The sequence below is a fragment of the Pseudomonas sp. KNUC1026 genome (genome assembly GCF_021650705.1).
In the GTDB taxonomy this organism is placed as follows: domain Bacteria; phylum Pseudomonadota; class Gammaproteobacteria; order Pseudomonadales; family Pseudomonadaceae; genus Aquipseudomonas.
The window spans coordinates 1029048-1086718 of record NZ_CP087138.1; the positions used below are offsets into that span (position 1 = coordinate 1029048).

The following is a 57671-nucleotide window of genomic DNA, read 5'->3' on the forward strand; positions in this document are numbered from 1 at the left end:
TCATCCCATGATCGAAAGGATTCATGTTGAAGTCCCCAGTAACGATGGAATCGGCGTGCCCCGCCTCTGATTCGGCTTTTTCAAGATCCTGCTTGAAAAAAGTGGCTATATGAACCTGGCCGATATCATCGGTGTGCAGTTTGCTGGGTAGGTGTACGAAGGCGAGCAATACAGGGTTGCACCCAGGCACAGCCAATTCCTTGATCGTGTATCGGCCTGATTCACGCTTGTGGTGAATGCAAGAGGGGGAAATGAAACAGCCAACGTAATGCGCTCACAGCCGATCTGAGGTATCAGAAAAAAGCTCAACCCTTTTCTGGAAAGCTCATGCAGCAGGCTTACTCCATCGGCTGAGTATTCCGCAAGTGCAATCAGGTTAGCGCCTGTCGAAACGGCAAGTTCAGAGATTTCCAGATCGGGAGCCTTTCTCCCGGCATTCCAGAACAAACACCTCAGCTGCATTTAAAGGCTCACCTTTTGACATGGAGTGGCATGCAATTTTGATAAAAGATAGTAATGCTTTTCAGCGGGCTCAGGCGCCATAGCGATAGAAACGCAACAGCGAGCCGGGCGCGCCATACTCAGCGCGCGCCCAACCCCACCCTCATATCCGCCCCACTCGGCTGCTGATACAACACCAACCCGAACTCCGGCAGCACCGCCAGTAGATAATCGAAGATATCCCCTGAATCCGCTCGTAATCCGCCCACACCGTGGTGCGGGTAAAGCAATACACTTCAATTGGCACACCCTGCGAGGTGCTCTCCATCTGCCGCACCATGCAGGTCATGTTCGGCTGCACATCGGGTGGCTTTTCAGGTAGGCCAGGGCAAAGGCGCGGAAGGTGCCCAGGTTGGTCATGCGGCGTTGGTTGGCGGCCCGGTTGGCTACATTCCCCTGCGCCTCGTTCCATGCCTGCAACTCCGCCTGCTTGCGCGAGACGTAGTCGGTGAGCAAGCGCACTTCGCTCAGGGTGGTTTGTTCCTCGGGGCGAGAAAGCGCACGCTGCTGGCGTCGATGAACAGGCTGCGCTTGATGCGCCGCCCACCGGCCTGCTGCATGCCGCGCCAGTTGCGGAAGGATTCGCTCATCAGGCGCCAGGTGGGGATGGAGACGATGGTCTTGTCGAAGTTCTGCACCTTCACCGTGTTGAGGGTGATGTCGACCACGTCGCCGTCAGCGCCCACCTGGGGCATTTCGATCCAGTCGCCCACGCGCAGCATGTCGTTGCTGGTGAGCTGCACACCGGCGACGAAGGAGAGCAGGGTATCTTTGTAGACCAGCAGGATGACCGCCGACATGGCGCCAAGGCCGGAGAGCAGCAGCAGCGGCGAGCGGTCGATGAGGGTGGCGACGATGATGATGCTGGCGAACACGTAGAGCATCATCTTGGCCAGTTGCACGTAACCCTTGATGGAGCGGGTACGGGCGTGTTCGGTGCGCGCGTAGATGTCTCAGCAGGGCGTTGAGCAGGGCGCTCAGGGCCAAGGCCTGGAACAGGATGGTGACAGCCTGGGCGACGTTGCCGAGCACGTGGGCCAGGCTTGCGTTGAGCTCGGGCACCAGCGCCAGGCCAAACTGCACCACCAGCGAAGGCACCATTTGCCCCAACCGCAGGAAGACCTTGTTGTGGCGCAGGTCTTCGACCCAGTTGAGGTTGAGCTGGCGCGCCAGCAGCCGCGCCGTGCGTTGCAACACCAGGCGCACCAGGCGCCCGCAGGCCCAGGCCACCAGAAGCAACACAGCGAAGCCCATGACGGCCTGGAGCAGCGGGTGGCGGTCGAACACAGCCCAGAGGGCCTGAAGCTGGAGCCATAGGGTTTGCATGAGCGAGCCTGTGCGGGGAAAAACAGCGCGTTATTAGACGCGAGTCATCGCCGCTTGGCCATGCCGATGCGTTACGCGGTGTTAAAGCTCAACGCAGGTGCAGCGGTACGCTCGGCATTTTCAGAGCAAGAGCCATCCCCAGCCCAAAGGCCAGAATCACCAGCACGCCGACCCAGGCGAGCTTCGGGCCGCGCCGTGCGGGCGGCAGGGCAGGGGGCAGCTGTGTCGGGCTGCCGGGGTAACCCGGCGCAGGTTGGGCATCGATCCAGCTGTCGTGCTCGGCCTTGCGTTTGGGGTCGCTGAGCACGGCGTAGGCTTCGTTCACCAGCAGCAGGATGCGGGTGGCGTTGTCGCTGCCGGGGTGCTTGTCGGGGTGGTACTTCTGCACCAAGGCCTTGTAGGCCGCGCGGATCACTTCCGGCGGGGCGTTGCGGGTCACCCGCAGGTTGTTGTAGTGGGTATGCAGCTCAGACATGGCGCCGTTCCAAAACCAGGTTCGCCGTGGGTATACGGCTGGCAAGCTGTGTATCGGCGTTGGTACGGGGGACTTGAGCGCAGGTGTGCGGGTGCAACGTTACCCTTGCGCTGAATCACCTTCAGCCACTGCGCTGCGTGCCCAGCACCCCACTGCGCTGGCCACGATCGCAAGGCCCGCCAGGCTGAACACCCACGGTGCCGAGGCCACTGGCAGCAGCCAGCCGGCCAGCATCGGGCCAAGCCCCGCACCGATGTCGCGCCACACGGCGTTGGAGGCCAGCGCCTGCACACGCGCATGGCCGGGGTTACGCTCGGCCACCAACGTAGTCACCAGCGGCAGTTGCAAGGCGCGCAGCACCAGCACACCGGCGGCCCCCGCCACTACCCAGAGGCTGCCGAACGCCGCCAGGGCCAGTGCGCTGAGCACCGAGAACAGCAACAGCATGGCGCTGGCACCATAGCGCTGCGCCGCATGCCCGCCCAATGGACTGAGCAGCATTTCGGACAGGTAGCGCAGGCCCATCAACAGCCCGGCGACGATCAGTGCATCGCCCCCCAGCAGGTTCTGCGCCTGCAGCGACAGGCCGAAGATGAACAGCCCATCCAGCGCCACGCCTTCAATGAAAGACCACAACGCCACGCTGTCGGGCAGCCGCAGCTTGCGCCGGCCACCACCCAGTGCATGCGGGGCTGCAGGCAGGCGCCGGGCGATCACTGCGCCCGCCAGGCAGCTGAAGGTCAACACCATGAACACCGAGCGCGGCCCACAGGCTTCGCTGAGCAGAGCGCCCAGGGGCAGGGCCAGCATCGGGCCGATGGCGATGAAGGCGCGCGAGCGCCCGGAGCGTTTTGCAGCGCCTTCGGCGTGGGCGGTGGCCAGTACTTGGGTCGAGAGGTTCAGCGCCGCAAAACACAGGCCCCACACCAGGCGCAGGCCCAGCAGTGCGGCGAAACCTGAAAGCGTCGAGTTGCCGACCGCGCAGCCCATCGCTGCTACAGCCGCGATGGTGAGGGTGCGGCGGTCACCGAAGCGGCTGTAGAAGCGCAGCACCTGGCGATACCCGAAGATCCGCACCAGGCGGTTGGCCGCCAACAGGATGCCGGCCTCGGCGAGGGTGATGCCGAAAGCTTCCGGATGCATCGGCAGCAGCAGGTACAGCAGCACATCGCTCGGTAGGCAGAGCGCCAAGGTGAGGGCGGCGAGGCGGGCGTTGCGGTCAGCGCTGCGGAGCGTGGCGGTATCGGTCATGGGGGCCGGCAACATGCTGTCATGATTTTGCAAGATCATGCCGGCTGCCGGGCGCCGGCTTCAACCGTTGAAAGCGGCGCGCCAGGCATGACCGTTCGTCGGCCGCTTCACACTTTGCACCCGCTGTTGCGCTCAGTAGTCAGGTAGGGGCCTGAGGTTGGCCCCCGGCTGGCCCAAGGAGGCCCAATGATGAAAAAGACTCTGCTCGCGCTCGTGGCTGGAAGCCTGTTCGGCGCAGCCTTGCCCGCCGCCTGGGCGACCAACGAACCGGCTTCGGAGTGCAAGTCCGATCAGGTGTCGATCACGTTCCTGGACCACCAGAAGTGCTACGGCGAAGGCGACAAAGCCCCAGACGTAAACTCTCGTGACGAAGTGGCCGTCAAGAACTGGAAGCAACTGAACCTGCCAGCCCCTCAGGAAAATGCCCAGTGGGTGAAATCAGGTAATCACTACCTGGAAATCAACCGCGAAAACGCAACCATCCTCCAGTTGCGTGACAGCCATGGCAAACCGCTGCCAAAAAGCTGATCACGCAACCTTCGGTGTCGCGCGGGTTACCGCGCGGCGCTGATTCTCCAGATCTTGTTCCCCACGTCATCGGCCACCAGCACGCCACCTTTGTGGTCACTGGCCACGCCCACGGGGCGGCCATAGGCGTTCTCTTCCTTGGACAGGAAGCCAGTCAACAGGTCTACCGGCGCGCCGTTCGGCTTGCCATCCTTGAACGGTACGAACAGCACCTTGTAGCCACTGTGCGGCTTGCGGTTCCAGGAGCCGTGCTGGCCGATGATCGCGCCGTTGTCGAACGGTGCGGGCAGGGCATTGCTGTCGGCGAACATCAGGCCCAGTGACGCGGTGTGCGCACCGACGGCGTAATCCGGGGCAATGGCCTTGGCGACCATGTCCGGGTTGGCCGGTTTGACGCGAGTGTCCACGTGCTTGCCCCAGTAGCTGAAGGGCCAGCCGTAGAAGGCGCCGTCCTTGACCGAGGTGATGTAGTCCGGTACCAGGTCGTTGCCCAGCTCGTCACGCTCGTTCACTGCGGTCCACAGCTGTTTGCTCTGCGGGTTCCAGGCCAGGCCGTTGGGGTTGCGCAGGCCCGAGGCGAAATGCGGTGCTGGCCCGTGGCCGCGTCCACTTCCCAGATGGCGGCACGGCCTTCCTCGGCGGGCAGGCCGTTGTCGCCCACGTTGCTGTTGGAGCCGGTGGTCACGTAGAGCTTCTTGCCATCGGGGCTGGCGATGACGTTCTTGGTCCAGTGGTGGTTGATCGGGCCGCCGGGCAGGTCGGTGACCTTCTCGCCTTTGCCCTGGATCGATTCAGCGCCTTCGGTGTACTTGAAGCGCAGCAGTGCATCGGTGTCGGCCACATAGAAGTCATTGCCCACCAGCGCCATGCCGAACGGCGAGTTCAGGTCCTTGAGGAACACGGTGCGGGTTTCGGCAACGCCGTCGCCGTCGCGGTCACGCAGCAGGGTGATGCGGTTGGGGCTGGGCACCGTGGCGCCGGCGCGGCTCATCACCTTCTCGGTCACGAAGCCCTTGATGCCTTTGTTGTCTTCGGGTTTGGGCGGGGAGTTGGTTTCGGCCACCAGCACGTCGCCGTTAGGCAGCACGTAGATCCAGCGCGGGTGGTCGAGGTTTTCGGCGAAGGCCTTGACCTGGGTGCCCGGTGCGGCGGTGGGCTTGGCGCCGGCGGGCCAGCCTTTGGCCGGGGCGATGTTCATGGTGGGGATCAGCGAGCTCTCGGGTTTCGGCAGCTGCGGGTCGGGGCCGAAGCCCACTGGCATGGAGGGCGCGGCCTGGGCGGCGCTGGCGATGAGCAGTGAAAGTGCAAGCGGGGTGCTTCGCATGGCGGCTGTCCTTGTGCGGCGAATCGTTCAGGGTTGAAATATTCAGAGGCCTCGGCCGGGCGGTGGGTTCAGTCGATTGACGCACCCGGTGCCAGCCTCTAACCTTCGCGGTTCGTTTCAGGTGCCCGCTTGGCCGGGTGAAACAGGGAAGCCGGTCCGATGCCGGCGCTGCCCCCGCAACGGTAGATGAGACAGCCACGCGCAACCGCCACTGGGTGACCGGGAAGGCGCGCGGGGCGTGGGCCAGGCCCTGCTCATGAGCCCGGAGACCGGCCTGATCACACCCTTTGAGCCCTGACCGCGCGGGTGCGAGCGGATCGACTGGCGCCAGCCTTTGCAGCCTTTTCAACCGGCTGCCGGGGCTGGCGCGTCGTTGCTTGCCCCGCCGGTGCCGTGGAGAGCCGTGATGCCCCAGCCCGACGACCGAGACCTGCGCCACCAGGCGCGCATGCTGCGTAAAAAAGCCGTGATCGATGAACGCATCGCCAACGCCGGTGGCGACTGCGGCGTGCTGCTGGTGCTCGGCGGCAACGGCAAGGGCAAGAGCAGCTCTGCTTTCGGCATGCTCGCCCGCGCCCTGGGCCACGGTATGCGCTGTGGTGTGGTGCAGTTCATCAAGGGCCGCAACAGCACCGGCGAGGAGCTGTTCTTCCGCCGCTTCCCCGATGAGGTGAGCTACCACGTGATGGGTGAGGGCTTCACCTGGGAAACCCAGGACCGCCAGCGTGACATCGCCGCCGCCCAGGCCGCGTGGATCAAGGCCCGCGAGCTACTGGCCGACCCGGCCATCGGCCTGGTGGTGCTCGACGAGCTCAACATCGCCCTCGAACACGGCTACCTGGAACTCGACCAGGTGCTGGAAGACCTGCAAGCCCGCCCGGCGATGCAGCACGTGGTGGTCACCGGCCGGGGCGCCAAGCCCGAGCTGGTTGAGCTGGCCGACACTGTGACCGAAATGGGCATGGTCAAGCACGCGTTTGCCGCCGGCATTCGCGCGCAGAAGGGCGTGGAGCTGTGAGCGAGCCGCGCCATTGCCCAGCGGTGCTGGTCGCAGCTCCGGCGTCCGGCCAGGGCAAAACCACCGTTACCGCAGCCCTTGCACGCTTGCATCGCCAGCAGGGCCGGCGCGTGCGGGTGTTCAAGTGCGGGCCCGACTTCCTCGACCCGATGATCCTGCAGCGCGCCAGCGGCGCGCCGGTGTATCAGCTCGACCTCTGGATGATCGGCCACGCGCACAGCCAGCGCCTGTTGTGGGAAGCGGCCGGGGATGCCGACATCATCCTGATCGAAGGGGTGATGGGGCTGTTCGACGGCACGCCTTCGAGCGCCGACCTGGCCCGCGCTTTCGGCGTGCCGGTGCTGGCGGTGATCGACGGCAAGGCCATGGCGCAAACCTTCGGCGCATTGGCGCTGGGCCTGGCCAGCTACCAGCGTGAGCTGCCGTTCGCCGGCGTGCTGGCCAACCGCGTCGGCAGCGCGCGCCACGCGCAGTTGCTGGAGGGCAGCTTGCCCGAAGGCCTGCGCTGGTACGGCGGCCTGCCGCGCGACAGCGCCATCGAGCTGCCCAGCCGCCATCTGGGGCTGGTGCAGGCCGATGAGCTGGCGCATCTGGACACCCTGCTCGACGCCGCCGCCCAGGCGCTGGCTGGCTCCTGCGACCACCCCTTGCCGCCACCGGTGCGTTTCGAAGCGCCGGGCAGCGAGCACCATAGAGCCAGCCCTGGCCGGCCAGCGTATCGCCGTGGCCCGTGACGAGGCGTTTGCCCTTCTCTACCCGGCCAACCTGGCGCTGCTGCAAGCCATGGGCGCCGAGCTGTGCTTCTTTTCGCCGCTGCACGATCAGGCGCTGCCGGCCTGCGACAGCCTCTACCTGCCCGGCGGCTACCCCGAGTTGCACCACCAGGCGCTGGCAGCCAACCAGGCGATGCTGGCGCAGTGGCCGCGCATCACGCAGCCGGCAAGCCGCTGCTGGCCGAATGCGGCGGCATGCTCTACCTGCTCGAAAGCCTCACCGACGTACACGGGCAGCGCGCCGCGCTTGCCGGCCTGCTACCGGGGCATGCGCAGATGCAGCCCAAGCTTGCCGCGTTGGCGTTGCAACAGGTGCAATTGCCTGAAGGCGAGCTGCGCGGGCACACCTTCCACCATTCGCTCACCGATACCCCGCTTACGCCACTGGCACGCGGCACCAGCCCCAACGGCGGGCGTGGGGCCGAGGCCGTGTACCGGCTGGGCCGGCTCACGGCCTCCTACGTGCATTTCTATTTCCCTTCCAACCCTGGCGCGGTCGCCCGGCTGTTCAGTGCAGCGCCAGGCGAGGTGCGCGCGGCATGAGCGAGCACGCTTTCAGCGAAGCCGAACGCCTGGCGCTGTACCGCGCCATCGCCGAGCGCCGCGACATGCGCCACTTCATCGGCGGCCAGGTAGAGCCGCAGGTGATGGCACGCCTGCTCAAGGCGGCGCACCAGGCCCCGAGCGTGGGCCTGATGCAGCCCTGGCGCTTCATTCGTATCACCGAGCCTGCGTTGCGCCAGGGCATCCGCGACCTGGTCGAGCAGGAGCGGCTGAGCACTGCAGAGGCGTTGAACGAGCGCAGCGACCAGTTCATGCACCTGAAGGTCGAGGGCGTGCTCGACTGCGCCGAGCTATGGGTGGCGGCGCTGATGGACGGCCGCGAAGCGCACATCTTCGGCCGCCGCACCTTGCCGGAGATGGACCTGGCGTCGCTGGCCTGTGCCATCCAGAACCTGTGGCTGGCCGCCCGCGCCGAGGGCCTGGGCATGGGCTGGGTATCGCTGTTCGACCCCGCCGCGCTGGCCGAACTGCTGGCCATGCCCGAGGGCGCAAAGCCGTTGGCCGTGCTGTGCCTGGGGCCGGTGGAAGCGTTCTACCCGGCACCGATGCTGGTGCTTGAAGAGTGGGCAGAGGAAAAACCGTTGGAGCAGATGATCTTCGAAAACCGCTGGGGCACTGCGCCATGAGCCTGGCGTTGATGTGTTTTTGCGCCGTGGCGTTGGACGCCTTGCTCGGTGAACCGAAACGCTGGCACCCGCTGGTGGGCTTTGGCCGCCTGGCACAACGCCTGGAGCAGCGCTTCAATGCCGGTGGCCGCGGCTGGCGCAGCCATGGGGTCACGGCCTGGCTGGTGGCGGTGGTGCCGTTGACCCTGCTGTTCACCGCGCTGGCGTGGCTGCCGCTGGTCGGCACGTTGGTGCAGGTGCTGGCGCTGTACCTGGCCATCGGCATGCGCAGCCTGGGCGAGCACGTGATGCCGGTGGCGCGAGCACTGCAGGCCGGTGACCTGCCACAGGCGCGGCAGCGTGTGAGCTACCTGGTCAGCCGCCATACCGAGGAGCTCGACGAAACCGGCGTCGCTCGCGCGGCCACCGAATCGGTGCTGGAGAACGGCAGCGACGCGATCTTCGCCGCGTTGTTCTGGTTCGTTGTGGCCGGCGTGCCGGGGGTGGTGCTGTACCGCCTGAGCAACACCCTCGATGCCATGTGGGGCTACCGCAACGAACGCTTCGAGCGCTTCGGCTGGGCCGCAGCGCGCATCGACGACGTGCTCAACTACGTGCCAGCACGGCTGGTGGCACTGACCTACGCGCTGCTGGGCCGCACCGCCCTGGCCCTGCGCTGCTGGCAGCGCCAGGCGCCGCAGTGGGACAGCCCCAACGCAGGCCCGGTGATGGCCGCCGGGGCCGGCGCGCTGGGCGTGGAGCTGGGCGGCGCTGCGACCTACCACGGCGAGGTGCATACCCGCGCGCAACTGGGTGAAGGCCCGCCGGCCGATGCATCGTCCATCGAGCGCGGCTGGCAGCTGGTGCAGCGCGGGGTGTGGTTATGGCTGCTGATTATTGCTCTGGGAGCGCTGCTCGATGCTTGAACACGGCGGCAAGCTCAAGGCTGCTGCCGAGCGCTTCGGTGTGCCGCTTGCGCAGTGGCTCGACCTTTCCACGGGCCTTGCGCCCTGGCCGTTCCAGGTGCCGGAGATTCCGCTCAAGGCCTGGGCGCGGCTGCCGGAAACCGACGACGGCCTGGAGGCTGCCGCGCGCCAGTACTACAACGCCAGCCAGTTGCTGGCGGTGCCCGGCTCGCAAGCGGCCATTCAAGCGCTGCCTCGGCTGCGCCGGCCGGGCAAGGTGGCGGTGCTCTCGCCCTGTTACGCCGAGCACGCCGAGGCCTGGCGCCGCGGCGGGCATGTGGTGCGGGAAATCGCCGACGCCGAGGTGGACTACTTTCTCGACAGCGTCGATGTGCTGGTGGTGGTGAACCCCAACAACCCGACCGGGCGCATGCTTAGCGCCAACGAGCTGTTGCAGTGGCACGCGCGGCTCAGCCAGCGCGGCGGCTGGCTGGTGGTGGACGAGGCCTTCATGGACACCACCCCGGAACTGTCGCTGGCGCTGCACGCCGAGAGGCCAGGGCTGGTGGTGCTGCGCTCGTTCGGCAAATTCTTCGGCCTGGCCGGTGTGCGCCTGGGCTTCGTGCTCGGAGAAGGGCGGCTGTTGCGGCTGCTGGCCGAGCAGATCGGTCCCTGGGCGGTGCCTGGCCCCACCCGCGAGGTCGGCCGCGCCTGCCTGCTGGATGTAGCGGCGCAACGTGCTCAGGTGGAGCGCAGCCTCGCTGCCAGCCAGCGCCTGGCGGCTTTGCTGGCGGCCCACGGGTACGCGCCGCAAGGCGGTTGCGCGCTGTTCCAATGGTTTTGTACTGCCCATGCGCTGGCGCTTCACGAGCACATGGGCGCGCGCGGCATCCTGCTGCGCCTGTTCGTTCACAACAGCAGCCTGCGCCTGGGCCTGCCGCCGGATGATGCCGGCTTCGAGCGCCTGGCCGATGCCCTGGAGGCTTTCAGCACATGCCAACCCTGATGGTGCAAGGCACCACCTCCGATGCCGGTAAAAGCACCCTGGTGAGCGCGTTGTGCCGCTGGTACCGACGCCAGGGGCTGAGCGTCGTACCGTTCAAGCCGCAGAACATGGCGCTCAACAGCGCGGTGACTGCCGAAGGTGGCGAGATCGGCCGCGCCCAGGCGGTGCAGGCCCAGGCCTGCGGGCTGGCGCCGCACACCGACATGAACCCGGTACTGCTAAAACCCAACAGCGAAACCGGCGCGCAGGTGATCATCCACGGCAAGGCGGTCGGCAACATGAACGCCAGCGCCTACCACGGCTACAAGGCCACCGCGATGCAGGCGGTGCTGGCCTCGCACCAGCGCCTGCGCGAACGCTATGACCTGGTGCTGGTGGAGGGCGCCGGTTCGCCGGCCGAAATCAACCTGCGCGAGGGCGACATCGCCAACATGGGTTTCGCCGAGGCGGTGGATTGCCCGGTGATCCTGGTGGCCGACATCCACCGTGGCGGGGTGTTCGCCCACCTGGTCGGCACCTTGGCATTGCTCTCGGCCAGCGAACAGGCACGGGTCAAAGGCTTCGTCATCAACTGCTTCCGGGGCGACCTGGCGATGTTGCAGCCGGGCCTGGACTGGCTTGAGGCGCACACCGGCAAGCCGGTACTGGGCGTGCTGCCGTACCTGGCCGATCTGCACCTGGAGGCCGAAGACGGCCTTGACCGTCGGCAGAGCCTGAGCAAGGCCGAGCACGTGCTCAAGGTGATCGTCCCGGTGCTGCCACGCATCAGCAACCACACCGACTTCGACCCGTTGCGCCTGCACCCGCAGGTCGACCTGCAATTCATCGGGCCCGGCGAGCCGATCCCGCCTGCCGACCTGATCATCCTGCCCGGCTCCAAGAGCGTACGCAGTGACCTCGAACGCCTGCGCGCCGGTGGCTGGGAGGCGGCCATTGCGCGCCACCTGCGTTTCGGCGGCAAGCTGTTGGGCATTTGCGGCGGTTTGCAGATGCTCGGTGAGCGCATCGCCGACCCGCACGGCCTCGAAGGCCCGGCCGGCGACAGCGCCGGGCTCGGCTGGCTGGTACTGAGCACGCAACTGGAGCCGGAAAAACAACTGCGCAATGTGCAGGGCACCTTGTGCCAGGGGCAGGTGCCGGTGAGCGGTTATGAAATCCACGCGGGCGTCACTCGGGGCGCGGCGTTGCAACAGCCGGCAGTGTTGCTCGACGACGGCCGCAAGGACGGGGCGATCAGCTCTTGTGGCCAGGTGATGGGCACTTACTTGCATGGCCTGTTCGAAGGCCAGCAGGCTTGCCAGGCGCTGCTGCAGTGGGCTGGGCTCGAACAGGTGCAGCCGGTGGACTACCAGGCCCTGCGCGAGCGCGACATCGAGCGCCTGGCCGACCTTGTCGAGCGCCACCTGAACACTACGCAACTCAAGGCGCTAGGCGCGGAGGCGGCATGCTGCAACTGATCCTGGGCGGTGCCCGCTCCGGCAAGAGCGCCCTGGCCGAGCGCCTGGCGCTGCCATTGGCCGAGGTTACCTACATCGCCACCAGCCAGCCGGTGGATGCCGAGCTGGACGAACGCGTGCGCCTGCACCGCGCCCGGCGCCCGGCGCATTGGGCGCTGGTCGAAGAGCCGCTGGACCTGGCAGGCACGTTGCGCCGCCTGGCCCGGCCAGACCACTGCCTGCTGGTGGATTGCCTGACCCTGTGGCTGACCAACCTGCTGCTGCTCGAAGACGACGCGCGCCTGGAGCAGCATTGCCAGGCGCTGCTCGGCGCGTTGCCGGGCTTGCCCGGTGAGGTGATCTTCGTAAGTAATGAAAGCGGCCTGGGGGTGGTCCCCCTGGGCGAGCTGACGCGGCGTTACGTCGACCGCGCCGGCCTGTTGCACCAAGCCGTCGCCGCACAATGCCAGCGCGTGGTGCTGACGGTCGCCGGCCTTCCTCTTGTCTTGAAAGGGCCTTCCCTATGAGCCAGACCTGGTGGCTTGAACCCTGCAAAACTCCCGATTCGCAAGCGACCGAAGCCGCTTTGGCGCGCCAGCAGCAATTGACCAAACCTACTGGCGCCCTGGGCGAGCTGGAGGCTGCGGCGGTGCGCCTGGCCGGCCTGCAGGGGCGCGAGCGGCCGCAGGCCGAGCAGGTGTTCATCGCGTTGTTCCGCAGGCGACCACGGTGTGGTGGCCGAGGGCGTTTCGCCGTATCCGCAGGCCGTGACCGGGCAGATGCTGCTCAACTTCGTCAACGGCGGCGCTGCGATCAGCGTGTTGGCGCGGCAGCTCGGCGCGCAACTGGAGGTGGTCGACCTGGGCACGGTGAGCAACCTCTCGTTGCCGGGCGTGCGCCACCTCAACCTTGGCCCCGGCACTGCCAATTTCACACAAGGCCCAGCGATGTCGCAGGCTCAGCTGGAGCAGGCACTGGCGGCGGGGCGTGAGGCGGCGATGCGCGCTTGTGAAGGGGGCGCGGAACTGTTCGTCGCCGGTGAGATGGGCATCGGCAACACCACCGCGGCCAGCGCACTGGCGTGTGCATTGCTCGGCTGCGAGCCGGCGCTGATGGTCGGCCCCGGCACCGGCCTGGATGCCAGCGGCGTGCGCCACAAGGCCGAGGTGATAGGCCGTGCGCTGGCGTTGCATCGCCAGGCTCAAGGGCCGCTGGATATTCTGGCTGCTCTGGGCGGCTTCGAGATCGCTGCGCTGGTGGGCGCCTATCTGGGCTGCGCTCAACAGGGTGTGGCGGTGTTGGTCGATGGCTTTATATGCAGCGTTGCGGCCTTGATCGCCTGCCGCGTCAATGCGGGTGTTGCGCCATGGCTGTTCTTCGGCCACCAGGGCGCCGAGCCTGGCCATCGCGGTGTGCTTGAAGCCTTGCACGCCAAGCCGTTGCTGGCGCTGGGCCTGCGCCTGGGTGAGGGCAGTGGTGCTGCACTGGCGGTGCCATTGCTGCGCCTGGCTTGCGCACTGCACGGGCAGATGGCGACCTTCGCCGAAGCCGCCGTGGCTGATCGCCCGGCATGAACCTGCGCCTGAGCCTGCTGCGCCACGGTGAAACCGAATTGGGCGGCGCCTTGCGCGGCAGCCTGGACGACGCTCTCACCCCAGCGGGCTGGGCGCAGATGCAAGCCGCCGTGCAAGGGCAGGGGCCGTGGAACCGCGTGGTCAGCTCGCCACTGCAACGGTGTGCGGGTTTCGCGGCCACCCTGGGCTCGCCGTTGGTGCTGGAGCCGCGCCTGCAGGAGCTGCATTTCGGAGACTGGGAGGGCATGGCCCTGGCGCAAGTTCACGAGCAGTACAGCGAAGCGCTGGGCCGATTCTGGGCCTCGCCGTACGAGCACACACCGCCCAACGCCGAGCCGGTGGCCGCCTTTGCTGAACGGGTGTGGGCGGCCTTGGCAGACCTCGCCCGGCGGTACCCTGGCGAACATCTGCTACTGGTGACCCACGGCGGGGTGATGCGCCTGCTGCTGGCGGCAGCGCGGGGCGTGCCGCGTGATGCGCTGCTACAGGTCGCCGTCACCCATGGCCAGCTCAGCACGTTGATCTGGCAGAACGGGGAAGTGAGCGAGGTAACGACATGCTCGGCGGCCTGATCGCGTTGCAGTTCCTCAGCAGCCTGCCAGTGCGCTTGCCCGGCATGCCAAGCCCGCAAGCATTGGGCCGCTCGGTGCTCTGGTATCCGCTGGTGGGTGGCGTGTTCGCTGCGCTACTGGCCGTGTTGAGTGCCTTACTGGCCGCAGCGCCGCCACTGATGCACGCGGCGCTTGTTCTGGCTGCGTGGGTCGCGCTCAGTGGCGGGCTGCATCTGGACGGCCTGGCCGACAGCGCTGACGCATGGATCGGTGGCTATGGCGACCGCGAGCGCACCCTGGCGATCATGAAGGACCCGCGAAGCGGCCCGATGGCGGTGGTGGTGCTGGTGCTGCTGCTGTTGCTCAAGTTCGCCGCGCTGCTGGCATTGCTTGGCCTGGGCCTTGCGTGGTGGTGGGTACCGGTGCTGGGGCGCACGGCCTTGCTGGGCTTGTTCCTCACAACACCGTATGTACGCGCAGGGGGCCTTGGCGCGGCACTGGCTGCGCATTTGCCGCGCGAGGCAGGGTGGGCTGTGCTGGGAATGGTCGCATTGCTGAGCCTTTGGTTGCTGCCACTGGCGGTGCTGCTGGCAGGGTTGCTTGCCTTCATCGCCTTGCGCGGGTTGATGCTGCGCAGGCTTGGCGGCTGCACGGGGGATACCGCCGGCGCGATGCTGGAACTGCTCGAGTGCGTGGTGCTGGTGGCGGCTGCGCTGTATTGCTGACGCCCTCAAACACGAAACCGCCCAAAGGGGCGGTTTCGTTGTTCCGGCCTGCGTTTAGAAGCGGTAGGTCAGCGAGGTACCTACGTTGTGCGAAGTGTTCTTGTAGGTCGCGTTGTAACGGCCGCGAGTGGCACTGGCCAGGTTCACGTCGACGTCTTCTTCCTTGAGGTAGGAGTACGCCACGTCGATGGTCAGGTTCTGCGTTGGGCTGTAGCCTGCGCCCACGCTGAAGATGCGGCGGTCACCCGACGGAATGCGCGGCGAACGGTCGGTGTTGTTGGTCGGCGATTGGTCGAGCATCACGCCGGTGCGTAGCGTCCATTGCTGGTTGACCTTGTAGGCGACGCCCAGGGAGTGAGCCCAGGTGTCGTGCCATTTCTCTTCTTCGCTGACGGTGCCCAGGCGCGGGTTGTCGTTCTCCACGTCGATCGACTGCAGGCGGCTCCAGCGAGTCCAGGTGCTGCCACCGTAGAGGGTCCAGTGGTCGTCGAACTGGTGGGCTGAAGGAGGCGTCGACCGACTCGGGGGTATCGAGGCTCAGGGAGGCATCGTATTTGCCGGCGGCGCCGACCAGCGGGAACACGCCTCCTGCGGTCTTGACGTGGCCGTCCAGGTTGTAGCTGACCTTGGAGTGGTAGGTCAGGCCCAGGCGGGTCTTGTCGGTCGCTTGAACCATCAGGCCGATGTTGTAGCCCACAGCGGTGTCGTCGCCCTTGATCTTGACCGAGCCGTCGCCGAACGGGCCGCCCGGAACACGGGAAGTGAGTTCGCCTTCGATACGGTTGATGGTGGGGCCGAAGCCGATGGAGACGCGATCATTGAAGGCATAGCTGACGGTAGGCTGGAAGGTGATCACCTTCACGACGCTCTTGTCGGCGAAGTAGCGGCCGGCATAGCCACTTTCATAGTCGGTGGACAGGCCGAACGGCACGTACACACCAAAGCCGACCGACCAGTGATCGTCGAGGGGTTTGACGTAATAACCCATCGGGATGCCGACCAGCGGAACCATGTCACCGTCGTTGCTGCCCTGGGCAGCGGCATTGCGGCCGTCGATGTCGGTTTTGGCATAGATGGCGGCGGCGCCGACGGTGAACTGCTCCTGTTTGAGCCGCGACATGCCCGCAGGGTTGGAAGAGACAGTGGAGGCATCTTCGGCGGCAGAAGAGCGGCCGGCAAAGCTGGTGCCCATGCCGCTGACGGTCTGCTCGTTGATGGCGAAGCCGCTGGCGAAGATTTGCGAGGAGGCCAGGGTGATGGCCAGCCCCAGACCGGATTTGATCATTACATTATTTTTCATTTTTGTTGTGACTCCATGGTGATCAACGAGACGCAAAGTACCAACATTTTTTCGGCTGCGCTATAGGCGCTATCCGTGATGTTAGAGCGGTTTTGTCCGACAATCCAACCCGCATGGAAACAGAAGGAAACAGAGTTGGAGAATGACCGTTTGGTCAGCCGCAGCGCAGGCGCGTCCGACAAATTTCATCCGGGATGAATTCGCAGGCTGGGAGGGTGGAGAAAATGTATCGGTGTTTGTCGGCTTCGACCGCAGAGGGCAGAGGCAGAAGTGGCATCGCGCGTTCCTCCTTGAAACAGGCGGCGGGCCCCAGCGCTGGCAGCGGTGAGATCGAACGGGGCCCGGCCGTCGAGCCCGAAAGGGCGGGCTCGATTTCAAGTGTAGTGTGAATAAAGCGCGATAAAAGGCTGATCTGCCACCGTTTGTCGACTGCGTGGCAGCGCCTGTATCAGGCCAGAAGAGCCTGGCGGGTACGGTCGATCACGGCCTGCAGCGGCGCGGGAGTAGCGTATTGATCGGGGTAGACGCGCTCGCTGCGGCAAGCCACGCCGTGCTCGTTGACGACGGTGAAACTGAAGCTGCCGTTGCGCGGTGCCAGGATCAGGCACTTCAGGGGCGCAAATGCGTGAGTCAGGGTGTTGATGGCCTCGAAGGCCTGGGCGTTGTGATTCATTATGTGTGTTCCTGCTTGGGTCACGGATCAGAGCCGTGAGAAATCAAAACGTTCCAGTCACGCCAGCCCACACTGGGCCGCACGGAGAACCTGCTGGAACAATAGAGGCAGCTTGTGACGCCTGTGTGAATGCGAAACGAGCCGTAAGCCGTACAACGAAGCGAGCTCTTCTCCCGGCGCAGGTCCGCGCGGCGGGGCAAGGTTCTGGTCAATCTGCCGGGCGGCTGGGCCATCGAAGGCTAAGCCGGCTGGGCCGTGAGGGTCCGTTCAGGGCAGCTATGGAGGGTATCGGCAGATACTTGAAAAGCTGGAGGGGGGACTTGCGCGGCCAGGATTGAAGTGCAGCCTGGTACTGACAAGCGGCAAACCCTACAGGTACCGCTAAAATAAAGCAAGCAGTGAAAGCGGTAATTTGCAGCGTATAGAACCCGCCCAGCCCTCGGTTATGCGAAAAAGATCACAAAAAAGGTAAAACAAAGTGGTGCAGCCTCTTGCCTTCGTTTGGGGCGTTGTGCACATGCGGCACCAGATTGTCACATTCACCGCCACGCCTCGCCGAAGCGCTTTGCTAGCCTGCTGCGACTTTTTAAGTCAATGAAAAAAACGCTTTTTTTGGCTGGTGAAAAAATCGACAGTTTGTCTGCAGGCCCCATCCCATAAGCCTTTGCGAGATATTGCAGCGGGTTGTCCACTAGGTTATCCACAGCTTCTGTGGATTGTGCGGCGCAGCCCTTCTAGGCCGGGCGCTGGCGGGTTTTTCCTTTATGAACAATTGTTTCCCTGGTTGGGAAAACTCCACAAGCGGCCTCCGGGACAGCCCTCAGGCCCGAGGTCGATCACCTGACAGGCGCTGATGACTCAGCAAGGCTCTGAGCGCAGCTGGCTTGACCGGCTTGGGCAGGTATTCAAGGCCGGCGGCGTGCACGTGTGCGATGGTCTCCTGCCGCCCATCGGCACTGATGACCACCCCGGCAGCGGCGAGCCCATGCGAGCCCTCAACCAGGCCATCAGCTCAGGGCCGGTATCACCGCCGTCCAGGTGATAGTCCACCAGCACCACGTGGGGGCGTGCGCCTTGCGCGAGCAGGCCGATGCAGCTGTCACGGTCGCGAGCGGTGAACACCTCGCAGCCCCAGCGGCTCAGCAGGCTCTGCATGCCGGCCAGGATACTGTGTTCGTTGTCGACGCACAGTACGCGCAAGCCTGCCAACTGTTGGCCTGCGCGTGGTACCTCCGGCGCCGGCAAAGCAGGTGCGGTTGCCAATGGCACCTGCACGCTGAACAGGCTGCCGCGCCCTGGCCACGACTGCACCTGCAAACGGTGGCCGAGCAACCGGCACAGCCCGTCGGCGATCGCCAGCCCCAGGCCCAGGCCTTTTTCGGCGCGGGTCTGGTGGCTGTCCAGGCGCTGGAATTCTTCGAAGATCACTTGCAGCTTGTCGGCGGCGATGCCGGCGCCGCAATCCCATACCTGCAGCTCCAGATGCTCGCCGCGGCGGCGTGCGCCCAGAAGGATCGGGCTGCTGCCGTAGCGCAAGGCATTGGTCAGAAAGTTCTGCAGCACCCGACGCAGCAGCTTGATGTCGCTTTCGACGCGCATGCTGCTTGCACGGACGCGCACGTCGATCCCCTGCGCGCGGGCCAGCGCACCAAATTCGGCCGCCAGCGGATCGAACAGCTCGGACAACGCGAACACCCTGGGCTCGGGCACGATGCGCCCGTTTTCCAGCCGCGACAGGTCCAGCAGGTCGCTGATCAATTCCTCGGAAGAGTGCAGGGCGCTGTCCAGATGCTCCACCAACTGGCGCGCGTCGCCACCGAGCCGGTCGGCCTGGTGCAACAGCGCTGCGCAGAACAGCCTGGCGGCGTTCATCGGCTGCATCAGGTCGTGGCCCACGGCGGTGAGAAAACGGCCTTTGGAACGGCTGGCGCTTTCGGCGCGCGCCTTGGCGTCACTCAGCGCCTCGTTGAGCGCAGAGAGCTCACAGGTTCGCTCGGCCACCCTCAGTTCCAGGCTTTCATTGGCGTTTTTCAGCGCGCGCTCCGCTTCGCGGAAGGCAGTGATGTCGGTAAAACTCATGACAAAGCCGCCACCGGGCATGGGGTTGCCGATCAGCTCGATCACCTGGCCGTTGGGGAACACCCGCTCGGAGGTGTGCGCGCGCCCCTGGCGCATCCAGTGCAGGCGCCGCGCCACATGAACCTCGGCTTCGCCCGGGCCGCAGAAACCGCGCTCGGCGTTGAAGCGAATGATGTCTGCGATCGGCCTGCCCACCGCAATCAACCCGTCGGGGTAGTTGAACAGCTCCAGATAACGGCGGTTCCAGGCCACCAGTTGCAGGTTCTGGTCGACCACGCTGATGCCCTGGTTGATGTTCTCGATCGCGCCTTGCAGCAGCGCCCGATTGAATTGCAGCACCTCGCTGGTTTCATCGGCGATGCGCACCAGGTCGTCGAGCTGCATTTCGCGCCCCTCGATCGCCGCGCGCACCACGGCGCGTGTGGAGGAGCTGCCCAGCACACCGGCCAACAAGCGCTCGGTGTGGGCGATCCATTCACGGTCGGCCGGCTGGTTGGGGTTGAAGCCCTTGCCCTGGCGGTAGGCGAAGCGGTTGAAGCTGGCGCGGGCGCGGTCCTGGCCGACGAAGCGGCTGGCCAGTTGCAGCAGGTCGTCGAGCTGCACCGCCAGCAAGCCTCGGCCGCTGGTGCGCAGCGTTGCGTCCTGGCCGACGAAACGCCCCGCCTGCCAGTGCTCCGACACCCGCGTGCGCGACAGCAGCGACACCCACACGAACAGCGCAAAGTTACCGGCGAACGACAGCGCTACCCCTTGGGTGAGTGGCGAGATGGGCAGGTGCAGTGGGTTGCCATGCAGCCACGCCAGGCCCGGAAAGCTCGACAGCGGCAGGCCCAGGCTGTGCGCGGCCACCGGCAGCACCAGGGTGTAGAACCAGATGAAAATACCCGCTGCAAGCCCGGCGAACACGCCACGGCGGTTGGCCTGTTTCCAGTACAGCGCGCCCAGCATCGCGGGTGTGAGCTGGGTGATGGCGGCGAAGGCGATCTGGCCGATGGTGGCAAGGCTTGCGGTGGAGCCCAGCAGGCGGTAGCTCACGTAGGCCAGCAGCAGGATCACCACGATGCTTACCCGCCGTACGGTGAGCATCCAGTGGCGGAAGGCCTCGAACGGGCGCTCGGCGTTCTGCCGGCGCAGCAGGGTGGGCAGCAGGATATCGTTGGAGACCATGGTCGACAGCGCCACGGTGGCCACGATCACCATGCCGGTGGCCGCCGAAGCGCCGCCGAGAAAGGCCAGCAGCGCTAGCGCCGGATGTGCCTCGGCCAGCGGCAGGCTGATCACGAACGAGTCCGGCAGCACCGAGCCGGGCAGGTGCATCTGCCCGGCCAGGGCGATGGGGATCACGAACAGACCGGCCAGCGCCAGGTAGGCCGGGAATATCCAGCGCGCCAGGCGCAGGTCGGCAGGCTGGGTGTTTTCCACCACGATCACGTGAAATTGCCGCGGCAGGCAGATGATCGCCATCATCGCCACCGCGCTCTGCACCACCATGGCCGGCCAGTTGACGGTTTCCTGCCAGTAGTCCTGCAACTGCGGCGCCAGCTTCGCTTGCGTGAGCAGGTCGTCAAAGCCGTCGTAGAGGTTCCAGGTCACGAAGGCGCCTACCGCCAGAAACGCCAGCAGCTTCACTACCGCCTCGAAAGCGATCGCCAGCACCATGCCCCGGTGGTGCTCGGTTACGTCCAGGCTGCGCGTGCCGAAGACGATGGTGAACAGCGCCAGGGCCAGGGAGATCAGCATGGCGGTGTCTTGCACGCGGCTGCCGGTGGCGTCGGCACCGGCGCCGATCAGCAGGTTCACGCCCAGCACGATGCCCTTGAGCTGAAGGGCGATGTAGGGCAGCACGCCTACCAGGCAGATCAGCGTGACCACCACGGCCAGGCTCTGGGATTTGCCGTAGCGCGCGGCGATGAAGTCGGCGATGGAGGTGATGTTCTCCTGCTTGCTGATCAGCACCATCTTCTGCAGCACCCAGGGCGCGAACAGCATCAGCAGGATCGGCCCCAGGTAGATCGGCAGGAATGCCCACAGCTGTTCGGCGGCCTGGCCGACGGCGCCGAAGAAGGTCCAGCTGGTGCAATACACCGCAAGCGACAGGCTGTACACCCAGGCGCGCACACGCGGTGGCAACGGCGCGCTGCGCCGGTCGCCCCAGGTGGCAATTGCGAACATGATGGCCATGTAGGCCAGGGCGACGACGGCGATCAGGCCGCTGGACAGCGTCATGCGGGGGCTCCGGGTAGCTCGGGGGTGGGGCAGGGCGCAGTCTGGCACGGGCTGCGGCATTCGTCAGCGGCGACCTTGGTCGAGCTTTTTTCATGTGCCAGGCCTCAAGCCTTGCGTGGCGGTGTGTCTCGGCGCGATGCGGCGTGGTGTAATTGCGGTTTTGGCAGGCGGGCGAGGTTTGCGGTGGAGTTCTCCAACGGTTTTTTGCTGAGTTTGTCGTTGTGCCTGGATATCGGCGTGGCGAACATCGCGATGATCACCCTGGCCATGCAGCGCGGCACGCTTGAGGGGTTCTGGCTGGGGCTCGGAACCTGTTTCGGGGACTTGTTCTACGCAGTGCTGGCTTTGGCGGGCATGGCGGTGCTGCTGCGTTTCGAGGCGGTGCGTTGGGTACTCTGGCTGGGCGGCTCGGCGTTGCTGGTGCTGTTTGCGGTGAACATGCTGCGCAGCGCCTGGCGCGGCGGCGGCAGCCTTGAGGCACAAGGGCAGGCGGCGGTCAGCGGTGGGCTGCGTGCGTTCGTACGCGGGTTTTTCCTGGCGGTGTCTTCGCCGAGCGCGATTCTATGGTTCGCTGCGGTGGGCGGTGCGCTGATTTCGCGCGCCGGTGGGCATGGTGCGTTGAGTACCGGCCTGTTCCTGGCAGGGTTTTTCTGCGCAGGGCTGGCGTGGTCGGCGGGGCTGTGCCTGGCGGCGGCGCAAGGCGGGCGTTGGCTGGGGGCTGGGTTGCTGCGAGGCTGTTATGCAGTCTCGGCGGTGATCTTCAGCTATTTTGCGGTGTACGTGATCGTTTCGGGGTATCGGGAGTTTGTCGGGTAACGGCAGCTTTGCATGTCGTCCGTGGCACGTCGCCCGGCAAGCCGGCCTCCCACCAAAAAAACCGTAGTGAGCGCAGTTCACAGGGTGGGAGAGCGGCTTGCCGCGCGACGTTCAGGGCGGCAATCAGTTATTGAGCTGCGTAGCGAACTGCTCCACCGCCCCGACCACTTTCTTGGCCCCGTCCTGAATCTCGACGATCACCACCCCGGCCTGACTGGCCAGCTCCAGCCCCGACTCCGCCTGGGCTTTACCTGTGCCAATCACCGACACCGCGTCGCCTGCAAGCTTCTGGTTCTGCTGCACCACGCCTGCGATCTCGGCGGTGGCCTGGGTGGTGCGCGAGGCGAGCTGGCGCACTTCGTCGGCCACAACCGCAAAGCCCCGGCCTTGTTCACCGGCACGTGCTGCTTCGATGGCGGCGTTGAGGGCAAGCAGGTTGGTTTGCTCAGCGATGCCGCTGATGGTCTTGATGATGTTGCTGATCACCTGGCTTTGCTGGTCGAGCGCCTCGATGCCCTCGGCCGCTTCCTGCATGTGCCGCGCCAGTTCGCGCATCACCGACACTGTTTGCTGCACTACCTCCGCACCGCGCTGGGCACTGCTGTCGGTGTGCACCGAGGTGCTGTAGGCGATGTTGGCGGCCTCGGCCACGGCCTGCTCCTGGTTCACCTGGTCGGTAATGACCGTGGCGAACTTGACCACTTTGCACAGCTGGTCGTTGGCGTCGATCACCGGGTTGTAGGAGGCTTCGAGCCACACCAGGCGGCCCATGCTGTCGACCCGCTTGAAGCGTTCGGCGACGAACTCGCCACGCCGCAGGCGCTCCCAGAACGCCTTGTACTCAGCCGACGCGGCATCTTGCGGGGTGCAGAACTGGCTGTGATGGCGGCCCTTGATCTGCTCCAGACGGTAGCCCATCGCGTTGAGGAAGCGGTCGTTGGCCATCAGCACATTGCCTTGCAGGTCGAATTCGATCACGGCGGTCGAGCGCAGCAGGGCATTGATGAAGCTTTCGTGCTCACGGGATTTTTCGATGGTGCGAGTCAGGTCCGCGCCATACAGCGAGAACTTCATGACGTGCCCCTGCGCGTCGCGCACCGGGTGCATGATCATGCGCAGCCAGGCTTCTTCGCCGCCCTTGCGCTCCAGGCGCATGGCGCCGCTGAAGTGCTCGCCACGGCTGATTGCGCTGCGAATGCGCTGGTGAAAATCAGTGTTCTTCACGTGCGCTGGGACAAGATCATCCAGCGCTTTTCCCACCACTTCCTGGCTTCGGTAGTGCAATTCCTTCTCGAAGTTGGCGTTGACGGTAACGATGTGCCCTTGAGGGTCCAGACGGATGTGAATCATCTCGGCATCCAGCCCTTCGCGGACCTGGCGAATGCTGGCCACTTCTTCGCGCAGAGCGGCCAATTCCTGTTTGTAGCGCTTATTGAAGAACATCGAGTGGCACCTGATCGAGTGCAAGGGAAGTAATCATTTCATCGTCACGCCGCGCCAGTGCTTGAGGATTGGAGCCGAAAATTTTTTTCGGCCCCGGAACTTTCACGCCTCAGGCCGCTTGAGTGTAGCGGTTGCAGGCGAAACCATGGCCATTTGCTGCTCCTCCAGCAGCAGGGCGAGCGCCTCGGCGTCGATGGGCCTACTCAGGTAGAAGCCCTGCACTTCGTTGCACTGGTCTTTTGCCAGCGTAGCCAATTGTTGCTCGGTCTCCACCCCTTCAGCGGTCACCTTCAGGCCCATCGCACGTGCCAGATTGATGATGGCTTGCACCACCGCCCGGTCGCTCGCTGACCCGTGATGGCCCAAGGTTGCAATGAACCGCTTGTCGATCTTGATGCTGTCGAACGGGTAGGTGCGCAGGTAGCCCAGCGAGGAATAGCCGGTGCCGAAGTCATCCATGTTCAGGCGCACCCCCAGCTCCTTGAGTGCCTGCAGGGTAGAAAGGGCGTTGTCGATGTCGCCCAGCATCACGTTCTCGGTGATCTCAAGCTCCAGCCGCGAGGCCGGGAAGCCGGTCTGCAACAGGATCTGGTGGATGTCGGCGACCACGTCGCTGCGGATGAACTGCGCCGGAGAGAGGTTCACCGACACCATCACCGACTCGGGCCAATGCAGGGCGGTTTCGCACGCCTGGCGCAGCACCCAGCGGCCCAACGGCACGATCAGGTCGGTCTGCTCGGCCAGCCCGATGAACAGGTCCGGGCCCAGCAGGCCCTCGACCGGGTGGTTCCAGCGCACCAGCGCCTCGACCGAGGCAATGTGCAACGGCTCGATCTGGTAACGCGGCTGGTAGTGCAGCACGAATTCTTCCTGGCGCAGCGCCAGGCGCAATTCCTGTTCGAGCTGGCGGCGGTGCTGGATCTGCTCGCCCATCTGCTCGGCGTAATGCCGCCACGGCCGGGTGCCATCGGCACGGGCCTGGAACAAGGCGATGTCGGCGCAGCGCAGCAGCTCCTGGCCGTCTCCGCCTTCGCCACTGCCCTGCGCTATGCCGATACAGGCACTGACTTCCAGCAGCTGAGTCTGGTAATGCACCGGCAGTTGCAGGCGCTCGATCAGCCGCTCGCAGAAGCGGTCGATTTCCGCAAGGTGGTGCAGGTGGTTGAGCACCAGTGCGAACTCATCACCGCCCAGTCGCGCCACCAGGTCCATCTCGCGGGTGCTGTCACGCAGGCGGTGGGCGGTTTCCAGTAGCACGCTGTCACCAGCGCCGTGGCCGAAGCTGTCGTTGATGGCCTTGAAGCCGCGCAGGTTGATCACCAGCAGGGTCAGTGGCAGCACGGGCTGGGTGGTGGCCAGGCTGTCGTCCAGGTAGCGCGCCAGCAGGTGGCGGTTGGGCAGGCCGGTGAGGGCGTCGTGCAGTGACAGGTGCTGGATGCGCGCGTGGGCGGCCACTTCCTCGGTGATGTCGGTGGCGGTGCCTCGAAAGCCGATGAGTTGGCCCTTGATCAGGATGGGCCGGGCCGATACCCGGCAATAGCGCTGCTCGCCGCGGTTGTCGCGGTAGCTGCAGCGCAGGTTTGACAGGCTCGCCTGGGTCTCGGGCAAGGTGGCAAGCCACGGGCCGATCGGCGTGGTGTCGCAGGTCAGCAACTGCTCGAGCGGGTGGCCCAGCCATTCCTGGCCGGTGAAGCCGGTGACGGCTGCGAAGCGGCCGGAGAGGTAGGTGACCCGGCTACGTTGGTCGGTCTCCCAGATCCAGTCGGATGTCGCCTCGGCAACGGCGCGGAAGCGCTCCTCGCTGGCCTCCAGCGCATCGCTGCTCTTGCGCAGCGAGCGCAGGTTGTTGTCGATCTGGCGCAGGGCCCGCAAGGCGAAACGGAAGCAATAGCTCAGCAGCAGCGCCAGCACCGCTGCGATGGCGAGCATGCTCGGCAGCAGCGTCCAGAGCAGGTGGGCGCCGGGGCTGGGAGATTGCCAGGTGAGCTTGAGGGCGGTGCCGGGCAAGTCTACGCGGGGCACAGCCGCTGTGTCGGCGGTGGTACGCATCTGGCCCAGGCCGGCCTGGCGGCCCAGCTCGAGCAGTTCGTCAGGGCCGAGGGTATCGATCAACACCAGCACTGGCGTTGATGTTTCACCCTCTTCGCTCAGGGGTGGGATCGCTGCGGCGGTCAGCAGCGCGGGGGCGCCGTTGAGCAGGGTATAGCGGGAGATGGCGGCGTGCAGGGGCAAGGCCTGGCGCGCAGCGGCCAGCACGTCGGCCTGGGAGAGGCCTGTCAGGTCGGCAAGGCTCAGCTCGCTGGGTTGGCCCTGGTAAAGGGTGTAGAGCGGGTGATGGTCGGCCAGCACCAGCACAGCGTCGAAGCGCTGCTGAGCCCAGAGCGTTTGCCCAGGGTCGCTGGCCTTGGCGCCGGCAGTCTCCGGCTGGCCACCCCATTGCGGGTACAGCTCTGCCCGCGCCGCATAGCTCAGGGCGATATCCCGGTGGGTCGCCGCGCGGGCTTCCAATGCCTGGCGCGCGGTTTGCCGGCTCTGCCGCGCCTGCTCGCGGTCGAGCCCCTGGGCAATGCCCCAGAGTGCGAACGCAGCGATCAGGAACGCGGCGGCGAACAGCGCGCCGATCAACGCCAGGAATCGGCGTGTCCGCCTCAGGTGGCCGAAGGCCGCCGGTGTGGGGGAAATGCTTTGCATGGGTGTGCCAGTCCCCGCTGTCGTCATGGGGTATCGGCCGCCTAGGGAACGAGTGCCCGACTGTTAGTCTTCTTTGTAGCAAAATGTATAGCAAAAATGAAAACCGAAATGTCGCGGCCGCCTATCTTGAGCGCCGGGTTTACGTTGTGCCGGATTGGCCATCGCATTGCCACGGCTTGAAAATCTGGCTGGCTGTGGCCATGTCTGTCGGACGAATCCGCCCTTGCCAGAGAAACCGTGCCGATGACTTCCACGCTCAAACCCGACCCGCAGGCTGCCGCCGCGCCGTTATCCCCGGCGCCGTTCGAAGCGGGGCGCTACCGCAACCAGGCCGTGCAGCCCAAGGACGGGGTGCTCGACAAGCTGCGCATCGGTTTCAAATATCTTGTGCTGCGTAAACCCGCCCATACGCGCCCAACCGCTCCGATCCCGTTGCAGCCGCTCGGCCGCGAGCAACTGGAGCAGGCGCCGGACAACAGCCTGTGGCGCCTGGGCCACTCCACGGTGCTGATCAAGGCGCGCGGCGAGTTCTACCTGACCGATCCGGTGTTCGGCGAGCGGGCGTCACCCGTGCAGTGGGCCGGGCCGCGGCGTTTCCATCAGCCGCCTATCGCTCTGGAGGCGCTGCCACCGATCAAGGCGGTGATCCTGTCCCATAACCATTACGACCACCTGGACCATGCCGTCATTGCCCACCTGGCGACACGTGCGCAATGGTTCCTCGCCCCGCTGGGTGTGGGCGACACCCTGGTGAAGTGGGGCGTGCCTGCGGCCAAGGTGCGCCAGCTCGACTGGTGGCAGGAAACCGAGATCGATGGCATCCGCTTCGCGGCGACGCCCGGGCAGCACTTCTCCGGGCGCGGCATGTTCGACAGCAATGCGACGCTTTGGGCATCTTGGGTGATCATCACGCCGGATTGGCGGCTGTTCTTCAGTGGTGACTCGGGCTATTTCGAGGGCTTCAAGCGCATCGGCGAACGCTATGGCCCCTTCGACCTGACGCTGATGGAAACCGGCGCCTACAACCGTGACTGGCCCGCCGTCCACATGCACCCGGAGCAAAGCCTGCAAGCGCACCTTGATGTGCGCGGCCGCTGCATGATGCCAATCCACAACGGTACGTTCGACCTGTCCAACCACCCCTGGCAAGAGCCCTTCGAGCGGATCGAGGCGTTAGCGGCGGCGGCGAACGTGGCACTGGCGACACCGCAAATGGGTGAGCGCGTCAGTATCCCGACCTCAGCGGTAGGCACGGCGTGGTGGTCGAGGGTAGATGGGCGTGGCCGAGGCTGACTGGTCAAAAAACAGCCATATCTCTGTAGGCCCTAGGCCGCAAGGGCTGTAGCCAGTCTTCCCGAGGTTTTCCACAGGCATGTACATCTTTGCTGTGCGTAAACCTGCAGGGCCTGGTCATTTATTGAGCAATTCTCTGCAAGCCTTGGCCCACGTGGGCTGGCAGGGCAAGCCCCCAGGTTATGCACAGGCTCATGCAGCGAAAGACGGGATAAAGTGCAGGCAAATCAGAGGAGTAGCCCGATGCCGTCACGGTAGAGTCATTTTTGTGGCAGTTTGGTTAAAAAATGACCATATCTCTAGAGGCCCCGTGCTGCGGGGCCTCCCGCACGATCCCCCAGCTTATCCACAAGCTGGCGCAGCGTTTTTCTGAATAAGAATTCAGCGGTCGCGCGCTTCTTTGGCATCCATTTCGGCGTTGCGCTCGTGCACACGCTTGAGCTGTTCTTCGGTCAGCGGCAGCTTGCTGGCGCTCTCGCGCAGCAGCAGCAGGCCGCCCACGATAGAACCCAGGGCAAGGATCAGGATCAACCAGGCGTACCAGGGCATGGGGAAATCTCCAGAGTGATGACATGTTCGAGCAATCTAGCCAGCTCTCAGTTCCCCGACGTCAAAACGAGCGCAGGTAGCGGTGTGGGATAGGGTGGCAAGCGGGGTGACTGAGTTATTGAAGATACTGTGGCCGGTCACCTACACAATCGGCGGCATTCGGGCCAATGTATACTGCGCCTGCGAATACCTTCGGCGTGCCTTTACTCCCCCAATGAAGTGCACCGCCGTCATATTGCAAATCATAGATCCCGCTTTGTCCAAGCAATTGGCCGCTACGCTGGTCGTATAGCCGATAGAAACCCGGATATCCCCACGACTGAAGCCATCGAACCCGGCCTGGGGGTTGAGGATCATGCTGAACCTGAAAAATCTCGGGGAGCAGCCAGAAAGGCTTGAGGACTTCCACTCGATAACAGCCCCCCGGGCTCAGATAGGCTGCTCTCAAAGGCTTGGCGAGCGACCGTTCCCACTTGATGGATGCCAACCAAAGGTTGGCACATACGACACTGCCCAACGCGATAGCAGTGATACCGATGAGAAGTACTCTCATGCGGGACCCAACTCGATCCATAGATCGATGTTTTTCCAAAGCACGTCGGAGTAGATGACAAAATCTCCGCCTTTACCTGTCTGTTCACGGTAGTGTCGAAAGTCGGCGTTAGTGACTACAGCTAAAGGGCCACTGCGAAGACGGAGAATGACGTATCCGTGGGGCGTCAGGGCCTTTACGCTTTCTAACTTGGTGAGGACTCTTTCTGAAGTCCAGGTGCCTAGGTACTGCTGCCCATTGAAGTCATAGTGGTCTCGGATATAGAAGCCAAGTTGTTGTGCATGAAATCGATGGTGGAGGGGCTCTCCTGAGGCTTCATAGGTTGTTATCGCCTGGCCCACGACGGCCAATTTCATGGTCGCCTTTCCCAGCGCGCCATACATGTCATCCAATACATCAAACGTGTCGCCAAATATGGCGTAGTTGATCTGAGATAGACCGTCCAGTTCCAAGGCAGTCATCTGCGTCGAACCTAGCTGAAATATACCTGCCCGTTGCCAGCCTGCACGGGCCAGGCAAGAGAGTAACTGCCTTGTAGCGTTGGGGGTTGCGACTCGAGACTCTGCGATTGCAATAGCCTCGCGGCAGCGCTGGAATTTCATTGCCCATGCCATTTTTACTATCATCTGGTCGCACTGATCTGGTTGCAGGGTCGCGGGCCTCGGCTGGGACGTAGCATCCTTCCAGCTTCCGGCATTTGCCATGCTTGCTTGTCGAACCATCTTTGCATCAACGCTGCAGCGGTGGCCCATCCCATATTGCACATTGCGGATGGCAGCTGAGAGACGGCGAGCTGCCGAACTACAACTTTTTGGGTGGATGTATTGGTAGAGGAGGAAGTACCAGATTTTTCCTGCGGTAAAATAAATACAGCATTTGGACCGATGGCATCGGTCTGTTCAAAACCGTTCAAGGACATTGTATTGACTCCAGGGAGGGCGACGGGGCACTTACAGCGATCTCGATAGGGCTGTCGGTCTCACCGGCCTCTATATCGCTAAAACCTTGGCCATCCAATACTCCGCACCGGATGCACAGGCCCTTTTTTACCAGGGCGTAATAAAGCGCCTTGATAGGATAGTGGTCAGTACCTACGATCTGGAAGCGCACGCCGAACATTGGCGGGGTATTCCAGACTGATACGCCAGGCGATGAAGGAAAGTCGATCGTTTCTTTGATATAGCGAAAGCTTGAATGAGATGGAATCAGCTGAGCCTGGCAAGGACAAGTACTCACGCTGTCAAGCGAGCCTGCGGCCAATCGGCCCCATAGCATGAAGTTTCGAAGACCTCCAGCAATTGAGTATATGTGTCCGCCTTTTCCACAAGTCACCCGATCACCCTCGCGAGCCCGAGGGATGCCATAGCCCCTGAACCGTGTTTCACCTTCCAGCACCGTACCGCCGCACGTAGTTCGGTCACCCTGATGTATGAAATAGCCCGTCGCCATATGAAACTGATCCGCACTTTGAGGAATGAATTAAGAGGGGGTGGGGAAAGCACAAGCGCTTTTGGATGAGAGTTTTCCCGGCTCCTTGCAATGCTGAATAAAGACTGGGTTCTTCGAACAGGATGAACCTATCCCTTCTTCAAATAAGTAGGAGAGGTCCGAAAGTAAAGAATTTGCCCGCTTGAGTGGCGTTGATTGCACAGCAAGGCGCCGGATTTATTGAATTTCACACCATGGCTGACTTTCCGTGACCGTCAGAGCGGTTTCGATGGAATGGCTGCAAACGGCTCGACAGCCGACAAGCGACATGCCTGCCACCTAGGGCCACCCGGATCAGGCACAGCCAGGTGGCACCAATTCCGCTACAATGCCCGCCGTTTAAGAGCCCGCCCCCTTGAAGAGAGTTGTTGCCATGCCCACCTGCCAGACGCCCGTGATCGTCGCCCTGGACTATTCCACCCGTGAAGCCGCCCTGGCGCTGGCCGATCGCCTCGACCCGGCGCTGTGCCGGGTGAAGGTGGGCAAGGAGCTGTTCACCAGCAGCGCTGCCGGCATCGTCGAAACGCTCAATGCGCGTGGCTTCGAGGTGTTCCTGGACCTGAAATTCCACGACATTCCCAACACCACCGCCATGGCCGTGCGCGCCGCTGCCGAGATGGGCGTGTGGATGGTCAATGTGCATTGCTCCGGTGGCCTGCGGATGATGGCTGCGTGCCGCGAAGTGCTTGAGCAACGCACTGGGCCGAACCCGCTGTTGATCGGCGTGACCGTGCTGACCAGCATGGAGCGTGAAGACCTGGCGGGCATCGGCCTTGACGTCGACCCGCAGGAGCAGGTGCTGCGCCTGGCGGCACTGGCGCAGAAGGCAGGCATGGACGGGCTGGTGTGCTCGGCGCTCGAAGCCCCGGCGCTGAAGGCGGCGCAGCCGTCGCTGCAGTTGGTGACTCCCGGCATTCGGCCGGCGGGCAGTGCCCAGGATGACCAACGCCGTATCCTGACCCCGCGCCAGGCGCTGGATGCCGGGTCCGACTACCTGGTGATCGGCCGGCCGATCAGCCAGGCGGCCGATCCGGCTTTGGCCTTGCGTGAGGTGGTGGCTTCGCTTTCCTGATTTTGCAGGTGCCGGTGTAAGCCACCGCACCTCGTCCGTGGCACGGCGTCCGTTAGCCCTCGTGGGAGGCCGGCTAGCCGGGCGACGGGCAGGCCGATAAAACCCATGCCCCAGATACGCGAAAGCCACCCCTGAAGGTGGCTTTCGCGTTTCACGAGCCGCTTTATTGCGGCAGCGCGAACGCCATCACGTAGTCGCCCTGGCGAGTGCCCAGCGAGCCATGCCCGCCGGCCACCACCAGCACGTACTGCCGGCCATCCTTGCCGGTGTAGGTCATGGGTGTGGTCTGTGCGCCTGCTGGCAGGCGGCCTTCCCACAGTTGCTTGCCGTTGCTCATGTCGTAAGCACGCAGGTACTGATCCAATGTGCCGCTCAGGAAGCCCACACCACCGGCGGTGACGAAGGTGCCGCCCAGGCTGGGCACGCCCATGCCCAGCGGAATCGGAACCGGCGAGCTGTCACGCACGGTGCCGTTCTTGTGCTTCCACAGGGTCTTGTGGGTGGTCAGGTCGACCGCGGCCACGTAGCCCCATGCAGGTGCCTGGCAGGGCAGGCCGGCCTTGGACAGGAACGGTTCCAGGATCACGCCGTAAGGTGCGCCCTTGTTCGGCTGCACGCCTTCGGTTTCGCTTTTGCGCGCCGGGCCGCCTTCGACGGCTTCACGCGGTACCAGCCTGGACTTGAACGCCATGTAGTCCGGGTTCACGAAAGCAATCTGGCGAACCGGGTCGACCGAAATGCCGCCCCAGTCGAACACCCCGAAGTTGCCCGGGTACACCAGCGAGCCTTGCAGCGACGGCGGCGTGTAGATGCCCTCGTAGCGCATGGAGCGGAAGTCGATGCGGCACAGCATCTGGTCGAACGGGGTGACACCCCACATATCTTTCTCTTCAAGCGTTTTAGGCATGAAGTTCAGCGCAGACATCGGCTGGGTCGGCGAGGTGTGGTCACCTTCGACCGCGCCCTGCGGCACCGGCGTTTCGGTGATCGGCACGATCGGCTGGCCAGTGGTGCGGTCCAGCACATAGATGCTGCCTTGCTTGGTCGAGGCCATCAGCGCCGGCTTGATGCCGTCGGCGGTCTTGATGTCGATCAGGCTTGGCTGGCCGCCCACGTCCATGTCCCACAGGTCGTGGTGGGTGAACTGGAAGGTCCAGCGCACCTGGCCGGTAGCGATGTCCAGCGCGGTGACGCCAGCGCTGTATTTTCCGATTCAGGTGTGCGGTTGCCGCCCCACTGATCGGGCATCTGGTTGCCCATGGGCAGGTAAACCATGCCAGCCTTCTCGTCCACGGCCATCATCGACCACATGTTCGGCGAGTTGCGGGTGTAGTGATCACCCGGCTGGATGGGCGTGGTTTTCTCGGGGTTGCCGCTGTCCCAGTTCCACACCAGGTGGCCGTCGTGCACGTCGTAGGCACGCACCACGCCCGAAGGCTCGTCGGTGGAGACGTTATCGGTGACGTGGCCGCCGATGATCACCAGGTTCTGGGTCACGGCAGGTGGCGAGGTGGAGTAGTAGCCGCCCGGGGCGAAGGTGCCGATGTTGGCGCCCAGGTTCACCGAGCCTTTGTCGCCGAAGTCTTCACACTGCTTGCCGGTGTCGGCGTTCAGGGCGATCAGGCGGGTGTCGGCGGTGGGCACGAAGATGCGCTTGGGGCAGGCCGATGCCGGCGCAGGGCTGGCTTGTTCGGTGCTGCTGGCCTGGGTGTAGGCGGCATCGTCGTGATAAGCCACACCGCGGCAGGTCATGTGCGCCCAGCCTTTGAAGTTCTCGGCACCCTGGGTGCTGATCTTCGGGTCGAAGCGCCAGATTTCCTTGCCCGTGTCCGGATCAAGGGCAATTACCTGGCTGTGCGGGGTGCACACGTAGAGCATGCCGTTGACCTTCAACGGGGTGTTCTCCGCAGTCGTCTCGCCCGGATCGTTAGGGCCGGGGATGTCGCCGGTGCGGAAGGTCCAGGCCGGCTTCAGCTCGCTGACGTTGCTGGTGTTGATCTGGTTGAGCGGCGAGTAGCGGTCACCGAAGGCGGTGCGGCCGTACGACTGCCAATCGCCATCAGGCTGTGCGGGCGCGGCGCTGGCAGTACCGGCACTCTGGCGCTCGAGTTGGCCTTTGATTTCGTTGGGGTCGGCGGTGAACTGGCTGCCCAGTGCGCACAGGCCGGCCAGCACCACAGCAAAACCGAGGCCGCCGGTGCCCAGGCGATAGGGCAGGCCGCGGGTGAGCGGCAGGCGGAACCACGGCAGCAGCAGCACGATACCCAGTGCGAACCACAGCGCCAGGCGTGGCGCCAAAGGCCACCAGGCCAAGCCCACTTCCCACAGCGACCACAGGGTGCTGCCGAACAGCACCAGGGCGTAGACCGCCAGTGCCGAACGTTTGCCTGCGATCAGCAGGATGCCGGTTAGCACGATGCCCAGGCCTGCGATCAGGTAATAAAGGGAGCCATCGGTTTTCAGCAGCGTGACGCCGCCTACCACCAGAATCAGGCCCATCAGCAGGAACAGCACGCCGAGCACGGCCGGCAGGAGGCGCCGGCGGGCTGGGGCACTTGCAGTGCTCATAGAGTTCTCCGTCGAGTAGGTAACAGGATTTGAACGTGGAATTCAGAAAATTCTTACAACCCATTGCTGAGGTTGCTCTGCGGCGGAATAGTTCGTCGCAGAATGTTGCTGAAACCGTTCTTTTCAAGCTGAAATGTTTCAGCTTTTTAACCGACTAAGGATAACGTCCTCAGAGCACCGGACCAAGCCATTGATTGGCAAGGGTATTTCTCCGCCGCCGCAATAATGCAAGGTGGCTAAATGCCGCGGCCTGCCGCGCAGGCCGGCGCGCAGGGCCTAGAAACGAGTGCTCAGGCCAACTTCGACGCTGCGGCCGGGGGCCGGCGCGATATCGCGCAAGATGGAACTGGCATAGCGCACTGTCTGGTTGGTGAGGTTCTCGCCATTGACGAACGCCAGCCATTGGCTTTTGCCGATATCGAAGTGGTAGCCGACGCTGGCACCCAGCGTGGTGTAGCCGTCGGTACGGGTTTCGTTGTCCGGCACGCGGTGCTGGGAGGTGGCATGCTCCACGTCCAGCCGCGCCTGCCACGGGCCGCGGTTCCAGGCCAGGGCAGTATTCAAGCGCAGCGGCGCGATGCGTGGCAGCGGCTCGCCGGTGTCGAGGTTCTTGGCGCGGGTGTAGTCGCCGGAGACTTCCAGTGCCCAGGTGCCATAGGGGTTGCGCAGGAAGGTCCAGCGGTCCTGTGCCTCGATCCCGGCGAAGCGCGCCCGCACGCCGGAATAGGTGTACTCGGGGATGCCGGCGGGGTCTTCCACGCCGTCGTCGTCCAGCAGCCGGCCAGTGCCGAGCAGGCCGATGTAGTTGGAGAAGTGGCTGTAGAACACGCCCACGCTGCCTTTGTGGTCGCCGTTGTCGAAGCGCAGCGCAAGGTCGGCGGAAGTGGCTTTTTCCTTCGACAGGCCCGCGTCCCCCACCTCGTAGGTGCCGGTGGCCACGTGCGCGCCGTTGGCGTACAGCTCGTAGAACGTGGGCGCACGCTCGGTGTAGCTGAGGTTGGCCGCCAGCTTCCACACCGGGTCAAGGGTGTAGACGGCGCCGGCGGAGAGGCTGCCTGCGGTGAAGCTGGCCGAGCGGTCGGCGGCTTCGAAGCGCTCGTTGCCGCCCGCGTCGGGGTCGACGGTGGTGTGTTCCAGGCGCCCGCCCAGGCTCAGTTCGAGGCGGTCCGTGGGCTGGAGTTGTTCCAGGAAAAACAGCGCCGCCGCGTCGGTGTCGGTCTTCGGCACGAAGGCTTCTTCACCGAGCGCCTGAAATTCGCTGCGATTGAGCTGCACGCCGACGACGCCTTCGACCGGGCCGATGGGCTGGTGGCGCGCTTGCAGGCGGGCTTCGTAACCTTTGTTCTTGAACGTGGTGCCGGTTTCGCCGCCTTCGATCTCGCGGTGGTTGTAGTCGGTGTAGCCGGCGTCGAGCTTCAGCTCGCTGAAGGGGCCTTGCAGGTTGCGGATTTCCGAGGCAAAGGCGTAATGCTCCTGCTGCATGCGGATGCGCACGTCGCTTTCGGCGGGGAGCCATAGTTGCTGTCGTAGTTGCTGTACGACAGGCCCGCGTAACCGTCATCCCAGGTATACGAGCCACCCACGGCGCCGCCGTCCTGGCGCCCGTCGCTGTTTTGCAGGCGGTGCTTGCCGCCGTCGTCATCGCTGCTTTCACCGGCTCGCTGGCTTGCGCTGTGAGCGTAGCCGGGGATGCGCAGGTCGTTGAATTGCCGGCTGTTGGCGTCCAGGTGCAGGGCGAAGGTGCCGTCGCCGGCTTCGAGTTTGCCGGCGCTGCTGCGGGTGGTGTCGGCACCGCCGTAGCGCAGTTCACCGGCACCGTGCACGCCGTCGACAGGCTCGGTGGGGATGCGGTTGTCGAAGGTGTTGATGACCCCGCCGATGGCACTGCCGCCGTACAGAAGCGCAGCCGGGCCGCGGACGATCTCGACGCGGTCGACGGTGACCGGGTCCTGCGGCACGGCATGGTCGTAGGACAGGCTGGAGGCATCCAGCGCGCCGATGCCGTTTTGCAGCAGGCGGATGCGGTCGCCGTCCAGGCCGCGAATGATGGGCCGGCTGGCGCCCGGGCCGAAATAGCTCGATGACACGCCGGGCTGGTTCTTCAGGGTTTCACCCAGGCTGCCTTTTTGCTGAAAGGTCAATTCGTCGCCTTCGAGCACGCTGCTGGGGGCGGCGATCTGCTGGCTGCCCAACGGGTTGGCAGTGATTACCTGCGTGGGCAGTTCGACGGTGCTGTCGGCAGCGTAAGCGGAATGAGCCAGCAACAGGGCGAGCGGAAGCGGAGCGAGGCGCCAGGGGGAGGGGCGGCGAACATGAAGACAGTCCTTGAATGAGAAAGCGGGAGATCGGTTTCATGCGTTATAACATAACATTTACATTCTTTTGCAGGATTTTTCACGTGCGCGAATACTGCGGCACGCCGCGCCCCAGAAGCTTTTCATGATGGCAGCAGGTAACCTGCGCTCACTTCTGGCAGCTGTGGGATGAGCATGAAAGGGCGATCGTTGATCGCAGCATTGGCAGCTACAGGCTGGTTCGCGCTGGCGTTGCAGCTGTACCTGGTGCTGGCGGTGCGCTACCAGGTGCAGGCAAGCCTGCTGGGCGGGGTGGTGAATTTCTTCAGCTATTTCACGGTGCTTTCCAACACGTTTGCCGCCGCAGCCTTGACCGCAGCCGCAAGCCCGCCGGCGACCGCCACCGCGCGGTTCTTTCAGCGGCCGGCGGTGGTCGGTGGCATTACCTGCAGCCTGCTGCTGGTGGGCATTGCCTACAGCCTATTGCTGCGCAGCCTGTGGCAGCCGCAAGGTTGGCAGTGGCTGGCCAACGAGTTGCTGCACGATGTGATGCCGCTGGTGTGCCTGGCGTTCTGGTGGTGGCGAGTGCCGCGTGGGCACTTGCGCGCGTGGCACCTGCCGCTGTGGGCGCTGTACCCGGCGGCGTATTTCGCCTTCACGTTGCTGCGCGGCAGCGTAATCGGCACCTGGCCGTATCCCTTCGTTGACGTCAGCGCGCTCGGTTACCCGCGCGTGCTGGCAAACGCGCTGATGATCCTGGCGGGCTTTCTGGCCATCGGTGCCGCGCTCTGGGCGGTGGACCGTCACTCGTCCTCGGGCGTGCCTTCAGCGCGCCAATAGCCGGCGGCCTTCACGTTCGCTTCGGGCACGCCGTGGTGGCCCAGCAACAACGCCTTCAGCTGGCGTGAAAGGCCCTTTTCCGTAGCCACCCAAGCCCACAGCTCGCCCGCCGGCAGTTGCAGTTCGCGCACCACCTGCAACAGGTCTGCCTCGTGGCGCTGCGCCCACACCACCTGCAAGCTCGCTGCGCTGCGCAGCGGCTGGCGTTCGGCGTCGTCCTCCACTTGCACCACCACCAAGGCTTCGCGATCGGGCCGGCAATGCCTCCAGGCGCCGGGCGATGGCGGGCAGCGCGGTTTCATCGCCGATCAGCAGGTAGCTGTCGAAGATGTCCGGCACGATCAACGAGCCGCGAGGGCCGGCGATATGCAGGTGATCGCCTGGTTGGGCATGTTCGGCCCAGGTCGAGGCGGGGCCGTCGCCGTGTATCACGAAGTCGATGTCCAGCTCGCTGCGTTCCAGGTCGATACGCCGAGGTGTGTAATCGCGCATGGCCGGCTTGTTCGCGCCGCCGTCGCTGCCCGCCAGCAGTTGAGCCAGGGCCGCTTCTTCAGCCGCATCGCGGGCGAAGAACAGTTTGATGTGATCATCGGCGCCGGGGCTGTAGAAGCCGGCCAGTTGTTCGCCGCCCAGGGTGATGCGGCGCATGCGTGGGGTCAGTTCGGTCACCCGGAGTACTTCGAGGCGGCGGCGTTTGATTTCGTGCATTACGCGGTGAATGGCTTGGGTCACAGGTTCATTCCTCCAGAGCGGGGCCGCCGGCGACGGCGCGGGCAGTGGCATTGAGCAGGTCGCGCACGCGCACGATCTCTTCGTGCGTCCAGCGCCCATGATGCAGTTGCAGCGCGTGGCGCAGGTTGTGCACCGCCTCATGGATCTCCTGCGGGCGATCGTGGCCGCGCAGGGCGTGGCGGCTCACGTCGATCCGCTCGCGGGCGCCTTGCAAGGCCACATGCTGGTCGGCGAGATCGGCACGGCCGACCTCTGTGAGCTGATAGCGCTTCTTCGCGCCATCGCTGCCGGAGGCGATCAGATCGCTTTCTTCGAGGAAGGTCAGGGTGGGGTAGATGACCCCGGGGCTCGGGCTGTAGCGCCCGTCGAACATCGCTTCGATCCTGCGGATCAGGTCGTAGCCATGGCAGGGCTCGGCACTGAGCAAGTCAAGCAGCAGCACTTTCAGGTCGCCGGGGGCGAAAACGCGGTGGCCGCGGCCGCCACGTTCGCGGCCGGGTGGATGATGATGGTCTCTCATCGGAGGTCTTCTCTCTGGGGCATTTGAGATACACCTTCAAGATGCTATCGAATATTCGGCAAGCCCGCTTGTCGGGCGCCGGCAGGCGCAGCGCAGCCCTTGGCGTTCAGCCAGGGTTGCAGGATCGGCGCCATGCCCTTGAGCACCTGCACCGGCAGCGCCGAAGTGAAGCGGAAGTTCGCCGAGGCCTTGCCCGGCACGAACGCGGTGAGGGTGCCGAAGTAGCGGTCGCCCAGATAGAACACGAAGGTGCCGGTGCGGTTGACCGCCCGCGAGCCAACCAGCCTGCCACCGCTGCCGAAGCTTTCGATACGGTTGTCGCCGGTGCCGGTCTTGCCGCCCATGGTCATCGGCGAGCCATCGGCCTGGGTGAACACGTTGGCCACCCGCCGCGCGGTACCGTCTGCCACTACCGCGCCCAGCGCATTACGCAGCGCTTGCGCCACCTCCACAGGCATCACCCGCTCACCGCGGCCGCTGTCGGCCTGGGCCACCACTTCGTAAGGCGTGCCCTGGGCGAAATGCAGTTGGTCGATGCGCACCGTGGGCAAACGCACGCCGTCGTTGAGCAGGATGCCGATCAGCTCTGCCAGTGCTGCCGGGCGATCACCGGAGCTGCCGATGGCGGTGGCCAGCGACGGCACCAGATGGTCGAACGGGTAGCCCAGCTGCTGCCAGCGCTGGTGGATGTCGGTGAAGGCCTCGATCTCGAGCATGGTGCGGATGCGGCTGTCGCGGGCACTGCGGTGCTTGCTGTTGAACAGCCATCCATACACCTCCTGGCGCTCCTGTTCACTGGCGCCGATGGCCTGCCCGAGGCTGGCGTCGGGGTGCTGGAGCAGGTAGCCGAGCAGCCACAGGTCCAGCGGATGCACACGGGCGATGTAGCCCTGGTCGGGCAAGTTGTAGGCGCCCGGGCCGTATTGCTCGTACATCTGCTCCAGGCGCTTGTCTGCCAGGGCATTGCCCTGCCAATGCTGGCGGACGAAGGCATCGAACTGCGCCCGGAGTGCCTGCGGGAACAGATAGCGATACACCGCCGCCAGCCGCACCGGCGTCGGGTTGAGGCTGTCGAGGAAGGTCTCCAGGCGCTGGTCGCTGGGCTTGCCGTCGTATTTGCGCCAGAACCTGCGCAGGTACTCGGTGCCCTCGCGGTCGGCGAAGCGCGCCAGGTACTCCTGCCGCCGTGGGTCGTTGTCGTCCTTGAGCAGCGCGGCGCGGTCGCCCGGCGCCTGGTAGGTGGTGTAGCGCACGATGTCGCGCATCAGGCGAATGAACGGCAGGTTGATCGACTCGCGCAGCGCATCCTTGAGGGTCGGCGTGCGGTTGTTGTCCTGGCGGCGGAAATTGCCGAACACATGGATGCCACCGCCAGTGAAGAAACGCTCGCCGGGGTTGGCCGAGTAGGTGCGCTCCAGCGCCGCGTCGACCATCGGTGCCAGTGCAGCGCCCGGGTTACGTGCCAGGTAGTCGAGGGCCCAGTGGCTGAGCCTGTCTTGCGGGTCGATGCCTTGATCGATGCGGCGCAGTTCGGCAGGTGTTTTGCCGCTGTAGCGCTGGTGCAGCTCGTCGATGATCTGCAGGTAGCTGGCCATCACCCGCAGCTTGGCGGTGGAGCCCAGCTCCAGCTTGCTGCCTTCGTTGATGTCGAAGGGCTGGTCGGTGCTGTCGGTCTGCACTCTCACGCGGGCAGCGCCGCCGCTGTTTTCGAAGAGGGTGAAGCTGTACTTCACCTCGCCGGTGCTGGCCGGGGTCAGCAGGCTGTCGCCGATCAGCCCGGTCTGTTGAGCAAAGGCAGGGTCGGCCAGTTGTTTGAGGTACTGGGTGGCCTGGTTTTGCAGGCCGTTGTCCAGCGTGGTGGTCGCGCTGAGGTCGAGCCGGTCGAGGTCGTACAGCGAGGTGCCGAGCAAGCCGGCCAGGCGCCCGCGCGTGACGATGCCGCCCTTGTCGCGGGCGTAGGGCTCCCAGGTGGGCTCCTTGGCCCAGTCGCGCCAGCGCAGCCGGCTCTGCAGTGCATCGTCGGCCTGCGCCTGGCTGATCACCCCGTGGCCGGCGAGCAGGCGGATGTGCGAGTCGGTGAGCCGATCAAGCTCCTCATGGCCGCGGCTCAGGAAGTGCGACGGCCGCCGCTGCGCGATCATCAGCGACAGCACCTGGCGCAGCGCCAGGCCGCGAGCGGCGAGGGTGCGGGCGTCATCGCCGGTGCTGGCCAGGATGCGATTGGCCTGGTCGAAATCGGCGCCGTACCACACGCGCAGGCCCTCGGCCAGGCCGTGGACCTCACCGTGGCCCGGCACGGCCGACAGCGGCACGCTGTTGAGGTAGTCGCGCAGGATGTTCTGCCGGGCTTGCAGGGTTTGCTCGCCGCCCTGGTAGGCGCGCACGCTGGCGGAGAACATCTGCCGCAGCTTTTCAGGGCCCGAATCGGTGAGCCCGCCTGCCGAATGGCGATACTTCTCCAGCTGTGTGGCCAAGGTGCTGCCGCCAGCCGACTGGCCGGGCAGGCCCGCAAGCCTGGCCACCTGCGACCAGGCCGCCTTGGCGAAACGCGGCCAGTCGACGGCAGGGTTAAGGGTGGGCTGCTGGGCGTCGAGCAGGTGGCGGTCTTCGATGAACAAGAGGCTGGCCACCACCATCGGCGGGATGTCCTCGAAGCGCTTGTACAACTGCAGGGGGTACTGGAAGTCGTAGACGGTAGCGGCGCGGCAGTCGCTGATGTGCAAGCCGGCCTGGGGCTTTTCGGCATAGGGCACGAACAGGTCGCGCTCGGCGTAGCGCTTGAGTTCCGGTGAAAAGCGCGCCTGTTCGGTTACCAGAAAGTGGTGCGAGCGCAGGCGGGCGAGGTAGTCCCCCAGGTGGCTGTAGCCCAGCCGCTCGTCGAAGGGGCCACCGCCGGGGTAGACCATCGCCTCGCTCGGGCCTGGCTCGACTGCCCAGGTGAGTTGGGTGGCAAAGCCTGCGAGCGCTTTGGCCTGCCAGCGCGAGGTACGCATTTCTTCACGAGCGGCGTAGCCTGCAGCCAGCACGCCGAGCACCAGGGCCAGGCCCAATAGCCTCCAGCGATGCCGCCTGCGGCGAGGGCGGGGCGGCGATGGCTCTGCCTGCGCAGTGTGTCGCGCTTGGGCAGGTTTACCTGGCGGGGTGTTCCACAGTACGCCCATGATCACTCCAACAGCGGTGTCATGGGTTAGAGCTTAGGCCAGGTTCAGGATGCCGCCTGGCCTGCCGAGCGGTCTGGAAGTGCGACCGCCGGCTGTTTCATAGGCATTGCGCGGTCGCGGCGCGGTTCGCCGCCCCGGCCACGCCAGGCGAATGCCAGCACCATCAGCAGCCCCAGCGCAGCCATGCCCGCACCCGCCAACGACACCGCCGGATAACCCAGCCCTGCGTCGATCACCCAGCCACCCAAGGCTGCGCCGATCGCATTGCCGAAGTTGAAGGCGCCGATGTTGACGGCCGAGGCCAGGTTCGGTGCGTCGTGCGCTGCCTCCATCACCCGCATCTGCAACGGCGGCACCAGCGCGAAGCTGGCCACGCCCCAGGCCAGGATGGCGAACGCCGCTGGCAGCGGCCAGCGCATCAGCACGGTGAAGGCCAGCAACGTCACGATCAGCGCGCCCAACGAGGCGATCAGCGTACGGTCCACTGAACGGTCGGCCGCCTTGCCACCCCAGACATTACCCAGCGTCAGCCCCACACCGAACAGCACCAGCATCGCAGTCACGAAGGCCGTGGAGGCGTGGGTTTCACCGCGCAGGATCGGCGCGATGTAGGTGAACACGGTGAACATCGCGCTTGAGCCTACAACCGTCAGTGCCAGTGCGGCCAGCACCGGGCCGCGGCGAGTACGCGGATCTCGGCGAGCACGCCGTCGCTTTTGGGCAACGGCACTTGCGGCAGCGCCAGCCACAAGGCGGTGATCGCGACCGCGCCCAGCCCGGCGATGCCCCAGAACGCCGCGCGCCAGCCGAACAGCTCGCCAAACCAGGTGGCCAACGGCACGCCGCCGATGGTGGCGATGGTCAGCCCCATGAACATCGCCGCCACCGCGCCTGCGCGCTTCTCCGGTGCCACCACGTTGGCCGCCACCACCGAGCCCACGCCGAAGAACGCGCCGTGGTTGAGCGAGGTGACCACCGTGCCAGCAGCAGGCTCTGGTAATCGGTGGCCAGGGCGGCCAGCAGGTTGCCCAGGGTGAAGATCGCCATCAGCCCGATCAGCGAATAGCGCCGCGGCACCCGGGTGGTCGCCAGGGTCATCAAGGGCGCGCCGATCGGCACACCCAAGGCGTAGGCGCTGATCAACAGCCCGGCGCTGGGAATCGACACGCCCAGGTCGGCAGCGATGCCGGGGAGCATGCCCATCGGGGCGAATTCGGTGACGCCGATGCCGAAGGCGCCGATGGCCAAGGCCACCAGTGGAGGATTGATACGCATGGGAAAAAGCTCCTTATCTGTGCGCAAAAGGTTACGATCGCACTGGCGAGGGCGGTAGCCCGAGATCTGGCAAGCACCTTTGCGTTGGAGGCATAGATGGACGTGGCTGGGCGGTCGGGTGAGATGGAGGTGTTCGTGTGCGTGGTGGAGCAAGGCAGCCTGTCGGCCGCCGCTCGCACGTTGGGCCTGACGCCCTCGGCAGTCAGCCGGGTGATCAGCCGCTGCGAGCAACGCATGGGCACGCGCCTGCTGCTGCGCACTACTCGTGCGCTTACGCTCACCAGCGAGGGCCAGACCTACCTGCGCGGCGCACGGCGCATCCTCGCGGACCTGGCCGAGGTGGAGCAGGCCATCGCCGACAAAGGCGTCCCCAGTGGCCGCTTGCGTGTCAGCGCGTCACTTGCCCACGGCCGTATCACACTGCTGCCGCTGGTGGCGGCGTTCAGCGAGCGCTACCCGCACGTGCGGGTCGATGTGACCCTGAGCGATGAGGTGGTGGACATTCTCGCCGGCCAGGCCGACGTGGCGGTGCGCTTCGGCGACTTGCCCGACAGCCCGCTGACTGCGCGCTGTGTGGGTGAAACCGGGCAAGTTGTGGTGGCCGCGCCTGCCTATCTCGCCCGGCATGGCACGCCGCAGGTGCCCGAAGACCTCGCCCGCCATAACTGCCTGCGTTTCAACTTCCGCCGTGCCAACCCCGACTGGCCCTTTCTTCGTGGGGGTGAAGTGGTGTCATTGAAGGTCAACGGCAGCATCGAGTGCAGCAACGGCGAGGCGCTGGCTCACCTTGCGCGCATGGGGGCCGGCATCGCGCGGGTCAGGGGCGTTTTCGGTGGTGGAGGAGATTGAGCGGGGGGAGTTGGTGGCGCTGCTGGAGGCCTATAACCCCGGGGACCGGGAGCCGATCAACGTGGTGTTCGTCGGCGGTGCGGCGATGCCGGCGCGGGTGCGGGTGTTCGTGGACTTTCTCGTCGAGCATTTGAGTTGCTCGTCGCCCATTGCACGTCGCCCGGCAAGCCGGCCTCCCACTAAGTAAAAAAATATCTCACTTGATGAGAGGCGCAGATCAAACCGTGGGAGGGCGGCTAGCCGCGCGACGTATCAGTGGGAGGGTGTCGCCCGGCAAGCCGGCCTCCCACCGAGTAAAAACACATCTCATTCGATGAGAGGCGCAGATCAACTCGTGGGAGGGCAGCTTGCTGCGCGACGCATTAGCCTCAGATCACCCGATAGCAAGGCTCATAAGCCGCCCCACCCGGCAGTTTCATCCGGTGCTGCTCCACGAACGCCTGCAGCAGCTTGTCCAGCGGCTCCATGATCTCGCGGTCGCCATGGATCTCATACGGCCCGTGCTCCTCGATCATGCGGATACCCTTGTCCTTCACGTTGCCGGCAACGATCCCGGAAAACGCCCGGCGCAGGTTGGCGGCCAGTTCGTGCGGAGGCAAGCCCCTGTGCAGCGCCAGCGCCTTCATGTTCGCGTGGGTCGGGTCGAACGGGTGCTGGAAAGGCCCGTCGATCTTCAACAGCCAGTTGAAGTGGAACGCATCGGCCTTCTCGCGGCGGTACCGCTTGACCGCTTGCAGCCCTTCGGCCATCTGCCGCGCCACGTCGGAAGGGTTGTCGATGATGATCTGGTAATGCTTGCGCGCAGCTTCCCCCAGCGTCGCAACCACAAACGCATCGAGCTGCTCCAGGTAGGCCGCAGCACTGGCCGGGCCGGTGAGGATCACCGGCAACGGCAGCTCGTGGTTCTCCGGGTGCATCAGGATGCCCAGCAGGTAGAGGAACTCCTCGGCCGTGCCGGCGCCGCCCGGGAAGATGATGATGCCGTGGCCCACCCGCACGAAGGCTTCCAGGCGCTTTTCGATGTCCGGCAGGATCACCAGCTCGTTGACGATCGGGTTCGGCGCTTCGGCGGCGATGATGCCCGGCTCGGTCAGGCCCAGGTAGCGCCCGCCGTTGCTGCGCTGCTTGGCGTGGGCGATGGTCGCGCCCTTCATCGGGCCCTTCATTACGCCCGGGCCGCAGCCGGTGCAGATGTCCAGCTTGCGCAGGCCCAGCTCGTGGCCGACCTTCTTGGTGTACTTGTATTCCTCGGTGTTGATCGAGTGGCCGCCCCAGCACACCACGATTTTCGGCTCCACGCCGGCGCGCAGAGTGCGCGCGTTGCGCAGCAGGTGGAAGACGTAGTCGGTGATGCCGCTGGAAGTTTCCAGGTCGAAGGCGGTATTGCCCAGCTCGTTTTCGGTGTAAACGATGTCGCGCAGGGCGCTGAAGAGCATTTCGCGGGTGGAGGCGATCATTTCGCCGTCGACGAAAGCGTCGGCCGGAGCGTTGAGCAGCTCCAGGCGCACGCCGCGGTCTTGCTGGTGAATGCGCACTTCGAAGTCACGGTACGCATCCAGAATGGTCTTGGCGTTATCGACATGGGCGCCGGTGTTGAGAATGGCCAGGGCGCACTGGCGGAACAGTTGATACATGCGGCCGGAACCGGCTTCGCTCAGTTGCTGCACTTCACGGTGCGAAAGCACCTCCAGGCTGCCCTTGGGGCTGACCTGTGCATTGATCACATTGCGTTCAGACATGCTCGAATCCTTGTCAGCGGGCAGCCGCAGGCTACGGCGGCCCAACGGCGCCGGCCAGTCGCTGGCGCCTGTGGCTATTCTTGGCGCGGTTGCGCAGTGAATGCAAATGAGCCGATCAGGCCAGAGGAAGGCCAGGCGGCAGGGTGGCTGTAATAGGCGGTGGAAATATCGCGCAGCAGCCGCACGGCGAAGAACCGCTGGCAGCTCAAACCCTGCCAGGCCGCATGGTTGAGCTGGCCCTGGCGCATGGCGCCGAGCAGCGCGTCCTGCTCACCACCGCGCAGGTCGCTGAAGCTGCGTCCGTGGCGGGCCTGCGCCTCGGCTTCGATCGCCGCCAGGGCTGTACGCCAGCAGTCTCGCGGCGTGCCGAGTTCGGCGTCGGCGGTGTCCAGCCCCGCGAAGCAGCGCGCATCCAGCAATGCCGCCAAGGGCACGGCCTGGCGAGAAGAGGGTTGGGGTAATACACGATTGCACAAGGCTTCGAGGGTGCGGTGCTGGCGCTCGTCGAAGAACCGCGGCCCACGGCACAGCGTGGCCGAAGGCTCGAGCAAGGGGACCGGGGGCGGAGGGCCAGGCTCGACGAAGTGCAAAGCGTGTTCGGCGGCCATGGAAAACCTCGAGCTGCATGGCGTTAAGGGACTGTTTCACTAGACCCCGCCTGCAGCTCATAGGTTTCTTGATGAGGCAGAGATTTTCAGGGCATCGGCACATAACGTACCGAGGCCCCGAACCGGAACGATCAAGCAACGATCCTCAGGCAGCGGCCGGGGCCATCTGCGGCTCGGGTTGTGCAGGCTCCACCACCTGGCGCGCCAGGATCAGGATCAGCGCAGCGGCGCACAGGTCGAGCACGGTCAGCGCGACGAACAGCGGGCTGTAGCCCACCTGGGTCACCAGTACGCCCAGCACCATGGTGAACAGCGCTGCGCCCAGAAAGCCACACATGCCGCCCAGGCCCGTGGCGGTCGCCACTTCGTTCTTGCCGAAGGAGTCAGAGGTGATCGAGTACAGCGCGCCCGAGAGCATCTGGTGCGCAAAGCCGCCCACGCAGAGCAGTGCGATGGCGGTGTAGGCACTGCTCGCCAGGCCAATGCAGCCGGGGCCGATCATGCACAGGCAGCCGCTGAGCATCACCAGCTTGCGCGAAGTGAACAGCGACACCTTGAAGTACTTGTGAAACAGCGGCGACAGGTAGCCGCCCAGCACGCAACCCAGGTCTGCGGCCAGGAACGGCAGCCAGGCGAACATCGCCACTTCCTTGATGTTCATGTGCCGCTCGGTCATCAGGTACAGCGGGATCCAGGCGTTGAAGGTCTGCCAGGCCGGCTCGGACATGAACCGCGCCAGGGCGATGGCGTAGAAGTTGCGCCGGCCGAACACCTTGCGCCATTGCGCGCGGGCGGGTTTGGCGTCCTTGAGGTGGGCCTCCTGGCCGGCGAGGATGTAATCGCGTTCCTCATCGGACAACCGCGTCTGTTGCCGCGGGTGCTTGTACAACCACATCCACAGCGCGCTCCACACCAGGCCCATCGCGCCCACCAGGATGAACGCCAGTTGCCAGCCGCTGTTGAGAATGGCCCACACCACCAGCGGCGGGGCGATCAGCGCGCCCAGCGACGAGCCGACGTTGAACCAGCCCAGTGCCACCGAGCGCTCGCGCGCCGGGAACCACTCGGTGGTGGCCTTGACCCCGGCCGGAAAGCCCGCTGCCTCGGTGATCCCCAGCAGGCCGCGCACGAAGGCAAGGCTCTGCCAGCCGGTTGCCAGGGCGGCCATGGCGCAGACCACCGACCAGGCCACGGCGAAACAGGCAAAGCCCATCTTGGTGCCGATAGCGTCGACGATGTAGCCGGCTACTGGCTGCATGAAGGCATAGCCCATCTGCCACGCCACCACGATGTGGGCGTATTGCTCGGTAGAAATGCTCAGTTCCGACATCATGGTCGGGGCGGCGACGGAGAGGGTGTTGCGGGCCAGATAGTTGATGACCAGGCCGGCGATCATCAACCCGACCATCCACCAGCGGATGCCTTTGATCTTCATGGGTGCGTGCTCGATTTGTTTTTATTGGAAGCGAAATTGTGACGAAGTATGTCGTCATATCACTTGGCTTTTATAGCGAGCAGGCAGGGGTGTGTCAATCGAGCAGACGTTAAAAACCCCCGAAAACAGAGGCCTTCAGGGGTCCAGGATCCTATCGTTTGGATGATTGCGTTATCACAATGGTCGGACTTTAACGCTCGACCTGTCGGACAACACTCGCATCACTCGCCGCCAGGCATGCGCCGCGCGAAGATGAACAGACCAAGGCCCACCAGCGCGGTGGCGGCGCCGATGAAGCCGGTGCTGGTCCAGCCCAGGCCGGCCGTGATCGCCATGCCGCCCAGCCAGGGCCCCAACGCGTTGGCGAGGTTGAAGGCTGCATGGTTCGAGGCCGCAGCAAGGCTGGGCGCATTGGCAGCGATGTCCATCAGGCGAATCTGCAACGGCGCGGCCAGCGACACCATGGTGCCCACCAGGCCGATGCCGACCAGCACGCCCCACAGTGAGCCGGCCACCAGCGGGAACAGCAGCAACACCACCATCGCCCACACCAGCAACACGCCCACCGCGCGAAAGCCCAGGCGGTCGAACAGCTTGCCGCCGGCGATGTTGCCAAGGATGCCGCCTACACCGAAGGCGGCCAGGCCGAAGGGGATCCACTGCGGCGTCACGCGGGTGACTTCAAGCATGGTCGGCGCCAGGTAGCTGAACACACAGAACATCCCGGCAAAGCCGATGGCGCCGATCAGCAGCGCCATCCATACCTGCGGCTGGCTGAAGGCCTGCAACTCCTTGCGCGGGTCACTGCGCGGCTCATCTGCCGGGCTCGGCACCCATTGGCTCACCAGGCCGATGGTCACCAGCGCGATGCCGCCCACCAGCACGAAGGCCGATTGCCAGCCGGCCAACTGGCCGAGGAAGGTGGCGATGGGGTTGCCCAGCAGCATTGCCAGGGTGAGGCCTGACATCACCCGCGCCACCGCGCCCGCGCGTTTGCCTGCCGGCACCATGCTCGACGCCACCACCGCAGCGATGCCGAAATAGGCGCCATGGGGGAGGCCGGCAATGAAGCGGCAGGCGATCAGGGACGCGAACGTGGGCGCAGAGGCGGTCGCCAGGTTGCCCAAGGCGTACAGCAGCATCAGCCACAACAGCATGTGCTTGCGCTTGAGCCGCGCACCCAGGATCGCCAGCAGCGGTGCACCCACCATCACGCCCAGCGCATAAGCACTGATGGCATGGCCGACCTGCGGCTCGGAGAGGTTCAGGTTGTGGGCGATGTCCGGCATCAGGCCCATGATCGAAAACTCGCCCGTGCCGATGGCGAAACTGCCCACGGCCATGGCGGCTTCCATTTTCAGGGCGCTGCGGGCAGGCAATGCGGGTGCGTGTGTGGGCTGGGCAGTCATGGAAGGCTCCGGGGAAAAGGGGCGGGGATGCTGACACCGAAGCGTCTAGAACCGCCCCCCGCCGCTCAAGTTCCCCAGCCTTGCAAGGTGCCCAGCAGCAACCAGGTATTGAGCCCCAGAATCACAGCGGCGATAACCCAGGCCAGCGTTTTCATCACGGGCCCCACCACCAGCGGGCCCATCAGCTTGCGATCGCCGACGAACCACACCAGCGGGAACACCGCCAGCGGTAACTGCATCGACAGCACCACCTGGCTGAACACCAGCAGCTCGGTGGTGCCTCGCTCGCCGTAGATCGCGGTAATCACCACCACCGGAATCACCGCCAGGCAGCGGGTGATCAGGCGCCGCAGCCAGTGCGGCAGGCGCAGGCGCAAAAAGCCTTCCATCACGATCTGCCCGGCCAGCGTGGCGGTGACCGTCGAGTTGATCCCCGAGGCCAGCAGCGCCACCGCAAACAGCACCGACGCGATGCCGACGCCGAGCATGGGCGAAAGCAACTCGTGAGCCTGCTCGATGCTCTCGACCTCAGTGCGCCCGCCGGCATGGAACACACTGGCTGCGGTGATCAGGATGGCGGCGTTAACGAACAAGGCCAGGGTCAGTGCCAGGGTGCTGTCGGTCACCGCCCAGCGCAGCCCCTCGCGGCGGCCGGTGTCGGTGCGTGGGTAAGCGCGGGTTTGCACGATGGAGGAGTGCAGGTAGAGGTTGTGCGGCATCACCGTCGCCCCGAGGATGCCGATGGCCAGGTACAACGCGGTGGGGTCGGTGACCACCTGAGCGCGCGGAATGAACCCGGCCAGCACCTGCGCGATCGGCGGATGGGTGAGCACCATCTGCACCACGAAACACAGGAAGATCAGCCCCAGCAGGCTGGCGACGAAGGCTTCCAGCGCACGGAAACCCTTGCGCATCAGCAGCAGGATCAAGAACACATCCAGCGCGCAGAGCACCGCGCCCCACAATAGCGGGATGCCGAACAGCAGCTTCAGGGCGATGGCGGTGCCGATCACCTCGGCCAGGTCGCAGGCGATGATCGCGATCTCGCACGCCAGCCACAGCAGCAGGTTCACCGGCATCGGGCAGCGTTCGCGGCAGGCCTGGGCGAGGTCGAGCCCGCTGGCGATGCCCAGCCGCGCCGAAAGCGCCTGCAGCACCACCGCCATCAGGCTCGACAGCAGGATCACCGACAGCAGCAGGTAGCCCAGGCGCGAGCCACCGGCAAGGTCCGTGGCCCAGTTGCCTGGGTCCATGTAGCCGACCGCGACCATGTAGCCGGGCCCGGTGAAGGCCAGCAGCCGGCGCAGCCAGCCGGCCCCGGCGGGCAGTTGCACGCTGGCGTTGAGGGCGCCGAGGCTTGCCTGCGCGCCACCGGCGTGGCGGCTCAGCAGGGCCGGCTCGCCGCCGTCGGCCTGGCGTTGAAGGTTGGGTTCTGCCACGAAGAAATGCTCGGGATGAAAGAGGGCGCGTGTTGTTTCAGAGCCGCGCCACTGCGTGAGTGTTCCCGAACGTTAACACTCCGCCCCGGGCGGATGGCCGAAATAAGCTTTATAGGCGTGATTGAAATTGGCAGGGTTCGCGTAGCCGAGGCGGTAGGCGATCTGCGCCACCTGCCATTTGCGCTGGCGCAGCAGCGTGCGCGCCAGTTCCATTCGCTGCTGGCGCACGTACTGAAGCATCGATTGGCCGAACACCTGCTGGAACGCGCGGCGCAAGGTGGTTTCGCCTACCCGCAGCTGGCGGGCCAGCGCCTGGCTGCCGGGCGGCTCGGCCAGGTTGGCATCCAGCTGCCGGCGCGCTTCATGAGCGAGGTCCAGTTGCCCGCGTGCCACGCGCGGCGCTGCCGCTGGCCCGCCGCGCAGGTTGGCGGCCAGCTCCACCAGCAGCGCCAGGCTCAGGCTTTCCTGGTGCAGGCGCTCGAGCGCGCCCTGGTAGGGCGACTGGTACAAGCGTTCGAGCAACGTACCCAGGGCACGGCCGCGGCGCAGCTCGCTGAAGTGGATGCCGTCATCGAGCAGGGCCAGCAGCGGTTGCAGGGTGGGGTCTTCCTCGGCCAGCTCGCGCAGGTACTGCCCGTCGATGCGCAGCCCGGCCATGCGCGCATGGCTGCCCGCGGGCAGTTGGTCCACCGCCTCCATGCTTTCGCTCAGGCCCAGAACATGCGGGGTGCCGGGGGTGTAGTGATTGAGCCGGCCGTCGACCTTGTGCAGCCACTGCCCGCCCAGCACCTGCACGATGCACAGGCTGCCCGGCAGCACCTTGTGGATGCGCAGCGGCTCGGGAAATTGCAGGTCGCAGTCGAAATACTGCATCTGCGGCCGCACGGTGCGTGCGCGGTAGTGGCCGATGGCACTGCCCAGCACCTGCCGGGCGCTGGTGTCGAGCACACCTGCCTGGGCCAGCACGCCAGGGCGGTCGAAGCTGAATTGGGTATCCAGGTAAGGGTTCCAGCTTTCCATCGGGGGACTGCGTCCTTGGGGGAGCTGTGGCACGGACGTGCAGGTTAGCGTCATTCTCTTTGGATCGCTCGCTTTTTGTGATTGCCGCGGCCTTTGTTGTGGCTGGCGGCCGCTTTGCTTGGCAAGCCGGCCAAGGCTGATTCGATGAACCCCCCTGCCAGATCAAGAGTCGAGTTTTCCCATGCTGAACGTGCGTAACTGGGCCGCTGTATTGGGCATGGCCCTGGCCATGCTGGCGTTGAACGCGGCTGCCGAAGAACGGCCCGAGGTGGCCGACAAAGTGGTCGCCTACGACGGCGAGCAAGGCGTGAAGGTCTGGACCTTGCGCATCGGTGCGCGCAGTGAGAACCAGGCGCTGGTGCAACTCGAAGACGTCGACCACGACTGGAACCTGCGCATCCAGAAGATGGCCGTGGAAAAGACCGCCAAGGACACCCGCTATTCCACCACCGTCGACGGCCAGAAGTACGTGGTGCTGATCGTGCAGGATGGCTGGGGCGAGCTGTATCTGCCGGGCGAGGCCAAGCCGATTCAGGTCGGTTATTCGCCGGCGCTGTCCAGCCAGGGCAACGCCCAGGCGTTCCTGACCGATTACCTCAAGGCGCAGTGACCGGTGCTGCGGCTCAAGGGCCTGGCCCCGGTGCAGTGGCTGCTGTCGCTGCCGCTGCTGTTGATGGGCTGGGCGAGCCTGCAAGGCTGGCGCGCCGAGCGGCCGCTGTTGGTGGCCTTGGCCGGACTGGCCTGTGGGCTGGCTGGCGTGGCACTGGTGGCAGGCCCCGCCACTTGGCTGAAGCTGCGCCTTGATGCCAGGCGCGTGCGTACTGGCGGTGACGATCTGTGCGGGCAGTTGCAGCACAGTTGGCACACGTTGGGCCGTTGCCTGCGCGGTTGGGCCGGGCTGATGCTGGTATCGCTGGTGCTTTTGTTGCTCTATCAACTGAGTTGGTGCTGGATTCATCGCCACGACGGCGGCTGGCCAGCGCTGGTGTTCTGCCTGCCACTGCTGTCGATGCTCGTCGCAGGCGCTGGCCTGATGAAGCGGCTCGGCCAGCGCTGGCGCACGCTGGAGGCGCCGGGTACCGCCTTGCTCGGTGTGCCCCTGAGCCGCGCCAGTGCACCGGCTGTGTGGGCCTGGGTCGAGCGCCTGGCCGCGCGAAGTGGCGCGCCGGTGCCCGATCACTTGGTCGCCGGGGTCGATCAATGCTTTTTCGTCACCTGCGTGCAGGTGACCCTGGAGCCGTCCGGGCACCTGCTGCAGGGCCGTACGTTGTATCTGCCGCTGACTTTTCTCTCAGCGCTTAGCCAGGAAGAAGCCGCCGCCATCATCGGCCATGAGCTAGGCCACTTCAGCCGCCGCGACAGCGAACGCGGCAGTGAGGCCGGTGCCCGCCTGAGCCAGATGAGCGCGCATTACCAGGCGCTCGCCCGCGAAGGCGAACCGGCAGGCTGGTTCGAGCGGCCGGTGCTGTGGATGGCCGGGAGTTTCCTGCATCATTTTCACCTCGCTGCCCAGCATTGCCGCCGCGAGCAGGAATTGCTCGCCGACCGGGCTGGCGCGGCGATGGCGGGCGAGGCGATGTTCGGCCAGGCGCTGTTGCGGGTGATCGTGCTGGGCGAGCGTATCGACGTGCTGCTGGGCACACCTGGGCGAGAGGACCTGATGCAGGCCCTGACCGAAGACCTGCGGCGCACGCCGCTGAGTTTCAACCATCAGGTACTGGGACGCACAGTGGCCCATCCCTTCGACACCCACCCGCCGACGCGTGATCGCCTGCGCCAACTGGGCGTAACCCTGGACGCCGAGCTGCTGGCCCAGGCCACCCGTGCGCCCACCGACCGCGACCGCACCTGGTTCGGTGAACTGGTCGGCGCACGTGAGCATGAACAAAGGTTGTAGCATGGCGCCGCTGGCGTTCATGCCCTCGTCAACGCTGACTGAATCAGGATCCTCGACCATGCGTTATCTGTTATCGCTCGCAGCGTGCCTGGCCGGCATCGCCCACGCGGCACCCGGCCCGCTTCCCGTGGAAAAGACCTTCAAGGATTGGTACGTCGCCTGCGACAACACCCTGCGATGTACAGCGGTCGCCGTGCACGAAATGGAAGGCGGCGCCAACCTGCTGCTGCGGATCAGCCGCCAGGCACCTTTCGATGCCGCACCGACGGTGGATGCGCTCACCTGGACCAGCGCTGGCCCCCGGCCGCTGTCGCTCGACGGCAAACCGCTGGCCACCGCGCTGGCGCCGGTGAACGATGGCGAGGCGGCCGGCTGGCACGGCGAGGGCGATACGGCGAGTGCTTTCCTTGCGGCCTTGCGTAACGGCCGTGTGCTCAGCCAGCCCGGGCCGGACGGTGCGGCCAGTGCCTCACTCGATGGCCTGACCGCCAGCCTGCTGTTCATGGATGAGCAGCAGCGCGCGTTTGGGCACGCGTAGCGCGTTGATCCGGCCAGGGGACGGGGCTTCACTGACCGCACCGGCGCCACCTTTGCTGGCGCTGCAGCCGTTCGCACCGGTGCCGGCCTTGGCCGATGGCGAGGCCAAGCGGTTGGTCGAAACCGTGCGACAGGCCGCCGCTGACGATCTGAAGGGCGACACCGACACGGGCGAGCCCGCCGCCGAGCTGCAGGCCTGGGCACTCAACGCCAGCACCGCGCTGGTGATCGCTCGTTACGGCTGCGCAGCATACAACTGTGACCATCTCGTGTATCTGGTACCTCGCGCAGCGCCGCAACAGCTCCAGGCGCTGGACCTGCCGCCATTCCCGGCAGCCGAACCGATCACCAACACCGACGAGCAAAGCGCCTGGAGCTGGGGCGCGGTGAGCTACGACCCCGCCACCGGTGAACTGGAGGCTTTCAGCAAGGCGCGCGGGCTGGGTGATTGCGGCAGCATCGGGCGCTGGCGGTTCGACGGCGAGCGCTTCCAGCCGCTGTTCAGTGCCAGCATGGGCGAATGCGTGGGCTGTCCGTCGACACTGTGGCCGGTGTCGTACCGCGCCGATCCCGGGCTTTAGCGGCCCGCTGGCACAAACCCGCTATAGTTCGCTGCACCGCGCCGGGCAGGGCATCACGCCTGCCCGCGCTCCCGTGCAGGAGAACGACCATGCCCCACGAACAGCACGTCATCACCACCGCCAGCGGCCAGTGCCCGGTCCATGTGTTGACGCCCGAAGACGGATGCGGCGGCCCCGCCATCGTGTTCTACATGGACGCCGGTGGCATCCGCCCTGCGCTGATCGCCATGGCCAGCCGGCTGGCCCGCGCCGGCTACGTGGTGCTGTTGCCCGATCTGTTCTACCGCTACGGCAGCTACGGCCCGTTTGACCCGGTCGAAGTGTTCAAGGGGGACTGGCGGGCGGTGCTCGGGCCGCTGATGGGCACCACTGGGGTCGCCAGGTCGGCAGAGGATACCGATGCCTTTCTCGCCTATCTGGGCACCCGCTCGGATGTGCGCGGCAGCCAGGTCGGGGCGGTGGGGTTCTGCATGGGTGGGGGCATGGCCATTGCCGCTGCCGGCACCCGGCCCGATCGTTTCGCTGCGGTGGCGAGTTTTCACGGCGGCAACCTGGCCACCGACGCCCCGGACAGCCCGCACACCTATGCCGCCTCCCTCGACGCCGAGCTGTACATCGCCGCAGCCGAGCAGGATGGCAGCTACCCGCCGAGATGGCCGCCCGCCTGGAGCAGGCACTGGCTGCGGCCGGTGTGCGCCACAGCGCCGAAGCCTATGCCGCCGCGCATGGCTGGATGAATGTGGACTTCCCGGTGTACGACGAACAGGCCGCCGAGCTGGGCTGGCAGAAGATGCTCAGCTTCTTCGCGCGCACCCTCACCGCACCGGCCATGCAGGCGGGTTGAGCGGTTATCTGCCCATCCAGCCTGAATCGCCCTTGAACGAATTTTCAGGGGCGACTATTCACCACGGTCTTTTTCACGAAAAATTGCCGCGCCAGCGCCTAGATTCCGCCGCCATGACCCCGGCGCCCGTGAGCGCCACCCCGTTGGTTCGAAGAAGAAGCCAGACCGCCTATGTACAAACCCTCTGCCGTGCGGCCCGAAGCCGTGACCCTGGCCGCCAGCGCGCTGCTGTTGGCCCTGTTCAACGTGCCGCTGTGGCAGCGCCTGCTTGAAGTGACCCAGCAGAGCGGTGGCTGGGTGTTGCGGGCGGCCTTCATCGCCATGGTGGGGCTGGCCTTCAATCTGGTGCTGAGCCTGCTGGCCGGGCGCTGGACGCTCAAGCCGCTGCTGACGGTGCTGTTCATGGCCAGCGCCGGGGCGGCGTACTTCATGAACGAATACGGCGTGATGATCGACGCGGGCATGTTCCGCAACGTCGCCGAAACCGACGTGAGCGAGGTGGGCGGGCTGCTGTCGCTCAAGCTTCTGGGCTACCTGGCGCTGCTGGGCGTGCTGCCTTCGCTGGTGCTGTGGCTGTGGCCGGTGAGCTACCGGCGCTGGTCGCGGGCGCTGTTGAGCAAGTTTCTGGTGGCGGTGGGCAGCGCCTGCCTGATCAGCGTTCTGGCGCTGAGCAACTATCAGGGCCTGGCCTCGCTGTTTCGCAACCACCACGAACTGCGCCTGCTGGTGGTGCCCAGCAACCTGATCGGCGCCACGCTGGGCTACCTGGGTGAGCAGGTCGAAAGCGCCCGCCATCCGTTTCGCGCCATCGGCGAAGACGCCCACCTGGCGCCAGCCTGGCAACAGCACACGCGCAAGACACTCACCGTGCTGGTAGTGGGGGAGAGCGCCCGCGCCGAGAACTTCAGCCTGCTGGGTTACAGCCGCGACACCAACCCGAAACTGGCCGCCGAACAGGGCCTGATCGCCTTCCCCGATGTGCACTCCTGCGGCACCGAAACGGCAGTGTCGGTGCCGTGCATGTTCTCCAACCTCACCCGCAAGGACTATTCGGCAAGCGTGGCCGCCAACCAGGAAGGGCTGCTGGATGTGCTCAAGCACGCCGGGCTCGACGTGATCTGGCTGGACAACCAGTCTGGCTGCAAGGGCACCTGCTCACGGGTGAGCTACCGCAACCTGAGCAACGAAACCGACCCGGCGTATTGCGAAGGCGGCGAATGCCACGACGCGATCCTGCTGCGCGATTTGCCAGGGCTGCTCGACAACCTGACCCGCGACACCGTGCTGGTGCTGCACCAGATGGGCAGCCACGGCCCGGAGTACTACAAGCGCGTGCCGGCAGGCTTCGAGCCTTTCACCCCGGTGTGCCGGAGCAATGCCCTGAACAACTGCAGCCAGGCGCAGATCGTCAGCGCCTACGACAACACCCTGCGCTACACCGACCAGGTGCTGGCCAGCCTGATCGACACCCTGCGCGCGCGCCAGGGCAGCGTCGACAGCGCGATGCTTTACCTTTCGGACCACGGCGAATCATTGGGCGAGTACAACCTGTTCCTGCATGGCACGCCCTACATGCTGGCGCCTGAGCAGCAAAAGCACGTGCCGATGCTGGCGTGGTTTTCCGACGGCTACCAGCAGGCACTGAAGGTCGATACCGGCTGCCTGCAAGCCAGCCGTGAGCGCCCGCTCAGCCAGGACAACCTGTTTCACTCGATGCTTGGCCTGCTGCAGGTGCAAACCGGCGTCTATGACCCGGCCCTGGACCTGTTCGCCAGGTGCCGAGGCTGACCTGCAGCCAGGCGCCAAGCAAGATATACTGCGCGGCATTGCCTGAGGAGTGCCGCGTGCCAATCAACATCGAATGGGTCCTTGACGACGCAAGCCTCGCTGCCTGTTGCCAGCAATGGCGCACGCTTTCCTTTATCGCGGTCGACACCGAGTTCATGCGGGTCGACACCTTCTACCCGCAAGCCGGGCTGGTGCAGGTCAGCGATGGCCGCACGGCCTGGCTGGTCGACCCCCTCTGCATCGACCAGTGGGCGCCGCTCGCCGAAGTGCTCGAGGCGCCTTCGGTGCTCAAGGTACTGCACGCCTGTGGCGAAGACCTTGAAGTGCTGCTGCGCCTGACCGGCGCGTCACCCCTGCCGCTGTTCGACACGCAACTGGCCGCCGCCTACCTGAACCTGGGCTTTTCCATGGGCTATTCGCGCCTGGTGCGAGGAAGTGCTCGGGCTGGAGCTGCCAAAAGGCGAAACGCGCTCCGACTGGCTGCAGCGGCCGCTGGCCGACAACCAGGTGCGCTACGCCGCCGAAGACGCCCTGCACCTGGCCGAGCTCTACACGGCGCTCAAGCCGCGGTTGTCCGATGAAAAAACCGCCTGGGTGCTCGATGACGGCCAGGAGCTGGTTACCCAACTCACCCGCGAGACCGACCCTCGCGAGCTGTACCGCGACGCCAAGCTCGCCTGGAAGCTGGCCCCGGCGCAGTTGGCGGTGATGCGCGAGTTGCTGTGCCTGGCGCGAAGCCCAGGCGCGCCTGCGTGACGTGCCACGCAACCGCATCCTCAAGGAAAGCAGCCTGTGGCCGCTGGCGCGCTACCAGCCCGACAACCTCACCGCCATGGCCAAGATCGAGGACATGCACCCGCGCACCCTGCGCCAGGATGGCGAGGCGCTGATCGAACTGATCCGCGCCGCGGCCAGCCAGCCGCGCGAGCAGTGGCCACAGGTGCTGCCCGACCCGCTGCCGATCGAAGCCTCCGGCATCCTCAAGCGCCTGCGCGCGGTGGGCCAGGCCGAGGCCGCCGAGCTTGGCATCGCGCCTGAACTGGCCACGCGCAAGAAAACCCTCGAAGCGCTGCTGCGCTCGGGCTTTCCCGACGGCCCCTATCACTTGCCCGACTCCCTGCGCGGCTGGCGCCGCGAGCGCCTGGGGCAGAAACTGCTCGACGCCCTCGACGGGCGGCAGCCTGTCGGGCCAAAGGAAACCGCATGAAACGCATCTGCTCGATCTACAAAAGCCCGCGCAAGAGCGGTATGTACCTCTACACCCTCAAGGCCGATGGCATCGCCAACGTGCCCGAAGGCCTGCTGCCGCTGTTCGGCACGCCCGTGCACGCCTTCGACCTGGTGCTCACTCCCGAGCGCACGCTGGCGCGTGAAGACATCGCCAAGGTGC

The 57671-nt window shown here is 65.3% G+C and carries 35 protein-coding genes, 16 pseudogenes and 1 riboswitch (2 of these 52 cut by a window edge); of the genes and pseudogenes, 24 read left to right on the forward strand and 27 right to left on the reverse strand.

From position 1 onward, the window contains the following. The 4 genes and pseudogenes from LN139_RS04530 to LN139_RS04545 all read right to left on the reverse strand — a co-directional run. Positions 1-190: the 5' portion of a hypothetical protein gene (locus LN139_RS04530; RefSeq protein ID WP_236358965.1), read on the reverse strand. It extends 338 nt beyond the left edge of the window; the window shows 190 of its 528 coding nt (coding positions 1-190); it begins with the start codon at positions 188-190; its stop codon lies off the left edge, out of view. Between the two features lie 391 nt (positions 191-581). Then, positions 582-1680, reverse strand: a pseudogene (locus LN139_RS04535) (mechanosensitive ion channel family protein); the annotation flags it as partial. 235 nt (positions 1681-1915) lie between these two features. Continuing rightward, complete coding sequence (locus tag LN139_RS04540) at positions 1916-2302, reverse strand: J domain-containing protein (RefSeq protein ID WP_236358966.1); 387 nt, start codon at positions 2300-2302, stop codon at positions 1916-1918. Positions 2303-2401: 99 nt separating this feature from the next. Then, complete coding sequence (locus tag LN139_RS04545) at positions 2402-3553, reverse strand: MFS transporter (RefSeq protein WP_236360264.1); 1152 nt, start codon at positions 3551-3553, stop codon at positions 2402-2404. A 189-nt stretch (positions 3554-3742) separates the two neighbouring features. On the opposite strand from LN139_RS04545, the gene LN139_RS04550 reads away from it, so the two are divergent. Further along, positions 3743-4081, forward strand: coding sequence for an RcnB family protein (locus tag LN139_RS04550; protein WP_236358967.1), 339 nt, complete (start codon positions 3743-3745; stop codon positions 4079-4081). A 26-nt stretch (positions 4082-4107) separates the two neighbouring features. Here LN139_RS04550 and LN139_RS04555 read toward each other — a convergent pair. After that, a pseudogene (locus LN139_RS04555) lies at positions 4108-5405 on the reverse strand (PQQ-dependent sugar dehydrogenase). Positions 5406-5507: 102 nt separating this feature from the next. Further along, positions 5508-5697: riboswitch (cobalamin riboswitch) on the forward strand. Positions 5698-5811: 114 nt separating this feature from the next. Here LN139_RS04555 and cobO point away from each other — a divergent pair. The 10 genes and pseudogenes from cobO (at position 5812) to LN139_RS04605 (ending at position 14562) form a co-directional block, all read left to right on the forward strand. Beyond that, positions 5812-6423 (forward strand): cob(I)yrinic acid a,c-diamide adenosyltransferase, encoded by a 612-nt coding sequence (gene cobO / locus LN139_RS04560; RefSeq protein ID WP_236358968.1) that lies wholly within the window; start codon positions 5812-5814, stop codon positions 6421-6423. After that, a pseudogene (locus tag LN139_RS04565) lies at positions 6420-7739 on the forward strand (cobyrinate a,c-diamide synthase). Before cobO ends, LN139_RS04565 begins: the two are co-directional and overlap by 4 nt. After that, a complete protein-coding gene (bluB, locus tag LN139_RS04570) occupies positions 7736-8386 on the forward strand; it encodes a 5,6-dimethylbenzimidazole synthase (RefSeq protein WP_236358969.1) in 651 nt (216 codons plus the stop codon). Before LN139_RS04565 ends, bluB begins: the two are co-directional and overlap by 4 nt. Then, positions 8383-9291 carry an adenosylcobinamide-phosphate synthase CbiB gene (cbiB, locus tag LN139_RS04575; protein ID WP_236358970.1) on the forward strand — a complete coding sequence of 303 codons (909 nt, stop codon included), beginning with the start codon at positions 8383-8385 and terminating at the stop codon, positions 9289-9291. The genes bluB and cbiB overlap by 4 nt, the downstream gene beginning before the upstream one ends. Further along, positions 9284-10276 carry a threonine-phosphate decarboxylase CobD gene (cobD, locus tag LN139_RS04580; protein WP_236358971.1) on the forward strand — a complete coding sequence of 331 codons (993 nt, stop codon included), beginning with the start codon at positions 9284-9286 and terminating at the stop codon, positions 10274-10276. The genes cbiB and cobD overlap by 8 nt, the downstream gene beginning before the upstream one ends. Continuing rightward, positions 10264-11733 (forward strand): cobyric acid synthase, encoded by a 1470-nt coding sequence (locus tag LN139_RS04585; protein WP_236358972.1) that lies wholly within the window; start codon positions 10264-10266, stop codon positions 11731-11733. Before cobD ends, LN139_RS04585 begins: the two co-directional genes overlap by 13 nt. Continuing rightward, positions 11721-12239, forward strand: a complete 519-nt coding sequence (cobU, locus tag LN139_RS04590) for a bifunctional adenosylcobinamide kinase/adenosylcobinamide-phosphate guanylyltransferase (protein ID WP_236358973.1) — start codon at positions 11721-11723, stop codon at positions 12237-12239. The genes LN139_RS04585 and cobU overlap by 13 nt, the downstream gene beginning before the upstream one ends. Then, positions 12236-13286, forward strand: a pseudogene (gene cobT / locus LN139_RS04595) (nicotinate-nucleotide--dimethylbenzimidazole phosphoribosyltransferase). Before cobU ends, cobT begins: the two are co-directional and overlap by 4 nt. Beyond that, positions 13283-13858, forward strand: coding sequence for a histidine phosphatase family protein (locus tag LN139_RS04600; RefSeq protein ID WP_236358974.1), 576 nt, complete (start codon positions 13283-13285; stop codon positions 13856-13858). The pseudogene cobT and the gene LN139_RS04600 overlap by 4 nt, the downstream one beginning before the upstream one ends. After that, a complete protein-coding gene (locus tag LN139_RS04605; RefSeq protein WP_236358975.1) occupies positions 13843-14562 on the forward strand; it encodes an adenosylcobinamide-GDP ribazoletransferase in 720 nt (239 codons plus the stop codon). The genes LN139_RS04600 and LN139_RS04605 overlap by 16 nt, the downstream gene beginning before the upstream one ends. 54 nt (positions 14563-14616) lie before the next feature. On the opposite strand, the pseudogene LN139_RS04610 reads toward LN139_RS04605, so the two are convergent. From LN139_RS04610 to LN139_RS04625, 4 genes and pseudogenes are all read right to left on the reverse strand, one after another. Next, positions 14617-15862 (reverse strand): annotated as a pseudogene (locus LN139_RS04610) (OmpP1/FadL family transporter). A 448-nt stretch (positions 15863-16310) separates the two neighbouring features. Beyond that, positions 16311-16535: a hypothetical protein gene (locus tag LN139_RS04615; RefSeq protein WP_236358976.1), complete on the reverse strand. Its 225-nt coding sequence runs from the start codon at positions 16533-16535 to the stop codon at positions 16311-16313. A 539-nt stretch (positions 16536-17074) separates the two neighbouring features. Further along, positions 17075-17227 (reverse strand): hypothetical protein, encoded by a 153-nt coding sequence (locus LN139_RS04620; RefSeq protein WP_236358977.1) that lies wholly within the window; start codon positions 17225-17227, stop codon positions 17075-17077. A gap of 128 nt (positions 17228-17355) precedes the next feature. Further along, a pseudogene (locus LN139_RS04625) lies at positions 17356-20840 on the reverse strand (hybrid sensor histidine kinase/response regulator). A 183-nt stretch (positions 20841-21023) separates the two neighbouring features. Between LN139_RS04625 and LN139_RS04630 the strand changes: the two are divergent. After that, a complete protein-coding gene (locus LN139_RS04630) occupies positions 21024-21656 on the forward strand; it encodes a LysE family translocator (protein ID WP_236358978.1) in 633 nt (210 codons plus the stop codon). Positions 21657-21779: 123 nt separating this feature from the next. On the opposite strand, the gene LN139_RS25415 is transcribed toward LN139_RS04630, so the two are convergent. The 3 genes and pseudogenes from LN139_RS25415 to LN139_RS04640 all read right to left on the reverse strand — a co-directional run bounded on the left by LN139_RS25415 (position 21780) and on the right by LN139_RS04640 (position 25790). Beyond that, complete coding sequence (locus LN139_RS25415) at positions 21780-22211, reverse strand: methyl-accepting chemotaxis protein (protein ID WP_442964411.1); 432 nt, start codon at positions 22209-22211, stop codon at positions 21780-21782. Between the two features lie 108 nt (positions 22212-22319). Next, positions 22320-23099 (reverse strand): annotated as a pseudogene (locus LN139_RS25420) (PAS domain-containing protein); the annotation flags it as partial. A gap of 102 nt (positions 23100-23201) precedes the next feature. Then, positions 23202-25790, reverse strand: coding sequence for a putative bifunctional diguanylate cyclase/phosphodiesterase (locus LN139_RS04640; protein WP_236358980.1), 2589 nt, complete (start codon positions 25788-25790; stop codon positions 23202-23204). A 243-nt stretch (positions 25791-26033) separates the two neighbouring features. On the opposite strand from LN139_RS04640, the gene LN139_RS04645 reads away from it, so the two are divergent. Next, positions 26034-27083, forward strand: coding sequence for an MBL fold metallo-hydrolase (locus LN139_RS04645; RefSeq protein WP_236360267.1), 1050 nt, complete (start codon positions 26034-26036; stop codon positions 27081-27083). A gap of 381 nt (positions 27084-27464) precedes the next feature. On the opposite strand, the gene LN139_RS04650 is transcribed toward LN139_RS04645, so the two are convergent. The 3 genes and pseudogenes from LN139_RS04650 to LN139_RS04660 form a co-directional block, all read right to left on the reverse strand. Further along, positions 27465-27632 (reverse strand): DUF2897 family protein, encoded by a 168-nt coding sequence (locus LN139_RS04650; protein ID WP_097084815.1) that lies wholly within the window; start codon positions 27630-27632, stop codon positions 27465-27467. 549 nt (positions 27633-28181) lie between these two features. Then, positions 28182-29104: pseudogene (locus LN139_RS04655) on the reverse strand (DUF6402 family protein). Then, positions 29095-29634 carry a PAAR domain-containing protein gene (locus tag LN139_RS04660; protein WP_236358981.1) on the reverse strand — a complete coding sequence of 180 codons (540 nt, stop codon included), beginning with the start codon at positions 29632-29634 and terminating at the stop codon, positions 29095-29097. The pseudogene LN139_RS04655 and the gene LN139_RS04660 overlap by 10 nt, the downstream one beginning before the upstream one ends. 412 nt (positions 29635-30046) lie before the next feature. Between LN139_RS04660 and pyrF the strand changes: the two genes are divergently transcribed. After that, complete coding sequence (pyrF, locus tag LN139_RS04665; RefSeq protein ID WP_236358982.1) at positions 30047-30745, forward strand: orotidine-5'-phosphate decarboxylase; 699 nt, start codon at positions 30047-30049, stop codon at positions 30743-30745. 163 nt (positions 30746-30908) lie between these two features. Here the strand turns inward: pyrF and LN139_RS04670 are convergent. Continuing rightward, positions 30909-33313, reverse strand: a pseudogene (locus LN139_RS04670) (glucose/quinate/shikimate family membrane-bound PQQ-dependent dehydrogenase). 276 nt (positions 33314-33589) lie between these two features. Next, positions 33590-35580 (reverse strand): annotated as a pseudogene (locus LN139_RS04675) (TonB-dependent receptor). A 216-nt stretch (positions 35581-35796) separates the two neighbouring features. On the opposite strand from LN139_RS04675, the gene LN139_RS04680 reads away from it, so the two are divergent. Beyond that, positions 35797-36447, forward strand: coding sequence for a Pr6Pr family membrane protein (locus tag LN139_RS04680; protein WP_329611011.1), 651 nt, complete (start codon positions 35797-35799; stop codon positions 36445-36447). Here the strand turns inward: LN139_RS04680 and LN139_RS04685 are convergent. From LN139_RS04685 to LN139_RS04700, 4 genes and pseudogenes are all read right to left on the reverse strand, one after another. Then, positions 36411-37179 (reverse strand): annotated as a pseudogene (locus tag LN139_RS04685) (siderophore-interacting protein). The gene LN139_RS04680 and the pseudogene LN139_RS04685 sit on opposite strands and share 37 nt — an antisense overlap. Positions 37180-37183: 4 nt before the next feature. Further along, complete coding sequence (locus tag LN139_RS04690) at positions 37184-37699, reverse strand: PadR family transcriptional regulator (RefSeq protein WP_236358983.1); 516 nt, start codon at positions 37697-37699, stop codon at positions 37184-37186. 44 nt (positions 37700-37743) lie between these two features. After that, complete coding sequence (locus LN139_RS04695) at positions 37744-40860, reverse strand: transglycosylase domain-containing protein (RefSeq protein WP_442964380.1); 3117 nt, start codon at positions 40858-40860, stop codon at positions 37744-37746. A 44-nt stretch (positions 40861-40904) separates the two neighbouring features. After that, positions 40905-42135 (reverse strand): annotated as a pseudogene (locus LN139_RS04700) (MFS transporter). A gap of 96 nt (positions 42136-42231) precedes the next feature. Here LN139_RS04700 and LN139_RS04705 point away from each other — a divergent pair. Beyond that, positions 42232-43171 (forward strand): annotated as a pseudogene (locus LN139_RS04705) (LysR family transcriptional regulator). A 181-nt stretch (positions 43172-43352) separates the two neighbouring features. On the opposite strand, the gene ppnN reads toward LN139_RS04705, so the two are convergent. From ppnN to LN139_RS04735, 6 genes are all read right to left on the reverse strand, one after another. Then, positions 43353-44723: a nucleotide 5'-monophosphate nucleosidase PpnN gene (ppnN, locus tag LN139_RS04710; RefSeq protein WP_236358984.1), complete on the reverse strand. Its 1371-nt coding sequence runs from the start codon at positions 44721-44723 to the stop codon at positions 43353-43355. 74 nt (positions 44724-44797) lie between these two features. Further along, positions 44798-45331, reverse strand: a complete 534-nt coding sequence (locus LN139_RS04715) for a gluconate 2-dehydrogenase subunit 3 family protein (RefSeq protein WP_236358985.1) — start codon at positions 45329-45331, stop codon at positions 44798-44800. A gap of 145 nt (positions 45332-45476) precedes the next feature. Continuing rightward, positions 45477-46766, reverse strand: coding sequence for an MFS transporter (locus LN139_RS04720; protein WP_236358986.1), 1290 nt, complete (start codon positions 46764-46766; stop codon positions 45477-45479). Between the two features lie 221 nt (positions 46767-46987). Continuing rightward, positions 46988-48175 carry an MFS transporter gene (locus tag LN139_RS04725; RefSeq protein ID WP_442964381.1) on the reverse strand — a complete coding sequence of 396 codons (1188 nt, stop codon included), beginning with the start codon at positions 48173-48175 and terminating at the stop codon, positions 46988-46990. Positions 48176-48240: 65 nt separating this feature from the next. Beyond that, a complete protein-coding gene (locus LN139_RS04730; RefSeq protein WP_236360274.1) occupies positions 48241-49566 on the reverse strand; it encodes an Nramp family divalent metal transporter in 1326 nt (441 codons plus the stop codon). A 120-nt stretch (positions 49567-49686) separates the two neighbouring features. Next, positions 49687-50634 (reverse strand): helix-turn-helix transcriptional regulator, encoded by a 948-nt coding sequence (locus tag LN139_RS04735; protein ID WP_236358987.1) that lies wholly within the window; start codon positions 50632-50634, stop codon positions 49687-49689. A gap of 181 nt (positions 50635-50815) precedes the next feature. Here LN139_RS04735 and LN139_RS04740 point away from each other — a divergent pair, with 181 nt between their 5' ends. The 8 genes and pseudogenes from LN139_RS04740 to LN139_RS04770 all read left to right on the forward strand — a co-directional run. Next, positions 50816-51244 (forward strand): hypothetical protein, encoded by a 429-nt coding sequence (locus LN139_RS04740; RefSeq protein ID WP_236358988.1) that lies wholly within the window; start codon positions 50816-50818, stop codon positions 51242-51244. 3 nt (positions 51245-51247) lie between these two features. Then, positions 51248-52531 (forward strand): M48 family metallopeptidase, encoded by a 1284-nt coding sequence (locus LN139_RS04745; protein ID WP_236358989.1) that lies wholly within the window; start codon positions 51248-51250, stop codon positions 52529-52531. A gap of 58 nt (positions 52532-52589) precedes the next feature. Beyond that, positions 52590-53069 (forward strand): DUF1176 domain-containing protein, encoded by a 480-nt coding sequence (locus tag LN139_RS24700; protein WP_268944817.1) that lies wholly within the window; start codon positions 52590-52592, stop codon positions 53067-53069. Next, entirely contained in the window at positions 53056-53649 is a 594-nt protein-coding gene (locus LN139_RS24705) for a DUF1176 domain-containing protein (RefSeq protein ID WP_268944818.1), read from the forward strand. The genes LN139_RS24700 and LN139_RS24705 overlap by 14 nt, the downstream gene beginning before the upstream one ends. A 191-nt stretch (positions 53650-53840) precedes the next feature. After that, a pseudogene (locus LN139_RS04755) lies at positions 53841-54493 on the forward strand (dienelactone hydrolase family protein). 171 nt (positions 54494-54664) lie between these two features. Then, a complete protein-coding gene (locus LN139_RS04760) occupies positions 54665-56281 on the forward strand; it encodes a phosphoethanolamine transferase (protein WP_236358990.1) in 1617 nt (538 codons plus the stop codon). Positions 56282-56337: 56 nt separating this feature from the next. Further along, positions 56338-57488 (forward strand): annotated as a pseudogene (rnd, locus tag LN139_RS04765) (ribonuclease D). Next, positions 57485-57671 (forward strand): annotated as a pseudogene (locus tag LN139_RS04770) (YcgL domain-containing protein) (it continues 108 nt past the right edge of the window). Before rnd ends, LN139_RS04770 begins: the two co-directional pseudogenes overlap by 4 nt.

What these genes read in the sequence shown, in the direction of transcription:
- bluB (WP_236358969.1), top strand. Translation starts at nt 7,736, where the DNA reads ATGAGCGAGCACGCTTTCAGCGAAGCCGAACGCCTGGCGCTGTACCGC.
- LN139_RS24700 (WP_268944817.1), top strand. Translation starts at nt 52,590, where the DNA reads ATGCGTTATCTGTTATCGCTCGCAGCGTGCCTGGCCGGCATCGCCCAC.
- LN139_RS04550 (WP_236358967.1), top strand. Translation starts at nt 3,743, where the DNA reads ATGAAAAAGACTCTGCTCGCGCTCGTGGCTGGAAGCCTGTTCGGCGCA.
- LN139_RS04690 (WP_236358983.1), bottom strand. Translation starts at nt 37,699, where the DNA reads ATGAGAGACCATCATCATCCACCCGGCCGCGAACGTGGCGGCCGCGGC.
- LN139_RS04640 (WP_236358980.1), bottom strand. Translation starts at nt 25,790, where the DNA reads ATGCAAAGCATTTCCCCCACACCGGCGGCCTTCGGCCACCTGAGGCGG.
- LN139_RS04545 (WP_236360264.1), bottom strand. Translation starts at nt 3,553, where the DNA reads ATGACCGATACCGCCACGCTCCGCAGCGCTGACCGCAACGCCCGCCTC.
- LN139_RS04695 (WP_442964380.1), bottom strand. Translation starts at nt 40,860, where the DNA reads ATGGGCGTACTGTGGAACACCCCGCCAGGTAAACCTGCCCAAGCGCGA.
- LN139_RS04615 (WP_236358976.1), bottom strand. Translation starts at nt 16,535, where the DNA reads ATGAATCACAACGCCCAGGCCTTCGAGGCCATCAACACCCTGACTCAC.
- LN139_RS04585 (WP_236358972.1), top strand. Translation starts at nt 10,264, where the DNA reads ATGCCAACCCTGATGGTGCAAGGCACCACCTCCGATGCCGGTAAAAGC.
- LN139_RS04540 (WP_236358966.1), bottom strand. Translation starts at nt 2,302, where the DNA reads ATGTCTGAGCTGCATACCCACTACAACAACCTGCGGGTGACCCGCAAC.
- cobO (WP_236358968.1), top strand. Translation starts at nt 5,812, where the DNA reads ATGCCCCAGCCCGACGACCGAGACCTGCGCCACCAGGCGCGCATGCTG.
- LN139_RS04645 (WP_236360267.1), top strand. Translation starts at nt 26,034, where the DNA reads ATGACTTCCACGCTCAAACCCGACCCGCAGGCTGCCGCCGCGCCGTTA.
- LN139_RS04660 (WP_236358981.1), bottom strand. Translation starts at nt 29,634, where the DNA reads ATGGCGACGGGCTATTTCATACATCAGGGTGACCGAACTACGTGCGGC.
- cobD (WP_236358971.1), top strand. Translation starts at nt 9,284, where the DNA reads ATGCTTGAACACGGCGGCAAGCTCAAGGCTGCTGCCGAGCGCTTCGGT.
- LN139_RS04740 (WP_236358988.1), top strand. Translation starts at nt 50,816, where the DNA reads ATGCTGAACGTGCGTAACTGGGCCGCTGTATTGGGCATGGCCCTGGCC.
- cbiB (WP_236358970.1), top strand. Translation starts at nt 8,383, where the DNA reads ATGAGCCTGGCGTTGATGTGTTTTTGCGCCGTGGCGTTGGACGCCTTG.
- LN139_RS04650 (WP_097084815.1), bottom strand. Translation starts at nt 27,632, where the DNA reads ATGCCCTGGTACGCCTGGTTGATCCTGATCCTTGCCCTGGGTTCTATC.
- LN139_RS04760 (WP_236358990.1), top strand. Translation starts at nt 54,665, where the DNA reads ATGTACAAACCCTCTGCCGTGCGGCCCGAAGCCGTGACCCTGGCCGCC.
- LN139_RS04735 (WP_236358987.1), bottom strand. Translation starts at nt 50,634, where the DNA reads ATGGAAAGCTGGAACCCTTACCTGGATACCCAATTCAGCTTCGACCGC.
- pyrF (WP_236358982.1), top strand. Translation starts at nt 30,047, where the DNA reads ATGCCCACCTGCCAGACGCCCGTGATCGTCGCCCTGGACTATTCCACC.
- LN139_RS04605 (WP_236358975.1), top strand. Translation starts at nt 13,843, where the DNA reads ATGCTCGGCGGCCTGATCGCGTTGCAGTTCCTCAGCAGCCTGCCAGTG.
- LN139_RS04720 (WP_236358986.1), bottom strand. Translation starts at nt 46,766, where the DNA reads ATGAAGATCAAAGGCATCCGCTGGTGGATGGTCGGGTTGATGATCGCC.
- ppnN (WP_236358984.1), bottom strand. Translation starts at nt 44,723, where the DNA reads ATGTCTGAACGCAATGTGATCAATGCACAGGTCAGCCCCAAGGGCAGC.
- LN139_RS04600 (WP_236358974.1), top strand. Translation starts at nt 13,283, where the DNA reads ATGAACCTGCGCCTGAGCCTGCTGCGCCACGGTGAAACCGAATTGGGC.
- LN139_RS25415 (WP_442964411.1), bottom strand. Translation starts at nt 22,211, where the DNA reads ATGCGCGAACTGGCGCGGCACATGCAGGAAGCGGCCGAGGGCATCGAG.
- cobU (WP_236358973.1), top strand. Translation starts at nt 11,721, where the DNA reads ATGCTGCAACTGATCCTGGGCGGTGCCCGCTCCGGCAAGAGCGCCCTG.
- LN139_RS04715 (WP_236358985.1), bottom strand. Translation starts at nt 45,331, where the DNA reads ATGGCCGCCGAACACGCTTTGCACTTCGTCGAGCCTGGCCCTCCGCCC.
- LN139_RS04680 (WP_329611011.1), top strand. Translation starts at nt 35,797, where the DNA reads ATGAGCATGAAAGGGCGATCGTTGATCGCAGCATTGGCAGCTACAGGC.
- LN139_RS04725 (WP_442964381.1), bottom strand. Translation starts at nt 48,175, where the DNA reads ATGACTGCCCAGCCCACACACGCACCCGCATTGCCTGCCCGCAGCGCC.